We start from the raw sequence: 57,671 nt of genomic DNA on the forward strand, positions 1-57,671 counted from the left end.
TTATCCCCAGAGGGGGCCCCACCATCCCCAGTCCCTAGTCCCTACGATTAATTCAGAAATCAAATCAGATTGCTATAGAACAGTAATATTTGAGTAAATGATGCTCAAGCGACTAGAAGTCGCAGCTATACAAAAAAGTAATATTAAGAGTTATCACTTAGTTTGCAAAAGCAAAGTTAAATAGTTAACAGCCTAGCAGTAAGAAGATATTATGACCACTGAGAATTTCGTCGTCCGCCCAATGAAAAGGTCGGAAATGGATTTGGCGATTACTTGGGCAGCAACCGAAGGTTGGAATCCAGGAAAGTATGATGCTCAATCTTTTTATCAAACTGACGAGAGCGGTTTTTTCTTGGGTGAGTTGAATGGTGAACCGGTGGGGTGCATTTCTGCTGTTGCTTACGATCCACACTTTGCCGTTATAGGTTTTTACGTTGTGAAACCCCAGTTTCGTGGGCAGGGGTTGGGTATAAAAATTTGGAAGACAGCAATGGACTATCTGGGTGCCGATCGTAACATCGGCTTGGATGGTGCAGTAGCTCAACAAGATAACTACAAAAAGTCTGGTTTCAAAATCGCTTATAACCATATTCGTTATGAAGGGGTAGGTGGCGGTGTTGTGCCTGCTGGAATCGTGAATCTGAAAACAGTGCCTTTTGAAGATTTGGTGGCTTACGATCGCCAATTTTTTCCTTCTAAGCGATCGCTGTTTCTGCAACATTGGATTGAACAGCCAAAAAGTATTGCTTTCGGGTTTCTCAAAAATGGATCTGTTGCTGGTTACGGAGTTATCCGACCTGCCCATACAGGTTTTAGGGTTGGGCCACTATTTGCTAATGACGAACAGATTGCTGAAGCATTGTTTCAAGCCTTGCTTGCACAAAATCCTCATGCTCCAGTGTTTTTTGATGTGCCGGATGCAAATGTACAAGCGATTGACCTAGTTCAACGTTACCAATTGCAGCCAGTCTCTCAAACTGCTCGGATGTACACTAAAGAAATTCCTAGTTTACCTATTAATCGCATCTTTGCTGTGACAAGTGTAGAACTAGGTTAGAGATGGACAAACAACGTGTTTACATCCTTACTATATAATCCCACTGTAAGCGCGTAAGTTTTTCTCTTAAGTAGGATGGCATAAATAATTAAAGGTTTGTAGTAAGGGCTGGAGCCGCTCACTAGAAACTAATTTCAATATTTTTTACATTAGTTAATATAGTTTGAATTATTCTCACCAATTTACTTAGTCTGCGTGCTTCAAACTTGATGACTTTTAAAAGTTCAATTCTTCACAAGAGATGCGATCGCAGCTACCAATCTGGCAGGATCGGCTGGTTTAGCGATATGGAGTTGAAATCCGGCTGTAAAAACCTGTTTTTGTGTGGTTTCTGCGGCGTAAGCACTAAGAGCGATCGCAGGAATTTGCCCACCTAAATGGCGGGCTATAAGGTACTTTACTTAAGTGGATCGTGTCCCCAATTTTTCAAAGAATAGCACCAGCGTGTGTGTTCCAAATCACCCGATGGCTGCTGTGCAGTATGACGATGGACGTAACTAATAACTTTCTTCATGTGCGAAAGATCGTCGTTGGTGTAATCATCCTTTTTCTGCAATAGCTGGATGATACGCCGTCCAGATTTATGACCGATTGACTCATCGTCGCCATCCTTTTGCCCGACAGTTTGTGACTCATCCGTATCTAGCCAAGACTCTAGTTCTTTAGGTGTCATATTGACAGCTTGATGAAACTCGTCAATCACCGCTTTAACATCTTTACTCATAACTAAGCATTACTCCTCTACTTTCTTCAGAGCATCAGGCTTGTGAGCAGCTTGTTTTCCTGTCTTATCGCTTTCAACTAAATATTCGGGGTTATCTTCACTTGCAGCAATATGGTGTTCTTTAATATCTGTAGGTGAAGTGAGTTTCTTTACAACTTTGCCAGTTGTCTTACCTTGTGAAGTGTTCCATTCAACCCGATCGCCTTTTTTAAATTCTTCAGCCACATTCATCTCCTATCCTATTTGATGTTTTATACCTACTAAGGTCACATTATGTCTGCGACTGGAAAAGTAGCCATCATTCTAGTGATAGAGAAAAAAACAGCAAACAAGATTAGTCGGCGTTGCATATTTGCGGGATGGGCATCTTGCCCGTCCCTTGTATTTCGGGACGGGCGAGACGCCCACCCTACAAGAATCATCCCTTGATTCAGCAACGCCGGTTAGTCTTCAGCAATCAAAATTAGATTCATGGGAACAACCTGAAGTATCGGAGATTTAATCGTCATGAATTTGAATAGTTTCACCGTTGGCACGAGTAATACTAAGGGCATTGAACTCATTGTTATCATAGTTGCCAACTACGGTGACTTGTTCTCCTACAGAGAGGTTAATGGGTTGCCCCAACTGAGGTTCTGCCTCAACAATGATTTGTCCCTTACCATCGTTGAGAATGAACTCGTCATCTAAAAGCTTAGTAACTTGACCGGAGATAGTAGTAACACGAGCATTTGGCAAATTCTCAATTTGGTTTGGTGCTTTCTGCGCTTCCACCTCAAAAGAAATTAGCAAGGCAAACAAGCTAGTTAAAACGATGCTGGGTATAGGATTGAAATTCATTTGTTAATACCTCCAATCTGATGTGTAACTCACGCTTATTTTCAGATTGCCGGATAAAAGTAACAAGAAAGTAACAGCACGGTCTTAAGCCAAGAAATTCCTTCACTAACAATTAAAATCTTTGCTTGCCCAGTATGAATTGCTCGTTATGGTAAAGGTTTAGGCGTGAAGGGTAGCTTGATTTGAAATGTAGAGCCTTCATCCAAACGGCTGATTGCGATAATTTGTCCTTCATGTACCTGGACAATTTGTTGGGCGATCGCTAATCCTAACCCGAAGCCTCCTGTATGGCGCGATCGCACACTATCTACTCGATAAAACCGCTCAAAGATATGCGGTAAATCTGCCTCTGGAATCCCAATACCGCTATCGTGTACTTCAATTACTACCCAACGAGACTCAAAGAAGACTCGTAAGCAAACTCTACCTCCAGACGGCGTGTAGCGGCAGGCATTACTAAGAAGATTTGTTACTGCTTGCCGCATTAAATCTGGATTTATTCTCAACATTACCAATTGTTCAGGAAATTCGCTGGTGAATTCTAAGTTTTTTACTTTTGCTGAGTGAGTGTATTCCTCTACTAATGCTCCCAGCCAGCTAACCAAATTGACGAGGTGAAGTGCCTCTGGCTTTAACTGTCCTTCATTTCGAGCTAAAAATAATAAATCACTAATCAACATGCCCATTGATTCAGCAATCTGGTCAATATTTTCCAGGGAACTTTGCTGTTGATTGGGATCGATTGGTTCGAGCAAACTAAACTGAGCATGATTCCGAATTGCCTGAAGGGGTGTCCGTAGCTCGTGGGAAGCATCGGCTGTAAAACGCTGTAATTGCTCGTAGGCTTGGCGAATTGGCTGCATGGCCATTCCACCAAGAAACCACCCCGTCAAACCAATTACGCTTAAAGCAATGGGTACACCTACTATTAAAAACAGTCTCAACGACCATAAAGTTTCTTCAACAGGCGCTAAAGAAGCGGCTATCTCTAGATAGCCAATTAATTGTTTATCCTGAAAAACAGGAACTGTTAATTGACGCAGCTGTTTATTTTGGCGAACACTGGTAAAAACGCGATCGCTTAACTCAATTGTTTGAAATCCTAATCGATTATTTAACTGCTCTGATGGAATGACACCAAAAAACTCTAGTAATTGCTTTTTGGGAGTGTACCAACGGGCATAAATAATTTTATTGTCAAAGGGCAAAGCTTCACCACCCAAGATGGGGACATCTTCGAGACTAATGCGTTGCTGTTCTTGGTAAAGTCCATCTTCAACGCCAGCCGCCATCAACTGAGTTGTGTTGTAAAGTTCTTGGTCAAATGCCCGCAATTGCTCTTTTACTTCTAAAAAGTAAAGTATTGTTGCAAAGATCGCCAAAATACTTCCCATAGAGAGCGTAAACCAGCGAGCTAGGTTACGCCGACTGCGGTTGAACATATTAGGGATTAGCGATCGCATGATTCAGGAGCAAGCAATCTATATCCCATACCGTAAACGGTTTGCAGCCAATCTTCTGCTTTCACCATCTGTAAGCGCTGCCGCAGTCGATGCACTGACATGGCGATCGCTTTACTGTCTGGTTGTATATTCCACTCCCAAAGTGCTTGTTCGATTTGGTCATGAGTAAGTACCTGCCTGGGATGTCGAAAGAAATATTCTAGCAATTGAAACTCTCGACCCGACAACTGGACTGTAACTTCCTGGCGTTGTAACGTTAGAGTGTTGAGATGAAGTTGTAGGTCGGCTAACTCTAGCGTGTCGCCTTGCCAGAGTGGCGCTCTGCGTCCCAGTGCTCGTACTCTTGCCAACAGTTCCAGCAAACTAAAGGGTTTAACTAGATAGTCATCTGCACCAACATCTAAAGCAGATACTTTATCCAAAATTGCATCTTTAGCTGTGAGAATCAGCACTGGAGCCGTTTTTCCTGCTTGACGATACTGTTGACACAGACTAACACCACTCACTTTGGGCAACATCCAATCTAAAATTAACAGATCGTATTCTCTCTGTTGCATTAACCATTGGGCTGTTTCACCATCTTCAGCACCATCTACAATATGTCCGACTTTCGATAGCGCACCCTGTAGTGGTTGTAACTGAGTAACATCATCCTCTACAAGTAAAATTCTCATTCATTATGTCGCTGTACTTTTTTTCTTTTTCCTATGATGAATTAATCATCAAACTTTTTCTGTATTATGGCTCGACCTCGCTGGTTGCAATTTCTGATTAACTTAGGACTAGAGTTTTGGCTACCAATACCCTTAATCGGATTGTTTTTTTGGTTGAGTACGGGTTTGCTAACGCATCAAGTATTGAGCTATACCTACGATCCAACCGCCCAAATTCACGCCGACTCAAAACATCAAATTCAGTTTTCTGTTTCACTAGCTGTCATGTCTATTGAAGCTGTAATTCAACGCAAACAAAAGTTGACTGAAGTTAAAGTTTACACTGCTGATTCGGTTTTAAAGGAGATGGAATTTGAGTTTCCTGTGACTGAATTCGCTCAAGTCGATGCTGCGATCGCTCAAGCTTTAGGATTACCAATAACAGCAATAAAGCAGTTGATACGTTATCGCATTGAGAACTAAGGGACTTCCAAAGAAGAAATTAATCAACCAAAATCACAAATCCACACCTAAACAATTAAATATACATTAATTCCTACATAATAAAGAAATATTAAGTTGCATTCAGAAAACTCTCAATGAGCCAAACTAGCCTAAATTTAGTTGCAATATCTATCTTTCTCATGACCCTATCGGTATTGGTGGGGCCATTCTTCAACTTATCTCCGGCAGTACCAGCACTTGCTACCTTCACCATCTTAGGCATCGCGACATTAGATAGTTTCAGCTTGCAAGGCAAGGGTGGTACTATCTTTGTAGATTGGATTGCTGGTTTTTCAAAAGAACACCGCGATCGCATCGTCCACCACGAAGCAGGACATTTCTTAGTTGCTTACCTGTTGGGTATTCCCGTTACTGGCTACACACTCAGCGCTTGGGAAGCATGGAAACAGGGACAACCTGGCCAAGGCGGCGTTAGCTTTGACGATGGCGAATTAGCATCTCAACTAGAAGTGGGTAAAATCAGCGCCCAAATGCTAGACCGCTACTGCACTGTTTGGATGGCGGGTATTGCTGCTGAAACCCTGGTTTTTAATAATGCTGAGGGTGGAACTGATGATAAAAGCAAGTTGATCGGAGTCTTGACAATGTTAGGCTTTTCTGAATCAGTTTATCAGCAGAAAATGCGGTTTCATGCTCTCCAGGCAAAAACTCTACTGCAAGAAAATTGGTCTAGCTACGAGACTTTAGTTAGTGCTATGCGACAACGTACTTCGGTAGAAGATTGTCATGTTGAGTTAGGAGTAGGGAGTGGGAAGCAAGAAGTTATATCAAGCTAGTAATGAAAAGTTTGTAGTAAGCACTTTAGTACTTAGAAAATAAGGATTAAAGTCCTTACTACGAACTCATTAACATTATCTTAAACAGAAAAGTTATTCAGCTCTGGCGCGGAGTGCAGGAGATGGAAAAAAATTTTTAAATCCAGCTTGTCGCTCAGTTAAAGATTCTAGATCGTCGTTCCAAAGACTTTCATAATAAAAGAAGGTTACGCCTAGACCCCGTTCTTGGGCAGCCCGCACCTGAGACTTAATTTGCTGCATAGGAACTGGGTTATTTCGTAACCCGGTCATAATCCCAACTCCAGTTGGAATTCTTTGTTGCGCTTCTTGAATTTCTGCGCGGGAAATATTTGCCACAAAACTTTTTAGATCCGGACGATAAATTTGCACAATTAACTCGTCCACAATATTTTGTCGCATCCAACCTAGCCAATCTTGCAAGTGAAACTTGTAAGCAAAATCATAGTAATTAGGAGAAACAGAGAAAATCGCCTGGGGTTTTCTCTGCTTCACAGCTTGGTTAAGTTTTCCCATGAATGCCGTAATCTTATCTGCCCGCCACTTTACCCATGCCGCATCTTGGGAATTTTTTGGGGGAGGATTCTTCGTTTCTTTGGTGTACAAAGCAACTGTATATTGGTCGTAGCCAAACTCGTGAGGCAAACTCATGTGATCGTCAAACTGAATGCCATCGGCATCATATTGAGTAACAGTTTCTAGCACAAGATTAGTGATAAACTGTTGCACTTTTGGATGGAACGGATTGAGCCACATCACTTCACCAGCCGCACTGTTTGAAGTTTGACTACCATCTTGCTTTTGTGTGAACCAATCCGGGTAATTCATTGCTAGTTCTGAGGTTGGGGGAGCCATGAAACCAAACTCAAACCAGGGAATCACTAGCAATCCTTGGCGATGGGCTTGAGTAATCAGGTCTGCCAGAATATCATGTCCATCTGAACCTTTGTAGACAAAAGGTTGAATACCTGCACGTTGTGCTAAGGCACTAGGATACATCACATAGCCAGAATTCCACACCACAGGATAAATTGTGTTGAAGTTCATCCGCCGCAGTTGACTCACTGCATCTTGCACCTTGTCTCGATTTTTGAGGGTGTCAAAATCATTAGTGGTCATCCAAACCCCGCGAATTTCCTGACGAGGTATCTGTGCGATCGCAGGGGTGAAACTGTCCACCAGCAATACAGTAACAAAGGATATTAAAATGAGAATGGGAAAAAGAGACTTGAGTAGTCGTCGCCAACTTTGGACAATAAAAGATGATTTCATAAATTTGAATGATGCATTAGCTACCCACACACGCCATTGCTCGTTTTTACGATTGAATCTACTAACCATATAGTTTACAAGTATTTATGCTTAGTACAGAATTGATGAGTTGGTAGTTGTTCGTTCCTTGCTTATGGAACTTTTGCACCAAAAAACTAAAACAGACAAATTAAGGTAGTTGACGCAGTTAATAAGCATTTGTGCCCAATAGATATTGGTATTGGGAATAGGGCATTGGGCATTAGGAGTGCTGAGTGCTGAGTAATGAGTAATGAGTAATGAGTTAGGAGTTAGGAGTTAGGAGTTTTGTTTATCCCCTTGTCCCCTCATCTCCCTCATCTCCCCTGCTCCCCTGCCCTCTGCCCCCTGCCCCCTGCCCCCTGCCCCCTGCTCCCGATCTTCACATTCCCCCATGCCCTACCTGTGTCACAATAAAGAACTGTAATAAGAAAAATATTGTTAAGGTAATTTAGTGAGTCCAACTGCTCAATCCACGGCAAGTGCGCGTCGCGTAGTATTTCCTTTTACGGCAATTGTGGGCCAGGAAGAAATGAAACTGGCGCTGCTATTGAACGTGATTGACCCCAAAATTGGGGGTGTAATGATTATGGGCGATCGCGGCACCGGGAAATCCACAACTATCCGGGCGCTGGCGGATCTGCTACCAGAAATTTCTGTGGTTGCTAATGACCCCTTCAGTAGCGATCCTAGCGACCCTGACTTGATGAGCGATGAAGTCCGCCAACTGTTAGAACAAGGGGCGGAAATTCCCGTAGCTCACAAAAAAGTCCAAATGGTAGACCTGCCGCTAGGAGCTACAGAAGACCGAGTTTGTGGCACAATCGACATCGAGAAAGCTTTATCTGAAGGTGTCAAAGCTTTTGAACCGGGACTTCTGGCAAAGGCAAACCGGGGCATTCTTTATGTGGATGAAGTCAACTTACTAGATGACCACCTTGTAGACGTGTTACTCGATTCCGCTGCCAGTGGATGGAACACTGTAGAACGAGAAGGTATTTCTATTCGTCATCCAGCGCGTTTCGTGCTTGTGGGTTCTGGAAACCCAGAAGAAGGCGAACTACGCCCCCAACTGCTCGATCGCTTTGGGATGCACGCAGAAATTCACACAGTCAAAGAACCAGCTTTGCGGGTGCAAATCGTAGAACAACGGGCGGATTTTGACCAAAACCCGCCAGTATTTCTCGAAAATTATAAACCCCAGCAAGAAGCATTACAACAGCAAATTGTCAATGCTCAACAGCTTTTGCCAGAAGTGAAAATTGACTACGATCTGCGGGTGAAAATTTCTGAAGTCTGTTCAGAACTGGATGTAGATGGTTTGCGGGGTGACATTGTTAGTAACCGTGCTGCCAAAGCCTTAACAGCTTATGAAGGACGCACTGAAGTTACAGTTGATGATATCCATCGTGTAATTACGCTATGTTTGCGTCACAGACTGCGGAAAGACCCTTTAGAATCGATTGATTCTGGCTACAAAGTCGCCAAAGTTTTTAGCCGCGTCTTTGGTGTCGAACTACCAGAAAGTGATACTGCACAAAAGAACGGCACAGGTCAAAAATTAGGAGCTAGGGGTTAAAAGTTAGGAGCGGAGCCGGAAACGCTCCGCCTCCGATGAAGAATTAATAGTTAAGAGTTTTGAATGGAAAGCTGCTTCATATCTCACAACTTTAATTCCTCAATCAGCACTGACTAGATATAACTCTTAACTCTTAACTCTTAACTCCTAACTCTTAACTTAGTACTGAAATATGAGATTTTGGTCTTTTTGGTTCAACAGCTTTGTTTTATCTAGTCAATACAACCCGCCCAGGTTTGTAGAATTATTGATGCTCTTATTAGCGATCGCAATGCTGGCAATAGCCAGTGTTTTACCTGACATACCCTATTTAATCTTAGGCTTGAGCTTAGTAGTTGGGGCATCTATTTCTATCTTAGTGCGGGAAGCGATCGCCCCCTCACCCCAAACACGAATTACCCAACTAACAGCATCCCTATTACTCATCATCAGCCTCTATGGCTTTGCTGATTTAATGTACACTCTTTAAAATTTAGTTAGGAGTTAGGAGTTATGAGTTATGAGTGAGAAATTAATTAGAAACTCCTAACTCCTAACTTTTAACTCCTAACTTTTTAAATCACCAATTCTGCATTTCCACCAATTCCATACACAACTCATTAATTTGCTCCAAATCAGGTTTATGAGGTAGGGCAGATTGTTCGCAAACAACTTCCATTTCGGCGACCAAATCTTCTGCTATTTTCATCACCTGCTCATAAGAATACTCACCTTTTAAAATAGCTTTTAAATCCTCAAAATCACCAGCTGTTCTCCTATCTACAATTACTTCACCTCGCCGCAATATTTCTACTCCACTGCGTAACAATCTAATGCAGTGCATTCCATGTTTGAGGTCAAAACCCGACTTTCTTTCCATTTCTGCTCTAGCCGGATTTCTATTCTCCTGCCAAGATAAGTAAGCCTTCCATTCTCTTAAAGCTATTTGATAGCTTTGGCTTTTCTGAAGCAGACGGATAAAATCTTTACGGCTATTGGTTAACTTTTGGGTATATTCCAAAGTTTCATCAGGTAAAGTATATTGTTTTAATACTCCTTTAAAATCAATATCTGCTGTCAGCAATTGATATAATTGTTCCGCTTCTTCTAAAAACTCAATCCGTCCTCTGATTAAGTTATAAAGATACTCCAAAAAAGCATTTAGCTCATCTTTGCTCAGAGGTGCTTCGTCTTCTATAGCGAAATCAGATGGTATCGGTTTTTTTTGCGGTGGCTTTAACAACCACTTCCGATGAGTTTCCATCTTTTTGATTTGGGCAAAGGCATAACCAGTGTAAGTATGTTTTACCTTCTTGCTCAAAAATAATTGTTTACGATCTATTAAATGCTGCCCGACTGCGCTTAAAAAAGGATAGTTATTTAACCAGAGCAATTCTAAAACATTGGGGTTCGCGCCTGCTAATAACTGGAGGATTTTTCTTAATTCATATATAACCGTGTCTTTATTACCATCAATGAATGGAAATATTCCTGGTTCATCCCAACCAGTATCTTTTTGTTCTATCCGATCAAATCCTAAATAGTACCTTTTGGGCGCAATAAATACTCCCCGATAATCAAAGTCGGAATCAGGACGATTTAAACCATAGCCGTGGCTACCAGCCAAACCAATTAAAATAGTTCTTTGCTCAACTTCTATTCTTTTCATATCATCTGATTAAAATATAGTCATCCTAACTCATGAATTAAGCAGGTGGCGAGATGGAGAGTAGAGAAAGGATTTTTAACTCTCTTCAGATATTACATAGATACTGTCACAGCATAAATAAAGCTGACGATTGGTACATAACAGCTCTACTTAATCATTTACAAACAATAAAATCCCCGACTTCTCTAGGAAATCAGGGATTTGAGCCTTGTGTTTAACAAGAATACCCCTAAAGGAGATGATGCAACAGTATCCCCTGGAGGAGCAAAACTTGTCAATTCAGTTGTTTCTATACCTTCGGTTTCCTAGAACAGAAATTATCTAGGATTAATGTGGCGTCTATTCCCCCATCCTGGGTTGACAATGGCAGCTAAATCTTCTTCAGATAATTTGCTGATTTCACTATCCAGTTCTTTGGCGTCGAAATCATAGCCACGCTCTTGAGCAATTTTGATGAAGGCTTCTGGATCGGCTGTTGCTTTGAGTCTTTGCTGTAACGCTTGATCTTGTTTTACAGCTTCAAAAAGTCGGGCAGCATTTTGCTGTGTCATGACAATCAATCTCCTGTTTGAAATATCACCTTTTAATGTGATAGTTTAACTCTTGAGGATTCACTAACTTTTGTAAAGAATTTCTAGATGAGACACTGTATATTTCATCTTAAAACAAAGAAGAGAAATGTGTTGATTTTGATAACAAAATATAACTTTTAAGCTAATACTAACTAATGTTAATTTTTGATGTATTCAGTCCTAAGATAGTAGCAATTTTTTCTAAAACGTATTTGTTCTGACTTCTTGTAAATACAATTGATATTTGTGCGAGTGGGTGATGTCTACGATGGGCTACACCTACACCCATGACGGAATGGCACGAATACTCATGTGAAATATCGTCAGGGCAGGGTGTTGGGGGTAGGGTGTTGGGTGTAGTGTTAATAAAAATTGAATTTTAGTGCGACAGACAAAACCAAGTTGTTCGTAATTCCCTATACCCCACACCCCACACCCTACACCCCAAAACCAGTAATACCAAGGGTTAACGCTTATCTTAGTGACATTCGCCCATGACGACTGTTGACTAATTCCTCCTCACTTTTAGAAAATGAGCGATCGCACAAAGTAATTAACTGATTTCTCATCTTCAGGCTGACCAGACAGCAATACCAAACGTAAAAAATCCTATTAGAGCTTGACTTGACGCCTATTAATAAAATAGTATGTTAGATTGTCTGTCTAATTCCTGCTCGGATCAGGTAGACATATTACAAAGGCTGGCAAAAGCATCTCTACAGGAGATAAAAACCAGCTACCTGTACGGCAACCTCAAGGACAATTCCATGACCTACGCGATTATTGAAACTGGCGGCAAACAAATACGAGTAGAGCCAGGGCGGTTTTACGACATTGAACTGCTGGCGATCGAACCAGATGAAAAAGTTACAATAGATTCCGTATTACTCGTGCAGCACGATGGCGAAGTCACCATTGGACAGCCATTAGTAACAGGTGCGACTGTAGAAGGGACTGTAATGCGACATTACAGAGGTCGTAAAGTCCTGGTATACAAAATGAAGCCGAAAAAGAAAACCCGCAAAAAACGGGGGCATCGTCAGGAAATTACCAGACTTATGATTGATTCCATCACCCTCAACGGTGCAGTGTTTGCTGCCCAAGGAGAACCGGAGAAGGAAACCCCCGTTCTAGATAACACTGCTGCTGAAGAAGTTGAAACCGCTGCTGAATAATAAAAGAAGTAGATACACAAGAGGAAATCATGGCTCATAAGAAAGGAACAGGTAGTACACGCAACGGTCGTGATTCTAATGCCCAACGTCTGGGTGTCAAACGTTATGGCGGTCAAGTTGTACGTGCAGGAAACATTTTGGTGCGTCAACGCGGCACTAAATTCCACCCTGGTAACAACGTCGGTATTGGTAGCGATGACACTTTGTTTGCCTTAATCGACGGTGTTGTAATGTTTGAGAGAAAGGGCAAAACTCGTAAAAAAGTTAGTGTTTATTTACCTATAACTGCTGCTGAGGCAGCTCCTGCTGAAGCGGTAGCAAGTTAGAGTATTAGGGTGGGCATTCTGCTGTTGATGCCAAGTTAAGAGACTTCTTGCAAAAATATATTTTTGCATTCTTAGGGAAAAGGTTAAAGGTTAAAGGGAAAGCGAAAATTCTATTTCTTTCCCCTTTACCTCTGCCCCTTAACCTTTACCCCGCTTGCGTCACGAAAGCGAACTACTAGAAAGCAAAAGTAGTGCGAAGTGCGCCTACAATTGCTGTGTCATTAGCACTAAAGCCTTCCGGGCTAAAGATGAAATATACACCAGGGGTAATGGAGATATTGTCATTAACCCGATAGTTATAAAATGTTTCTAAATGATAGGGAGTCGCGTCTTCTGGACGAGAAGCAACTCCCGCGACAGATTCTCGGTAAAGCGGCTGTCCAAAAATGACGGCGGCGGTGTTCCCTTCATGGAATATATCTCTAAAATGCAACCCAGCCGACCAGCTACTAAAGGTTGTAGAGGCATCTACATTCAAGAGATTAGCAAAAAGCAATGCACCTGATAGTGACAGGGATGTTTTCGGCGCAAACCGCCACGTTACTGTTGCACCTACAGAATTTACAGTGATTGGCTCATCAAGAGTTGCTAGTGTAGCGTCACCACCAAACCTCGCCAGTTGTGCTGCATTGGGAGTAAATCGAATAGAAGCAATATCAGCGCTGCCCAAGCCTGTACCTAAAATGTTAATTGTGTGGTAGCTGTGTGCATAGTTGATGCCGATATCAATAGTTGAGATTGGTTTGAGAGTCAGTTGTGCTGCGATCGCTTGTGTACCGTTAAAGACACCTGCTCCCAAAGGTGTGTTCAAAAGACCGCGATCTTCTGATATCGGAGCCGAACCACTACCATAGATCACTCCAAGTCCGACTTGTTTTGAAGGATTCCACAAGAAACCAGCACCCGCTAATAAACCCGTACCAGAAGTTCCTCCTGTAATTCTGACTGCGGCGTTATAACCTGCAAATCGAGAGATTGCACCTTGACTATCGCTAGCGTAAGGAGTGATTGCAGGAAAAACATCTGTAATCTCTGCATTGGTTCCAGCAAAGACAACGAATTTCTGAGACAACGGTAAGACATAAGCTAGCTTGTAAAGACTAACTGAATTTGCTCCGCCATCAGGTTGTAATGTCTGGGGGTTAAAGCCAGGAAATTGAGGTTCAAAGCTTAACTTGGTTGAACCTGCACCAAGAAAACTTGAATTTGGCAGTAATTGGCCTTGAATGGTTCCTCTTTCATAAAATGAACCGCTCGATCTGAAGTTGTAAGCTTGAAGTCCAACAATCAACAAATCACTGCCGTTAAAGCTGCTGGTAAGATTGAGCCGGACGCGATTATTGAAGGCTAATTTAGCATCTTGGCTGCCTGGTTCTCCACCTGTGGCTGTGGATAAAGAAAAAATCGCTTCGCCATTAAGTTTAGTTGTGGTAGAAAACTGTTGTTTCTCTAAGGTAGCTGTGCGAGGTTCTAAGGCATTTACTCGACCACGCAATGTTGCAAGTTCAGATGTAAATTGTTCTTGAAGTTTTTGGAGAGTAGTTAAATCTTCTTTCTTAACTAAATCACCAGTACTAGTAGCAATCAGTTCGTTGATTCTATCTAAGCAAGCATTCAATCCCGCAGCAAATTCATAACGGCTTAAGGCGCGATTTCCTTTATAAGTGCTGTCAGGATATCCTACAATGCAACCGTAACGTTCCACTACCGATTGCAGTGCAAGAAAAGCCCAATCTGTTGTTTTGACATCAGATAATTGAGATACTGAGTTTACTTGAGCGATCGCATTCGATTCTAAAGGATTAAAATTAGTTGAAACTCCGCTACTGTTGTCTTTGTCTGCGCTCTCAAAATTGTTTACATAATTTTCAGCAATTGATTGAGCAGTTGCAGGAGATGCACCCAGCGAAATTAAAGCAGTAAGTAAGCACAGCCAACTGACTTTTTTGGTACACATTAACTTGTAGTAATTCACACCCGTTTCTCACACACAAAAGAAAACACCACTGTTTGTTGCGAATACTGTATTATTCACAAGCTAAAGCTAACTTGCTAAAGCAAGCTATCAAGAATTAAATACTCTGTTTGCTGAAAGTTTCCCGATTAAATACGCGAATTGCTGCCGTACAAAATTTCTTTGTACAGAATTCATATAATATCTAAGCCAATGTATGGACTTAGAGTAGTTGCAGCTTTTATCAAGTTCAAAATTGCAATTTTAACAATTACTTAGTCGTTAGGAAAGACTTCATTGCTTGAAAAACTACTTTTTGAAATTTCTAAACTACTTAAACTTTATAGATACACTATAGTTTTGATAAGTGGTACTTTACCATATATTTTTTACAAAAATAAACACTTTTAAAATTTTTACTTTTGAGGTATATAAAAATAACATTAAAGTATTATCTAAGATTATAAGAAATAAATTTTTGATAATATTAAAATATATAACGCGGTCGTTCCTGACTTTTCACGGTAAGTCTTCAAACACCGAAAAAGCGTGGGTTTTTCCACAAGATAATTATCAATAGCTCTGAGCTAATGATAATGGTTAACAGAAAAATCAGGGCTTGGAAACCCTCGAAATGACCTTTTCCACATACCGTGAAAAGTCAGGGTCGTTCGTGCAATCAATAATGAGTTGATAGCGATTCCCAGTTAAGTGATGTACAGATAATATTTTGAAACGCAGAGGGACGCAAAGTAAAGCCAGTGCGTTGCGCGGGTTCCCCGCGTTGTAGCAACTGGCGTAGCGCAGAGGTATGCAGAGATTTGTACCTCAGCAGACTAGGAAATGCTATATCCCTCTTCTGTCACTCTCCGGAATAAGCAAGTAGTAAAGAAGTTAAATCATTCAGAAGCATAACAGGGTTTAAATTGATTCATTGCGGCAATTAAATGATTGAATCCCAGTAACAAATCTGAATTTGGGAAAATACTTAACCAGGGATAAATTAACCAAAATAGTAAAAGTGGTTGGATAATGAGACGCAGATTATTTAAAGTATTCTTCCATCCAGATTCATGGTTCCATTGCGGATGATTAGAAAAATCAACATCACTATTTTCTTGTACCTCAGTCCCAAATTTACGAGGTTGATTTAAGCTTAAGAAGACTGGCGAATTTAAACTAATCATCGTGTAAACACAAAAAATAATCTCCCACCACCTCTCAATATGTTGGAAATTAGTAAAACGGTAATCTGTCCAGCCTAGTTCCTGTTTACACTGTCGAAACCCATATTCTACCCAGGTTCTTAATCCATATAAGTCACCTAAGATTTTCTTGAGATTACCTTGCAAATTCGTCATCACGAAGGAGGTAGAATTTTCCGGCATGGTTTCTGGATCAGTAGTTATTTCCCAGTAAGTTATGGCTCTTTTTTTACCATAAACTATTTCCCTAATGTATCTAATTTCTGATTTCTGATTGCTAAATGTTCTCTCAAATTTACACCACTTATTCGCCCTAACGCTCTGTCCTGCTGGCAACCAGACTCCATGATTATTTCTTATCGCTACGACATAATCTAATTTGTATTCAGCTAGTTTTCTAATAAATTGGCTGCTTTCACCATATAAACTATCCGCTAGTACTAATTCAATAGTAAAGCCTGATTCAATTAGCTCTGTAATAATTTCTGATGCTAACTCTATTTTAGTTTTGTATTTATCTGATTCTTTTAGCGTCCCTTTTGGTTTGAATATTTTTACACTTCAAGGAAAAGTTATATTAGAGTAAAGTCCATAAGCATTGACTGAAACTATTCCATTATCGACTTTTCCGACACTCCCTAAATATTGCCTGGCTACATAATCAGTCTTTTTACCTTTTTTCCTATCTCCTGTTTCATCTATTACTACTGTAATTGCATTGCCATCCAATGCTTTTTTTAGTTTATTTAATCTTCGTTGTTTTAATTCCTCTACTGACCAACCTGAATTAGCTAAAAAATGATCTAATGACTGTGCAGAGTTTATACTTACGGCTTTCGCTATCTCTGGTAACGATTTTCTTTTGATTGGTGACATTATCCCCAGATGTAAATATTTGAAGCACTCATAATTTCTTACTTCTTTAAACAGGTCTTTATACTCTGCACAATATTCATCTACGATCGCAACTGTTGGGTGAGCGTCTCTCGCCAAATGCTTGAGGATTTGTAATTCTACATCCATTGCCCTACTTATCTTTCAGGGTTTTCTTTTTTTATTCTTTTATTCAGAATACCCGGAAAGTGACACAAGAGGGATATTGTCAGGCGAAACAATCTAGGACTTACGCACTATACAAATCAACCAAAACGTGTATTACGGTATTTAGTCTTTTCAGAGGCTTCAGATAACCCTGATTTATTCCGACATTTGCGATCGCTGGATGCAAAACATGGCTAAAATACCCAAATTGTGTTTAGTACTTATGTACGATGCGTAAGTCCTACAATCGTATTGTCAGCCAAAACAATGCCATTGCAACTCTAAAAGACTTGTGTGTATAGCGTAGCTTTACAAAGAAAGAGGTATTGTTAGACAAGAGTGAACAGTCAGATTAATAATAGCTGCCAGATTTCCGATGTTCTAAAGCCGTGACACCATCATTTGCCAACACTTCACCGCGATCGATGACGGCATAAATTAACCATCGATCGCCACATTCCATTTGCACTTTGTTGACCATTGTTACAAATGTGCTGACTTAGTTTAGTGGTTGCAGCAATAGGCAATTTAATAAAGTATTGAAGGTAGAAATGTGCCTACTGGCTCGTTGTACAGTCCCATACTCATCAATGTCATTGGTCGAACTATGTGCAATCCTTTCTCTAAGCACCAGCGCAGTAACTCAGTATTGCGCGTTGGCAAGAGAAATCCTGATTCGGAAATTGCTGTTGCAGCGCTCAGTAGTGCTTTGAGGTCTTGATTACTGTGTGCAACTGCGTGTCCATCCAAGCCAAGTACAGTTATGTATCCTGTAATGCAACCGTTATGTTCAACTACTGTAAGCGTTTGCTGCTCAATTGCATCAAGTAATTCGATCTGGCGAACATGACCATGAACTTGAAAACAGAGTTGGTTGCAGATATCGATATCTGCTGCGGTTGCTTTACGAACCACATAGCCTAAAACTTCAAGTTGAAGCGCCGTACCTTTTAGGACTGCAAGCGGTTCTCGCACACGAAATCCGAGTTTAGTATATAAGGATAATGAACTACTATTATAAGCAGCTTGCACTAATCTGACACCTGCAAACTCTTGCTGCCGTGCGTAATCTAAGACGTATTGCATGAGATGCCTACCAATTGAACGTCCTTGCGTTATGGGGTTAACAGATAGCGGCCCAATTCCAGCAATTGCCCCATTATTCCAGAGGAAATTACTGCCCACAATATGTCCATCTAGCTCTGCTACAACCGAGTAAACATTTTGACGTTTAAGTAGAGACGAAAACGATTTAATTGTAGCTTCAGGAGAAGCCCAGTCTATGGTAAGATTATATCGTTCATCGAGGATCTTAAACGCTTGGTAAGAGATTGAACCGCACTCATGAGCATCTTCAATCCTTCCCTCTCGCAAAATGAAGTTTGTGCTTTTCATAATAGGTATACTAGCCGTTTCAAGATAGTAAACTACTAAAGGGAGATGCATGAAAAAAATCAGAGGCGGAATAGAAACGTAGTGCGAGATTTATTAATAAAGATATGGCTGCGGCAAGACTTGTGTGTATACCGTAGTCTTAAGAGGAGAGAGGAATGAAAGTGAGGTTTTCCAGATCCCGTGAAACAATGGCATTGTCAGTCGAAACAATGCCATTGCAACTTTAAAAGACTTGTGTGTACTTGACTTTTCACGTTATTTAGGAAAGCCCACGAAAAACCTAACCCCCTAACCCCCAACTCGTTGCGGGAAGGGGGAAAATTCAAAGTCTCTCTCCTAAAAGGAGAGAGATTTAGAGAGAGGTTTTCTACATACTATAAAAAGTCAGATTAATAATAGCTGCCAGATTTCCGATGTTCCAAAGCCGTGACACCATCATTTTCTAACACTTCACCGCGATCGATGACGGCATAAATTAACCATCGATCGCCACATTCAAGCTGATTTTGCACTGTACATTCTAAATAGGCTAATGCCTCATTCAAAATTAAACAACCATTATCAGCAGTTTTTGTGGCAAGATTTGCAAAGGGATTATCGCCCAAAGTGCTATGACGAGAAAAATAACGTCGGACATTTCTTCCTTCTTTAAGGATATTCAGCACAAATTTATCGCCGGGATGATGCATTAACTCTGCATTTTGCTCGTTAGCGATCGCAATCATAATTCCTGGTGGGTTAAAAGTTGCCTGCGATACCCAAGAAGTTAAAACCCCTTTGTGAGTTTCTTCATCACGAGTTGTCACAACACAAAGAGAACCAACAATCCGCCCCACCGCTTGTTCAGTACGATCTACATGGGTTTCTGTCACGATGTGGCGAGAAGAACGCAGTTTTTTAGTTTTCTTCAAGTTTTGGGCAAACAAAGCACCAGCTTCTTGACACTGCTGAAGAATCTCAGGAGTCGGACTGAAACGCACCCGAATTGTTTCAAATCCTAATTGATAATTAGCATCTTTGAGCTTGCTTTCTATTGAATCTATCGCCTCGCCACTCCAACCGTAAGAACCAAACACCCCTGCTAACTTAGTTTTAGCTGCTACCGAGAGAACTATTCCTAAAGCTGTTTGAATTTGAGTTGGTGCATGTCCGCCTAAAGTGGGTGAGCCAATAATCAAGCCATCGCAGCTTTCTACAATGCGGTTGATCTCCGCAGAATCGGCTAGTTCGCAGTTGATTGATTCTACATTAACTCCATTTTGGATCAAACCTTGAGCGATCGCATTCGCCAGAATTGCTGTATTTCCATAAGCAGAAGCATAGAGCAAAGCGACACTCAATTCTTGAGATTTTTGTCCTTGACACCATTGACGGTAATCATAAGTAAAACGGCTGAGGCTGTAACGGACAACTGGCCCGTGTGCTGGGGCATAACATCTGGCTCCCAAAACCGATATTTTATCTAAGGCTACTTCGACTTGTTTGGCTTGGGGCGCATGGAGACATTCAAAATAGTAACGACGTTCCGCATCTAATCCCTTCCAATCTTCATCAAACAAAGTATCTTCGCAAATATGAGCGCCAAAAAGTTTGTCTGTGTAGAGAATTTTTGTAGCGGCATCGTAGGTACAAAGTCCATCTGCCCACCGGGGAGTCGGTACGGAGATAAATGATAGAAGATGTCCTTGTCCTAAATTTAGAGTATCTTGCGATCGCATCGCTTGAATAGGTGATTCAAATTCGGGAAAGGCAGTTTTGAGAGCATTGGCGGCGGGACGAGAACAAATGAGAGTGGCTTGAGGAACCAGAGAGAGTAATACTTGCAAAGTTGCTCTGCGGTTCGGATTGACATGACTAAGAACAATGTAATCGAGGGAGATGAAATCTAGATGTTGTGCTAGTTGCTCAAGGTAAATTTCGGTAAAAGATTCGCCGGGAGGGTCAATTAAAGCCTTTTTATCAGCTTGAATTAGATAAGAATTCGCTGTAGTTCCCCGTTGGCGGGAATATTCCACCTCAAATTTTAATCTGTCCCAAGTCCGCGATCGCAAAATCAGAGTATTTTTACCAATTTCAGCAACTTGTACATCTCTGCTATGGTTGGGCATTAATGTGGCAGCAGACATAATAACCTCTCTTAATAATGGGGAATTGGGAATTGGGCATTGGGCATTGGGGAGGCAGTGCGGTCTTCTCCCAAGGGGAGACGCCAAGGGCGATGGGGTCTCCCCCAACGGGAGAGCGAGTTCCTCTTTGTTGAAACAACAAGACCGGACTCGCTCACCAAGTGGAGCAACTGCCGTCATTGGGCATAACAGAAGATTCAGACGCGATTAATCGCGTCTCTACCCACTTCCGTTCGACTACGCTCACGGCAAGCCTACTTCCTATTTTTAATGACCATTGGTTTGTGTTAGTTCAGACTTTGCTCGGCTTCTATAGCGTTTAGATACTTCTTGTTCCGGGTCGATACCTTCAAAAGTTGGGGGTAGCCAAACTCGCAGGAATAGTAGAACTCCTAACACTAATAAAAAGGCACAAGTTGCTAAAACTTGACTCCAACTTGTTTCTAAAACACCTTTAACAATGACTTCTCGCAATGCGGAAACGATAGAAACTTCAACAGCTACTCCAATAGATACTCGATGTTCTTGTAGGTAAATAATCAGCAGTCGGAATAGCTCAACTAAGATAAGTAAAAAGAGAATATCGGCAGTAACAGCATGAAAATCTAGAGGTGGAAGTAAGGAGAGAAACATATCTCTCACCTGAAGCACCATGAAGCTAAATAAACCGATACACAAAGAAATTACAATTACATCTTGGATAAATTCCAAGCTTCGGACAACGCGCCCACGATTAATTTCGTACATCGTAATCGGGGTATTTTCAACAGATTTATACATAGTTTTTAGGAGACGCGATGAATCGCGCCTGTACTAGAGTGGGTAGAAACGCGATGAATCACGTCTGTAGGGAGCAGAGGAGCCTAATGACAAATGACCAATGACCAATGACAAATGACAAATGACCAATGACAAATGACAATTTAGTAATGATTGCCAATTTTCCGGTGATGGGCGGCTGTAAGTGCATGTAAGTTGGCAACTCTTCCAGTTTGGACTGTGCTATAAATTACCCAATGATCTCCACAATCCATACGGCTAGTAATTTCACATTCCATGTAAGCTAAAGCTTCAGCTAAAACGGGCGATTCATTTTTACCTGGATATGTTTTCACTCCAGCAAATCTATCTGCGCCAGGAGCAAAACGCTTGAGGAAATGTTTCATTAATCCTTGATATTTGCCTTCTTCTAAAACATTTAAAACAAAGCGATCGCCAACGTGCATCAAGGATTCAATTGCCCGATCTTTGGAGACTGCGATCGCTACTCCTAAAGGCTCAAGACTGGCTTGTGTCACCCACGAAGCCAACATCGCACTCTGAATTTCTCCTTTTTTGGCAGTGATAATGTATAATCCTGTGGTAATACGCCCTAAAGCTTTTTCTAGCTCGGTATTGATAGATTTGATTTGTTTTATGGTGCGATCGCGGGTTAACCATTGACCCATATCTGTCCCCGCTTCATCACAAAGTTGTTCCGTTGCTTGGGTAGGAATTTCCTTAACTAAAATAGGCGGAAAAGCTTCGGTTAATCCCAGTTCTTGAAACTTATTGCGTAACGGGTAAATGGGTTCATCTTCTCCCCCTCCCGACTCTAATAAACCAATTGCTTGTTTCTTATGAACAGCAGCCAAAATTGTACTTAAAGCAGCTTGAATCATTACCGAAGATTGGGGTGGCATTGCAATTACTAAACCAGAAGCTTGTGCAACTAATTCTCGAACTTCTTGAGGTTCTGCACTATTGAGGTCTACTAATTCTATTGCTACACCTGTTTTTGCGCATCCATGTGCAATGTTACGGACTAAATGTTCGCTATGCCCGTAATCTTCAACATAAAATAGAGTTACTAAAGTCTCTGTTTTTGCTTGTTCTAAACTCCAGTTTTGATATCGTCCCAGCCATTCGGAGATATAGTTTTGTAATAAAGGGCCATGTCCTGTAGCAACAGTTGCTATTTCTAACTTTTCAATCCGCTTTAAAGCTGCCAAGACAGACCGGGCATTCGGCCCCATGAGACAATCATAGTAATATTTAAAATCTTCCTCAAGTAAGGTGATATTTTCATCATAAGTGTGGTCATCACAGTAGTGCATCCCAAACACATCGCAAGTGTAGAGTGTGGAAGTTTTATGGTTATAGGTCAAGATTGTGTCAGGCCAGTGTAAGTTAGGTGCAGAGATAAATTCTAATTCGTGTCCGTTGCCTAAATCTAAGCGTTCTCCACTTTTCACCTGCATTGATTTAAAAGGCTGGTGAACCATATTTTCTAAAAATTGAATAGCTACCTTTGCACCAACAACAGTAATGGAGGGAGCTAATTCCAAAATATCTTTCACTAAGCCACTGTGGTCTGGTTCTGTATGGCTAATAATCAAGTAATCTATCTTAGTCGGATCGATTAATCCCGTCACTACCTCAAGATATAATTGCTCAAACTTTCGGTGAGATGTGTCAACTAAGGCAATTTTTTCTCCTTGAATTAAGAAAGAATTATAGGTTGTACCATTCCGTAAACCGAACTCGATATCAAAACGTTCTCTATCCCAATCGAGACAACGTATAGCAGTCGTTTGAGGAGCGATTTCAACAGTTTCAATCGTCAAACGTCCAGGATTGGAAATAACTTGAGTAAGCTGTGTGAGTGCAACCATTTCTTTTCTCCAAAAGAATATTATCTGGAGCGAGCGTTATGTTTCCTATATTTACCTGAAACACTCAATTAGTAAAATGCCAATTTCTAAAGCTAATCATTAGAAAGATTTATTCATCATTTAGCTTGACTTACCATTGAATTACTCAATGTTTATCATTATTTTTATATTCGATAATGAACGTGAGAAAATGCAAATTCTAAGTTAGAATCTTGACAGATGTCGTTAACCTTAATTACTCCTCCTCTACAGCAAATCAACAGCGAAATCGCCCGTCACGCTGGTGTTGAACTGTATGTGCTACGCCTGGATCTCATGCACCCGTGGGTTAACGGCAATAAATGGTTTAAGCTGAAATACAATCTTTTAGAGGCCAAAAAGAAAAATTTCACAACACTGCTAACCTTTGGCGGCGCTTATTCCAATCACATCTATGCAACTGCGGCGGCTGGTAATCTTTTCGGTTTTCGCACCATCGGCGTAATTCGTGGAGAGGAGAGGCTACCATTAAACGCAACGCTGGGTTTTGCTGTAAAACAGGGTATGCAGCTTGTGTATCTGAACCGCGAAATGTACCGACAGCGCAACACACCAGCGTTAGAAGAATATCTACGACAAAGTTTCGGTGAGGTGTTTATCATTCCCGAAGGTGGGAGTAATTTAAATGGTGTACGCGGCTGTACAGAGATAATCGATCGTGCCGCATTTAATCATATATGCGTAGCCTGCGGTACTGCCACCACACTAGCAGGTATTGCGCTTTCGTTGCATGAAGGACAAAAAGCGATCGCTTTTCCCGTATTGAAAAATGGGACATTTCTTGCGCAAGAAATCGAAAGTTTATTGACAAATTACCTCGCCTCTGATTTACCTACACCATATAATTCTCCCGCTTCCTGGGAATTGGTATGTGATTATCATTTCGGCGGCTATGCAAAAGTGAACGACGAGTTACTACTATTTAGCCAACAGTTCACACAGGAACATGGTGTACCCCTCGATTACGTATATACCGCCAAAATGTTTTACGGAGTGATGGATTTACTACAGCAGGGATTTTTTTGTAGAGGCGATCGCTTGTTGCTAGTACACACAGGCGGCTTACAGGGCAACATCGGTATGGAAGAAAAGTTGCAGAGATTTTCTAAAATCTGAGTTGCCACTTAATTAAATATCAGTTACCTTTGTATGGAATTTTACTTGACTAAGTGAAATTTACATATCAATCTTGATATTTACTCAACGTTAGGTAAGGTAAAGTTAATGTTTACATACGCCGATCGCATTAAGCCAGATGGTCACAGTATTACTACCTATTTAGAAAATCTCCTAGCTAAAAGGTATCAAATTCCCACTTTTCAACGAGATGTTGTTTGGGAGAAAGAGAATGTAAAAAAACTCTGGGATAGTATTTATAAGTTTTACCCTTTAGGAAGTATTTTAATTTGGAAAACCAGTACTAAGCTAGAAAGTCATAGGCAAATAGGAGGTATCAAATTTGCTGATGATTTTCACTCTAATGAATATCAGTATATTTTAGATGGTCAACAAAGAACGACTACTCTTTTAACATCAATTTATGGAGGAAAAATTGAGAAAAAGGAGAACTTTGATCCAACGCTATACATAGATTTTACAGTTGAATTCACTGAGATCACAGATGATACAAGTTACACAAAGCGATTTTTATTTTGGGATGAAATTGATGATAATAATGGTCAAATAAAAGCAAATAGTGGCAAGAAAAAACGTCATGAAGAAAAACTCATTGTTAGTTTAAGAGATATCATTAAAAATCCTGTGGAAATAGAAAGAAATCTTCACAAAAATGGATATGGTGACTTTGAAAATCCCTATATGCAACAATTCAGAAGGATTAGGGAAGCCTTATATAGTTATCAAATTTCCTTCATTGAGTTAAGAGGTATTGAAGTTGCAGAAGTGTGTCAAATATTTGAGCGGATTAATCAAGCTGGTAAACCCTTGGATATCTTTGATATTGTGGTTGCTAAGACCTTTCGTTCTGAAAATAAGACAAATAATATCTCTGGATTTTATCTTCGTGAATTATTTGATAAATTTAAACAAACTATTTCTAGCAGTCAATATGCCAATATTGATAATTGGACATTGCTACAGATGCTAGCTGTAGTAGTAAAACTTGAATTTCCCGAAGCTGGGATACAAAATATTACTGACATGTATCTTAATAAGCTAAAAACAGAACATATTGAAGCTGTATGGTCTAATTTTAAAATAGCCGTTGCAAAAACTTTTGATTTCTTTGATAATATTTTGCATATTAAAGGTGGAAGATTAATCCCTTACCGATATTTTTACCTGACTATTACAGCATATTTTTATCGGAATGATAAACCAGATTATAGTTTTTTAAATAAATATTTTTGGTATTATAGTTTTCATAATGCAGATTTACTAACAAACACTACACACCTCTGGGAACATATATACTTTGTTAATCAACAAAAGGTTAATAGTACTTACTCATTCAATAAGTTTGATATTGATAAAAATTCGCTCAGGAAATCTTTCTACAGTTATAGAGGTCGCTTATCCAGAGCAATCCTATCACTTTATGCAAACCACAAGCCGCAAGATTGGGCAAAACCTCATAGAGATGTTTTGTCTAATGTTTATTATTTGTTAACAGATAAGCCTAACTTACACCATATATTTCCAGTTAACTTTATTAAACAGAGTGGTATTGCTAGTCAAATAGAATGTGACAGCTTGATGAATATTGCCTATTTGTCTCAAATAACTAATTTGAAAATTAGCGATAAAAATCCATTAGATTATCTCAAAGAATATGACGATCCTGATTTAGAAACAGTGCTACGTTCTCATCTTATACCTACGCTCATTCTTGAATGGTCAAGAGCCGATGCACTTCCAGAAAACGCCCTAACTATTTTTATTGAAGAAAGAATAAACCTCTTATTAGAGGCTTTGAGGCTAAAGTTAGAAGGAATTGAATTTAATGTTTTTGATATGGGCGATCGCACAGATAATATTTAGTTTTAGAAAAGCGATTGTCTAAAGAAGAGATATTGCTGGCTTTTATGCTTACCGTTTATTTTGTAAACTTTGAATGGTAGCGATCGCATGTTTTGCCACAATATCAATTTCCTCTTCTGTATTAAACCTGCCAATGCCAAACCGCACGGAGGCATAAGCTAGCTGTTGAGGGTGTCCCAAGGCTGTGAGAACATGGGAAGGAGCAGTATTTGCCGACGAGCAAGCTGAACCAGAAGAAACTGCCATTACTGGCTGCAATCCTAGCAAAAGCGCGGCTCCATCCACTCCCTCAACACTGATACTCAAGTTTCCCGCCAATCGCTGTTGAAGATGTCCGTTGAGATGAATTCCTTCAACTTGCGATAGCTGTTCCCATAATTTTTGTCTTAACTGGGTGAGACGTTGGGTTTCTGTCGGTTGTTCAGCCAAAGCGATTTCTACAGCTTTGCCAAAGCCGACAATTTGCGGTGTATACAATGTACCAGAACGCATTCCCCGCTCATGTCCGCCGCCGTGCTGCTGGGGAGCCAGTTGCACTCTGGGGTTGCGTCTGCGAACGTATAGCGCTCCAATGCCTTTGGGGCCATATACTTTATGTGCTGTTAGCGACATTAAGTCAATTTTCATCGCTTGCACATCTAAGGGAATTTTACCAATAGCTTGGGCGGCATCGGTGTGGAAAATGATTTGGTGTTCATGGCACATTTCCCCAATTTCTGCCAAAGGCTGTAACACGCCAATTTCATTATTTGCAGCCATCACCGAGACTAAAATCGTTTCAGGACGGAAAGCTTTTTTTAACTCAATTAAATCAATCAATCCATCTTTTTGGACAGGGAGAATAGTAATTTCAAAACCAAGACTTTTTAAATAATTACAAGGATCGATTACTGCACTATGTTCAGTGGCAACAGTAATAATATGCTGACCTTTTTTAAAATAAGCTTCAGCAACACCTTGAATCGCTAAATTATTTGCTTCTGTTGCACCACTTGTAAACACAATTTCTTCTGGTGTGGCGTTGATTGCTGCTGCTAAAATTTCTCGCGTTTGCTTCACAGCAGCTTCTGCTTCCCAACCATAAACATGACTAATACTTGCTGGGTTGCCAAATTTTTCTGTGAAGTAGGGAATCATTGCTGCTAATACTCGTTCATCTACGGGTGTAGTAGCGTGGGAATCAATGTATATAGAACGAATCGACATAATTATTAACTCAAACTTTGACTCAAATTTTTTAATACGCTTAGAACTTGATACAGTTCATTTTTTCTCCTCAACAGCGTAAACTCATCAGACAATGCATACTTTGGTATATTTTGTTTAGTCAGTTTTATAAAAATGAAATGACTACCATTTGTTACTAATCCAAAAGCAGGTTTGTCTTGATTAGGATTAGCCAACATATAAACAAGTGCTTGAGGTACGGCTTCTAAAAGAGAAAAGCTAGACCTTTTAGATTCAATGACTAACAACCACAACTTTTCTTGAATAACTAGAACATCAATACGTCCTCTAATAATTTCTTATTCATCTTCCAAGGCAATTTCAATAGATTCTTCAGTAGCGATAAAAAATGGCTCTTGATAGAATCCTGCCAAGTCTAATAAAGGAGATAGCACTATCATCTTAACTGCACTTTCTAAAAGCGGTGGGTGTTTTACCAATCTCATAAAATTAGTTTTCACCCTGTCTAGATATTGCTTTTCTATATCTGTGATTTCTGGGAGAGTGTCAAACCACTCTGTAAAACAATCTTCATTTTCAGCTTGTTGCAGACCAAACTTTGCTTCTAAATCAGCAAGGCTGACATTATGCGCTGGAATGGCTTTAACCATAATATTATTCAACTGAATATACTACTATCTAACAGTTTGAGTTGTTACTTTGATGATAACGTTACTGGTTTCCACATTGATTTGACCAATTTGACTCACTTGGAATTTTACGTGGCTGCTAATTCTCGCAATTTAGTTAAAACTGCTTGAGCATGACCTTTGGTTTTTACGTTGGGCCAAGTATAGACAATAATTTTATCCGGTGAAATTAGAAAAGTTGACCGAGCAACACCCATATATTCTTTACCCATAAATTTTTTCAATCGCCAAGCGCCGTAGGCTTCGATTAAAAGATGTTCTGGGTCACTTAAAAGGGCGATCGCCAAGTTATGTTTGCTGATAAATTTACAATGGGATTTACCCAAATCTGGACTTACACCTAAAATTTTCGCTCCCAGTGCGCTGAAATCTTGATACAACTCGCTGAAATCTTTCGCTTCGGTGGTACAGCCCGGTGTATCATCTTTGGGGTAGAAGTAGAGGACAACCCACTGACTGCTGAGGTCGTCGAGAGTGACTAAATTGCCATTTTGGTCAGGAGTGGAGAAATCTGGCGCTGGTTGTCCAACTTGGGGAATGTTGCTCATGATGGGATGTGAGAGATTGCGTAAGCGTAACTCGTCGTGGATATCGCTTTAGAATTGTACATATATTGAGCGATCGCCTACGCACGTAACCATTCATAATTTGCTGATAATGCCTAAAGATATGCAACGCGAATTTACCAACCGCGATGAATTGGTAGCCTACCTGCGCGAACAATTCCCAGGTGCAGCAGAACGCGATAACCACATCAGCGAAACTGTGGGGGGACGCCAAGCGGCAGAAACAGCGCTGCAAAAAATCGACCCCCTTCGCTACGCCCAAACACGTAATTTTTTCGCAGGTGCTATCACACGTCTTTCGCCTTACATCCGCTATGGCGTTTTGAGTTTGCGAGAAATTCGAGATTATGTCCTCAATCACGTACAGCACCAAGAGGATGCTACGAAACTAATTAACGAATTAGGTTGGCGCGACTACTGGCAACGGTTGTATATGAAGTTGGGGGATGAAATCTGGAAAGACCAGGAAGAGTACAAAACTGGTTATACTGTGGGCGAATATGCGCCCGAATTGCCGCAAGATATCAGAGAAGGAATTACAGGCAGAGTTTGCATTGACAGTTTCAGTCATGATTTGAGAGAAATTGGTTATCTACATAACCACGCCCGAATGTGGCTAGCTGCTTATATTGTTCATTGGCGGCGTATTCGTTGGCAAGCTGGAGCCAAATGGTTTCTTGAGCATCTTTTAGATGGAGATCCTGCTAGTAATAATATGTCATGGCAGTGGGTTGCTAGCACCTTTAGTCAGAAACCGTATTTTTTCAACCGTGAAAACTTAGAACGCTACACCAAAGGCATTTATTGCGAGAAATGTCCCCTTTACGGTCATTGTGATTTTGAAGGCAGTTATGAAGAATTAGAACAGCGACTTTTTCCCAAAGGCGAATTTAGCAAACAACCTAATAGCCAAAGTTGGCAGCGTGATAAAAAAGGGAAGAGGAGCAGGAGAGCAGGGGAGCAGGGGAGATGAGGGAGATGAGGGGACAAAGGGATAAACAAAACTCCTAACTCTTAACTCTTAACTCTTAACTCAGCACTCCTAACGCCCAATGCCCAATCCCCAATGCCCAATGCCCAATGCCCCATAACAAATGACAAATGACAAATGACTAAACCAATTGTTTGGGTACATGGAGATTGCCTCAGTCCAAATAATCCCGCATTACACAAATACCCGGATGTTCCAGCTATCTGGGTTTGGGACGAGGCTTTGATAGAAGAATGGCAATTGAGTCTTAAACGTCTGACTTTTATCTACGAATGTTTGCTACAGTTACCTGTTGTTATTCGCCGTGGCAATGTAGCACAAGAAATTTTAGCTTTTGCTCAAGAACATGATGCTAATTTAGTTGTCACAGCCAATAGTCCCAGTCCCCGATTTGATGATATCTGTAATCAAATGGAGCGTTCTATAGCAGTGGAAGTGTTAGAGGTAGAACCGTTTTTTGGCTATGACGGCTATATTGACTTGAAACGGTTCTCGCGCTATTGGAAAGTGGCTCAAAATTATGTTTATCAAAAGCCTTCGCCCTAAATGTCTCTTATAAATTGGGCTACGGTGTACACATATCTTGGTAATGAAGCATAAACCCTGGATTTACCCCCCTTAATCCCCCCGATGTATTGGCTACGGTGTACACATATCTTGGTAATGAAGCCTAAACCCTGGATTTACCCCCCTTAATCCCCCCTTGTAAAGGGGGGAAACAAGAAAATCTAGTTCCCTCCCCTTTACAAGGGGAGGGTTAGGGTGGGGTAATTCAAGGACTGGTAGTGATTCCATAACTTGTGCGTACACCGTAGCCCAATTTGGGAGAGGGACTTTGAAATTCGCTCCCCTTCTCCCAATTTGGGAGAAGGGGTTGGGGGATGAGGGCGGTTAATTTTACTTAAAAGATTTTGATTGATTTTTTAAGTAAAATTAACTTATAAGTTAATTACAACAATTGCTGCAATCATTTAAACCTTTCTTATATATGGAGGAATAATTGTTGCAAAGTATTAAACCTTTCCAGAAATTGCTTATATATTTCTTGGAAATACTTAAACCTTTCTTATATATGAAGGAACGATTGTTGCAAAGTATTAAACCTTTCCAGCAATTGCTTATATATTTCTTAGAAAGACTTAAACCTTTCTTATACATGAAAGAGCAATTGTTGCAAATGCTTCAATTTTGGCAACTAGGGTTGCAGGTTAATCGAGTTACGAGTGCTGAGTTGCAAGTTAGATTTTTCACTCAGCAGTTTTTATTCTATTGAGGTTTGTAAATAATTTGTATATCTGCAAGGAATATTCCTTTAGACTGAGTTTCAATTGAAAAAATGTAGGAATAAACACAAATGCATTCGTTAAATATATTTTGTCACGAATCTGTAGTTGCTGTTTCCTTTGTCGCTTGCATTATTGGACTGTTGTTACTGTGGGATGGTAAGCAGCAAACAAATGAGATGGAAGAAACAGAGCGAATTCTGTTTAGAATGAGCTTTAGTTACTGGCTAGTTTACTGTGTAGCTTTTGGCATCGAAAAAATAGTTTTACCTGGCTGGGAATCTGTAGTCATGACTTTGAAAATAACTACGGCTCTGTCATATTTCTTAACTTTTTCTTGTATTGTTAGTCTACCACTACACAAATTTGCAGTACATCGAGTTGAGGAATAGTTATTGGGTATGGGGCATGGGGCATGGGGCATTGGGTATGATTAACATCTCATAGCGATCGCTAATGCAGCTTCTAGTTGATCTTGGGACAAAGTTGTTAAAATAAAGACCTCTTGTACCGTTTTCCCCTGCCGCGCAATGACTTTATAGCCGCCGCGAATAGGTACTGAGACGCGTAATTGCATTTTTGGACAGTGACCTTTTGACCGCCCAATCACTCCCGGCGTCACAGTTTGGATACCATCCTGCTGACAAAGACGTTCTAAAATGGGGATAAGACCAGAAAGGTGTGTTGAGTGATTCCATACCAGTCTGGCAGCTTTTTGTGAAGCTGTGCGCAGGGGATCTACGGAGGGTTTGCCCATAATAATTAAGCTGCTTCTAGAGGTGCCATTGTCAAACCTGCTCGGCGCAGTTGCTGGTGATAGAGTTCCGCAGGTTCTTGGGGCCCGACCCAGACGATCGCTTGACCTTCATAGTGTACCTGATTAGTCAGATCCCACGCGCGATCGCCAGTCATTCCCGGAATATATTTCATCAAACATTCAGACACATGTTGGAATGTATTAAAATCATCGTTTAATACAATCACTTTGTAATTTGGATAAGTCTTACGGATAACTTGATTAGACCGTTCAGGAGCTATAGTTGGTGCTGTGGACATCCCGTAAACATCTGCTGAAAGTGTCATAACCATAAAACAATTGGTCAAGATAATTTTACAAAACTACACTACAAGTAATTAGTTTAGTTTATTGTTTAGTAGTCTGTTGTCATTTGTCCGTTGTCATTTGTCATTTGTCATTTGTCCTTTGTCTTTAATCAATGACCAATGATATCGTGTCCGGCTAAGGACTTATCATTTATACCGCAGTTCTTGCTGGGGGAAGAGGCTTTTGTTTTGCACAGATTCGGTAATAAGTAATTAACCGGACTTGATATGACCAATGACCAATGACAAATGACCAATGACCAATGCCCAATGCCCAATGCCCAATGCCCAATGCCCAATGACCAATGACCAATGACAAATGACAATCTATTTCCAATTATCCCAGTTTTCGTTAAAAATAGATGTATCTGGGAAGGCTGTAGGATTGCCATTTTGTTGCAAAAGCCGTTTGAGTGCTTCTAGTTGTGGCTCTTGTTTAGGTAAATCATCAACTAGTTGGTAAGGTGCGATCGCATTTTTGAGTGCAAAACTAGCTACAGTTCCCGCAGCTGCGCCGGCCGACCATTCAAATGAGTGTACTCGATAGGCAGCAGCAGCAATATGACTAGTTGCAATACTTTTGCCACCTACGAGCAAATTATCAATTTTCTGGGGAATCATTGCCCTCAAAGCAATTTGGAAGGGGTAAGCTTGACCTGCGCCACGTCTTTCGCCGGGACGTTCTGTGTTTCCAGGGGCTTCTGCGGGACTATTCACCATGCAAGGATGGAAATCTATGGCGTAGTGACCAATACCCACAGCATCGGGGAAAATGGTAGAACGAGTCCGTCGCATTGCTTTGTCTGGTGGAATTTTACCGTCAATTACTGATATTGCTTCTAAACCTGCAACTGCTGCTCGTAGCCGACGATACATATCTGCTGGCAGAGTCTTGGAGTAATACTCATCGTTATAATCTCGGCGGGAAATATCAATTTCCCCAATCCCAAAGCCTTCGGCTTGTCCCCAACTGGGGCGGCCAATGATGCGCCGTCCTTCTCGCATATAGGGATATTTTGATAAACCATGCGCTGTCCCCATTGGGGAATTTAAACCAGAAACAAAGCGGTTATTAGTTTGCGGCTTCTTGACACCATCTCCTAATTGAGAATCTGTAGTCCCAGCTACCAGCCAGTAATAAAAAGATAAAGCATTTTCCTCAGCCTTGCGGAGAGTTTCTGTCCGCAGTCCTCCCATCCAACCCCCTGGTTCTAACTGTCCGGTACTTTGTAATTGTTGGCGGGTATAAATTAGGTTATCCTGGGCTGTTCCGGGGCGGTAGTCGTTACCCCAAGTCCAGTTTTGCATGGAGATATCCCCTGGTGTAGGAGCATCAAAACTGACACCGCCGAATTTTGCTGGTTTCCCTTTGTTTGGACTCCAAATGCGACGATAGGTAAAAACTAAATCAAAGCTAGCCAGTCGCGTTAATTCATAGCTGAAATATGGCGCATATTGGGGATAAAATGCAGGCATTGTCTGCGGTTGCGGTTCTTTGGTGGACTCCATTGCAAAGGTGTAGGTAAAACCTTGAGGGCAATAGGGATCATTATTAGCGCTGGAAGCAGAAGGTTCTAGGTAAGAACGAGCATCAATACCTAATCGGTAGGGAACATCAGCAAGGGCGATAATTTCTCCGGTTTCGCTAGCGTCTACGACATACCATTTAGGAGCATCCTCTTTCACTACTTTGGGGATGAAACGGACAATCGTTTTGGTAAACCGAGACGAGTTTTCGTAGCTATAAGAATCTTCAATACTTTGAGATAACGTAAAAGTATTGAGAGGTGGTGCGCCTTTTGGTGGTTGATGTTGAATTGCGATCGCACTATTAATTATTTTGCCATCAGCAGCGATTTCCAAATCCTTAATTACTGTGTTGGGAAACCATTGCAATTTTCCTTTGCCCTGCTTTTCGGCATCTTTAAGCATCTGGGTCAAAATGGCGTGAGCATCATGCGGAAGAAAACACGATTCACTTACCCAGCAGTCACCTGGGTTAAGCTTACCGTATTTACGTCCAATCCGATTTCGTAATTCCAGATAGCCGCGAGAATAGAATTTTAAAGCTCGTTGAGTTGGGCGTTCGTCTAACGCAGATGTTCCTTGAGCAGAAATTTGTCCTCCCAGCCAGTCAGTAATTTCCGTCAGACAAACTGTTCGCCCTGCTAGCAAACCCTCGTAAGCTGTGGCTACACCAGAAAGTCCACCACCCACAACTAAAATCTCACAATTTACACTTTTGTCTGGGGTTCTTGGTGGTGCAGCGATCGCCTCATCAAATACAACTAAACTAGAGATTAAATTAAGACCAATCAGCGATGTTAAGCTAAAAGCTACTTTATGTCTATGTTTCATAGTTAAAAAAACGCTCCAAATCCTGTGTCACCTGTAGACGTTAGCATTTAGGAAATGTCTAGCTCAAGAAATTTTTCTAGAGCAAAAGACGCGATGAATCGCCGTTTTGACATACAGACGCGATGAATCGCCGTTTTGATATACAGACGCGATGAATCGCCGTCTCTACAATACGCGATGAATCGTGTCTTTGTGATGATTTATCACATTTTTGCGATCTATAATTTTCATCAAAAAACCTTAATCGAATCGTATTATAATCATTTCCCCTAACAGGGATGAAAACGAAAGTTGGCATAATAAAATCCCCCCTTCCTACACCCCTGAAAAGGGAGAATTGGTTTAGAGGAGAATGGCACTAATAAATATACAGCCCTTGCTCTAACTGGTTAAGAGCCTCTAGGCTCTTAACCCATTCTGTGAGACTCCGCCTCTAGTAGCTTGACAAGAGGCAGAAAGCCCACTTTAGATACATTCCCAGCCTAGAGGCTGGGAACAAGACGACATAAGCTTTTGGGCTTTTGTTAGTGCCATTCGGGTTAGAGGAGATAACTCAAGGTAATAAACTGTTCCACATTTAACTTGCATATATTGGGCGGGCGAGACGCCCACCCCACAATAAATGTACAATTTCAGATTATGCAAACTAGATGTGGTTTAGCTTATTAGCTTTCGGAAGTTTCCTGAGAGAACTTCTTATGAATAGTTCTTGTGGATTCCCCATCAGCAGCTACCGTTATGAGATAGTCCATTAAACCATCTGAAAAGGGAAGACGTAGGTGGAAAGTACCATCAGGTTTGATTTTGATGGCATGACCGCCAATGTTTACGTTGGTATTTGGTTGAGTTGCTCCGTGAATAATTAACTCAGCATCAGCCACGAACCAAAAATCTCCGTGGGGACGACTGAAAACCCGGACGTTAGCGGAACGGGCGATGAGTAACCAGCGTTCGCCATCAGCAATATAGCCAATTTCAACCATGTAATCGCGATCGCTGACCGGAATCGCCACAAAGCGATCGCGTGCTACTTCTTCAGATTCATACTGCTGGACAAGTTGAGGACTTTGATAACTCAAGTCAATGCCAGTCACATCATAGAGCCGCACTGCTAATTGAGAACCGCCCTGTTGTTGTAGTGCTTCAGACTGAGCTTTGGAAATGTGCCAAGAGACATAAGCCCACTTGGGAGTGCGGGGTGTGAGGACAATACTACTTTCTTCTGGGGTAGTTTCTGCTTCTACATTTGCCGAGCCAATAGCGGTTTCGCTGACTAATGGTACAACATTTTCAACAGTGGAATCTGTTGTCGGCTCTGTGGGCACTGGACTAAAGACACGAACGATCGCAGAACGGGCAATGAATAACCAGCGACCGCCATCAGCGACATAGCCAATTTCAGCTATGTAATCGCGATCGCTGATGGGAATTTCTACAAAGCGATCGTGTGCTGTCTCTTCACATTCATACTGCTGTAACAGGTGCGGAGTTTGATAACTCAAATCAATGCCAGTCACATCATACAGTCGCACTACCAATTGAGAGCCGCCCTGTTGTCTCAGTGCTGCTTTTTTAGCTTCGGAAATCTCCCAAGAGACTTCAGCCCATTGGAAAGTGCGGGGTGTGAGGACAATACTGCTTTCTTCTTCGACATCTACCAAATCAACATCTGTTTTATCAGCGATTGCGACATCATCAACTACGGGATCTGGATTCACAGGGCCGAAGACATGAAGGATCGCAGAACGGGCGATGAATAACCAACGATCGCCATCAGCAAGATAGCCAATTTCAGCTATGTAGTCGCGATCGCTCTGGGGAATGTCCACCAATCCGTCGTTTTCTGTTTCTTCAGATTCATACAGCTTTACCAGCTGCGGAGTTTGATAACTCAAGTCAATGCCAGTTACATCATACAGTCGCACGATTAATTGAGAGCCGCCTTGTTGCCGCAGGGCTGCTTTCTTGGCTTCGGGAATCTTCCAAGCGACATGAGCCGATCCATCAGTATCTGGTGTGAGGACAATACTGCTTTCTTCTTGAGTATCTACCAAACCAATAGCTGTTTCGCCTGCCATTGCCAGATCATCAACTATGGGTTCTGGATTTACAGGACTGAAGACACGAACAATTGCAGAACGGGCGATGAGTAACCAGTGTTCGCCATAAGCGAGATAGCCAATTTCAGCTATGTAGTCGCGATCGCTCTGGGGAATTTCGACAACGCGATCGTGTGCTGTCTCTGCACATTCATACTGCTTCACCAGCTGCGGAGTTTGATAACTCAAATCAATGCCAGTCACATCATACAGCCGCACTGCCAATTGAGTACCGCCTTGTTGCCACAGTTCTGCTTTCTTGGCTGGGGAAATCTCCCAAGAGACATGAGCCGATGTATAAGTATGCGGTGTGAGCACAATACTACTTTCTTCATCAGCATCAACCAAACCACTAGCTGTTTCGGCTGCGATCGTCTCATTTGGAGCATCCGCTCCGAAAGTGCTAGCCCAAGCGCCAACTCCCGCGCCTGCTGCTAAAGCTGCGGCTGCGCCCAAATCTGTGGAGTTAGCTTCTTCAACAGTCGGCTCGGCAGGAAGTTCTGACTCTGGCCAACTTAAAGTGGGTTCGGCTGCGTCCGCTACCACATTCAATGCATCTTTACTCAATACATCTTCTGGAAATTCCGGTAAATCGAGCAGTGAAGATGTATCTGTCTCTGATGCTTCCACATCGGCTGTCGTTTCGTCAGATTCCACTAAAGGCAATTCATCAACTGAGGCTGTATCCTCAGTTGAGGTGATACTCTCTAGCCAGTTCAATTCTGCCTGAAGTTCCTCGTCTGCCCGATCTTCACTAATTGCTGTGTCCCAGTATCCAAAATCAGATGATGCTTGTGGCACATCTGGTAATTCCGGGAGTGGGGCTGTCACCTCAGATGAAGGCAGTTCCACATCAGACAACTCTTCTGGAATATTACCTGGGTAAGGATATGAAGTATTTACTACAGCCGCCGGAGCTTCTATATCCCATGCAATTTCATCAGACTCAGGAGTGTATGTCTCCGTATAATTATTTAGTTCGGATGTCTCATCAGTTGCATTTGGTTCTCTTTCTTTGTTGTTAAAGGTAGACCAGGTAGCCGCCCCGATACCTGTTGCTATAGCCGCACCACCTAAAGCTGCGGCTCCCAAATTGTTATTTTCTGAGCCATTCGCTACGCTCGATGTCGCACCTTCATAGAGGTTAGAAGTACCATTACTTGTCTCTTGGACTAAATTTGCTGTCTGCTGAGTAGCATTTTGATCCAGATCGGATTGTGTTTGAGCGTAGATGTTGAAAGGAGTGCGATCGGGGTTTTCTTGCTCTTGAAAGTCCGGTACTGCTTGTTCCTCCAGCGTCGTTCCATTCAGGGAGGAAACTGTGCCAGCATCGAGCGCCGCCGTTTCTCCATTGGGTGGATGAGGATTTGATTCTGGTAAATTGTCTGTTTCCTCAGGGGGCAATGGGGGTTTTTTGAGAATCCACCATAGTACAGAGCCACCTACAGTTATAAAAAAGACAGGTAGCAGCAACCACAATGGTGTTTCTTTATTTACAATTGGAGCGCTTTGTGTAGGTGCAGCTACAAAGGGCTGTTCGCCAAATGCAGAACTAGTGGCACTAGGGGAAGGCGTAGGTGCTGGTGTCGTTTGGACACCTGGAGCAGCTGCAACAGGTTGTAAGACGCTGGCTGCGATCGCCTCGGCTTCGGCAGTTCTACCTTTTTCTATAGCCTGCTGTCCTGCGGGTGCTAGGGTAAAGCCAAGAAAATCTACTGTGGTTAAACTCTGATCTTTTTTGTAAACGTAAACTAAAGGTTGCGAGAAGGGATATCTCGCATCAGCTGGCAAGGCTTGATGTAATTGCAGAACTCGCACATCTTTCAACTTCGATACCTGATTAGCTAACACATAGCTGATACCGTCTTTGCCCAGTTGTTTGATGATTTCTGCGGTATTATCGTCACTTACTTGGGTAGCATTAGCACCTGTAGCAAATTCAGCAGTTTTGAAGGCTGGATAAGTACGAAAAGTATTGCGAGTTTCACTCGTGTTCGGGCGATCGATGAACCGAATCTTGGCTGAAGGCCCTCCCAGTTGTGACCAATTTGTAATTTGTCCCCGAAAAATCCGGGCGAATTGCCTACTAGTCAAGCTTCCTTTGAAAGGATTCTCTGCACCAACCACGATCGCAATCTTCTCACGCTGCAAACGAACTTGCTCTAGTCCTTGAGCTTTTTCTGCTGGCGTTAACCCGCGCCCCATTGCGACTATATCGATTTTGCCATCTAGCAAGTCTTTCAGCGCTTTCTCAGTGCCGTTAGCAGCAACTTCAACCTTTTTACCGACAAACTGTTTTTCAAAACTTTCTTTCAGGCTTTGGTTGATTGCACTCAAGCTACTGGAACCGTCAATCCGCACTATCGGTTCATTCTGCACTGTTTGTGGCAGTGGCGAAGAGGTAGCTTCAGGTGTAGATTGTGCCAGCATCGGAGCTGATACCACCAGAGATGCTGCCATCGGGGTTGTAGCTAAGGCAACCCATAATAACAGTCTGACTATCAAAGTATCTTTTTTTTCTTGTTGCCACATAAGCCCCTTAATTAAAGTAAAAAATAGAAAGCCTGCCAGTCCTAAATCGCGATCTTTATAAAGATTATGGAGGAGACGGGCTAATTATACATCTGAGTTATCTTTAGTTCTAATTACTTCAAAGCACTTATGCTGATTTATACTTCGCTCTAGCTTGGATAGCATGATAATTTATACTCTAATTGCCAAAGTCTGTTTACTATAAATTCTTCTAAGTTATATTGCAACTTAGAGGTTGTTTGAAAAGTGGTTGGCTGTGATTAAAATTACCCCCCTTAATCCCCCGATACATTGGGGGTAAACCAAAAATCCAGTTCCCTCCCCTTTACAAGGGGAGGGTTAGGGTGGGGTAAAAAATATTTAATACATCAATCATGACTTTTCAAACATCCTCTCATACACAAGTTGGTAGTTTATGACCGCGATTATGAATTATTGAATTACTAAAACTGGTAAAGTGTAGCAAATTCAATATTATTTAACAATATTATTTTCAGTAGTGCTGAGTCTGAGTTATGAGTTATGAGTTATGAGTGCTGAGTTATGAGTTCTATGTGCTAAGTGTTGAGTGCTTTTTCATGCAAGGCTTTTGAAACTCGTTTCACTGAGACTGTCTTAAATGAATACTTATTGTTCAGCACTTATTTGAGATAACAATGACAATCTGGCTTATCTATTAGTGACTCCACCAAAGCATTTAGGGCAGTTGCAGCTAAAGCACCACCTCCCAAAGTCCCTTCAACTGTAATAAAAGGTATCCCTTGTTGCATCAGTTGTCGCTTGGCTGCGGGAGCATGACTAAAGCCAATGGGCATTCCAATTACTAATGCAGGCTGAATTTTTTGGTTAGCTATCGCTTCACAAGCTTCCAGAAGTACTGAGGGAGCATAACCAACTATCAACACACAACCATTACTTACTTGCAGCAATTTTGTTCGCCATTCTCGATGCTGCCAAAAGGCGAGTTCTGCTTCAGTGGCGGTGGTAATATGGGGGTTATCAATCAAGGTTTCGGTGCGGCATCCCAAGTGAAGTAATCGGGTTTGATCTAAAGCAGCAGCAACCGTTTGGGTATCGACAACAATTTGACAACTTGCAGATAAAGCTTCTCGACTAGCGGCGATCGCCTCTCGACTCAATTTCACAAACGATACTAAACTGACATCGCCACAAGCCAAAACCAACTGAGAAATTAAATGCTGTTCAATTTCCGAACGGTGAGACAAATCAGGTAGTAAGCGTTGTAGCGATTCAGTAAAAGCTTCCGAGTGGCTATGAATTTCGGCATCCAAACCACTCCAGAGATTTTCCAATCCCCCCAATCCAGCTTGGGTTTCAACATCAAGTAACTTCAGTTGCGCCAAAACTTCCGCCTGGATAATTTGACAATGGCGATCGCGCCCCAATAATCCTTCTAATGCTGATGCAGTTTGTCGCAGTTGAGAAATTTGTTGCATCACCGCGCGATATTGCTGCTGAAGTTGTCCCATGAGGTTAACCGTTGTGTCGGCTTCTGGTTCCACTTCCAAAATATTGCGAATATGGTTTAGCTGAAACCCCTGCTGTTTGAGTGCGACAATCCGTTGCAACCGGAGAACATCTTTTTTGGTATAGAGACGGTAATTGCTTGGCGATCGCACTGGTTGCGGCAGCAGTCCCAACTGATGGTAATGGCGCACCATCCGCGGAGTTAAACCTCCACCAACCGCATCAGTAAGTTCTTTAATAGTTAAGCAACCAGGGTTCATGATTTACTCCAACAACGGCAAAATTCTTTGTAACTCTTCACAAGCCGCCTGGAGAGATGGCGGTGCATTTTCATCCAAACCTTGATAATACTGATTTACCAAGTTTTCCACGTAGGGTTTACAAGCTGACTCCTTGTTTAATTTTGAATATTCTATTTCTTCATCAACAGTTTCACCTTGTAAATAATGTATCCAAGTTTCAATATTTCTTTTGGGGATAAATATTGCAATCGCTTCTTTAGACTGGCGAATCTGCTGTAAATCTTCTATCAGTGCATCATCTAATTGCTTCAGCCTTTCCTCTACCGTTTTTTTATCCGCATCAATCAAAACCACAAGCATTCCTACGCGATAATTTTTGCTACGGTATGCTTTCACTTCTGGGGTATAATGCGCTCTTACAAACTGTTCTCCTGCCCCTTTTGGACAGATTTTAATTCTGACGTTTCTATCTAAAATAAACCCTAGCTTTTTCAAAAAATGACGAGCAAAAACTTCTTGTTGTCTATCCTCACAGAGAATCACAATCTGTACTCTACGTTGGCTCATAAAGCCATCCCCGTGCAATTAGTTCTGAAATGGTTAATCCAGTATTTTCCGCTACTTCATTACTAATTTTTTTCACCCGTACAGAAGCATTACTTTGACGTTCAAACCAATAACCTATAGATGATGCTAAAAGATAATCAATTAGTTCAGGATGATGAGAAATTAGCAAAGCTTGTAATTTTCCTTCACTGCAAAAATCATATAGTTCAATTAGCCAAGGCTGAATTGCTGATAAGAATAAAAAATTTTCTGGTTCATCTATACATAATGTATAGTCTTCAGATTCAGTATAATACAGCAAAGTATAAAGAGCAAAAAGCGCTTTTTGTCCATTAGATAATTCACTTAAAGGATAATCAATAATTTGTGTTTTATTTTCATAATCTAAAAATTGTAATTTTAAAATTACGCAATCATCATTTATCTGTTCAAACTTAAACCCTATAAATCCATTAAACAACATTTTTAAGACCTTAGTAATTTCGACTAATTTATCTTTTTGATTACTAATATAACGATACCAAGAAACAAAATTATCCATTTTCCAATTTAATTTTACTTCTTCTTGTAGACTAGTATTTTGTATAAAGTTAGGAATAATTTGTACAATAATTAAACGTTCTATTCTATTTTTGAACCACTTCAGTTTTGTATTGGAACTTTCTATAAAAAATAATATTGCAGAATGAGAGGTAGAAAATGGAAAATCAGATAGATATGAATGATCGTCTTTAGCCAGGTTCCCCTTACCGTTTTCAATATTTAATAAAGTCTTATTATTGAAATAGAGACGCTCATATTTTACATGACAATTATGTTGAATATGATGTTCAATAGCAAGTTCATATTTATAATCGCCACCATTTCCAGAAATCTCTAACTCAAAACGTTGAATTCGTGAAGACTGCCAGCGTGTACAGTCAGAAGAATGAAAAACCTTTCCTACATCACAATAAATAGTTAAAAAGTCTTGAATTTTTCTCAAAAACTCAAAAACAGTTGATTTACCTGAACCATTTTCACCGATAAACAAATTAATTGAGTCAAAATTAAGTTCAAAATTTCCTAAGCCACGAAAGTTATCAATATAGATTCGCTTTAGCATCAAGTTTTATCCTTACAATGTATTGCCATAGATTACAAAAATTACAATTTACTAACAGTATGTAAGTTTTCATTCCTAACTCCTACACTATTGACATTAACATCAATGTCAAGGTTTAGCGTGAGAGAGTCCCTGTTAATTCACTTCTCATGCTCTACTCCCAACGTTTGAACCAATTCACCAGAGAACACGCAGATACCGTAGCCGCCCTTTTGTGTGGATTCCTATTATTTCTCGGATGGTTCGCCTTGCATCTCGGTTGGTTGGGATTGGCGTTCCTGCTACTACCCGCCGCTTATATAATTGGTGGTTACGAAAGTGCGCGGGAAGGATTGACTACCCTCTTCAAAGAAAAAGAACTCGATGTAGATTTGCTGATGATTGTCGCCGCCATTGGTGCTGCTAGTCTTGGCTTATGGCGAAGAGAATATCATCTAATTATTGATGGGGCAATTTTGATTCTGATCTTTGCTATCAGTGGCGCATTAGAAGGCTATACAATGCAGCGAACTGAGCGGAGTATCCGCAGTTTGATGAGTTTAACACCAGATACAGCAAGGGTTTTACTTCAGGGAAGAGAAGAAGAAATTCCGATCGGTCAGTTAAAGGTGGGTGATGAGATTGTTGTCAAACCTGGAGAGCTAATTCCTACTGATGGGATAATTTTATCTGGTTACAGTACCCTCAATCAAGCTGCAATTACAGGCGAGTCTTTACCTGTAGAGAAAACAGTGGGCGCAGAAGTATTTGCCGGCACGCTCAACGGCTATGGTGCATTGCAGATTAAGGTACACAAACCAGCCCAAAGCAGTTTAATCCAGCGTGTAATTCGTTTAGTAGAACAAGCAAAGACAGAAGCACCTCCTTCGCAAGAGTTTATCGATCGCTTTGAGAAAGGATATGCCAAAGTCATTGTAGTAGCCGGAATATTACTGGCAACTTTACCGCCATTTCTTTGGGGATGGGATTGGGAAACAACAATTTATCGCGCTCTTACTTTCCTTGTGGTAGCTTCTCCTTGCGCGCTGATGGCTGCAATTATGCCTACCCTGCTTTCAGGAATCGCCAACGGTGCAAGACAGGGAATTTTGTTTAAAAATGGGGCGCAGTTAGAGAAGATTGGCCAAGTCCGAGCGATCGCATTTGATAAAACTGGTACTCTGACAACAGGACAGTTGCAGGTATTCCAGGTATTTTCAATTAGTGAATACACGCAACAAGATGTGTTAAAAGCTGCCGCTAGTGTGGAATCCTATTCAGAACATTCCATCGGTAAGGCAATTGTACAAGCGGCTGGTGAAACAGTTCGAGTCTTCTCTGCGAGACGCTCCGCGAACGCGGAGCGTTCCGTTGGCGCAGCCTCTCGAAGAGAAGGAAAGGCGGTTCCCGTCGAGTCGAAACTGTTGAACCCGAAGGGCGATTTAAATTTGGTTGATGCAATCCAAGTGCAAGCCATACCGGGACAAGGAATTGTGGGAATTGCTCAAGAACAACAAATAATTGTGGGTAATGCTGTTTTTGTACAGCAGTATGTCACAAATTTACCTGAAGAACTGCGAAAAATGGCTCAATCTTGGGAGCAAGAAGGTAAAACTGTGGTTTGGGTAGCGAAGAACCCCACCCCCAACCCCTCCCCGCAAGCGAGGAGGGGAGCAGAGGTGATGGGTGTAATTGCTCTTGCAGATGAAGTAAGAGCGGAAGCCGCCGCAACCATTACCCGCTTGAAGAAATTGGGAGTTGAACAAATTGTCATGTTAACCGGCGATAATCAGGAAACTGCTCACAGTGTCGCCAAAGCAGTAGGAATCGATCGGGTATATGCCCAACTTCTACCAGAAGATAAGCTGAATATTATCCGCCGTTTACAGCAACAATATCAAACTGTGGCAATGGTAGGCGATGGCATTAATGATGCGCCAGCTTTAGCACAAGCATCTGTGGGTATAGCAATGGGAGTATCTGGTAGCGATGTGGCATTAGAAACCGCAGATATCGTACTGATGGCAGATAGGTTAGAAAAAATTGCTGTAGCGATAGATTTAGGGAGGCGATCGCAAGCCATAGTAAAACAAAATATAGTTGTAGCGTTGAGTTTCATTATGTTGCTTTTAGTCGGCAACTTTCTCGGAAATATTAACCTACCCATCGGCGTCATTGGCCATGAAGGTTCCACAGTATTAGTTACCCTCAGTGGACTAAGATTATTGAAATAAGATAGGACGCAATATAAGCCCAAAAGCCAGTTGTAGAGACGCGATTTATCGCGTCTTCAAAGACCAGAAATACCCAAAATCACTGAAATTGATGAATTATATCATGTCCGCTTGATTGCTTATTAAACCCGAAGAACCCCACCCCGCCAAAGCTGTGCTTTGTCTCCCCTCCCCGCAGGCGGGGAGGGGTTGGGGGTGGGGTTCTTTTATTATGGGTAATTTGGCGGACATGATATTAGAAACTCTCGTCGGTTTAAAAAAAACAAAATTAGAGTATGGAGTGTTACCAATACTCAATTCGTATTAGACGTAAATTATTATTTTGACTTCTTAACTCTTAACTCCTAACCCCTAACTCTTAACCCCTAACTCTTGCTCATGCAAACCGATCCAAAACCAGGAACACTTTACGTTGTCGGTACACCAATTGGCAACCTGGAAGATATTACCTTTCGGGCGGTACGAATTTTGCAAACTGTGGATATCATTGCTGCGGAAGACACGCGTCATACGGGGAAACTGCTACAGCATTTTCAAGTTAAAACACCCCAGGTGAGTTACCACGAACACAATCGTACCAGCCGTATTCCAGAATTATTAGAGCATTTAGTTAATAACAAAGCGATCGCTCTGGTGAGTGATGCGGGGATGCCAGGTATTTCCGATCCTGGATATGAACTGGTGAAAGCTTGTATTGAAGCGGGAATTCCTGTAGTTCCCATTCCTGGCGCTAGTGCAGCAATTACCGCTTTGAGTGCAGCTGGATTACCAACAGATCGGTTTGTCTTTGAAGGCTTTCTCCCAGCGAAAACCCAACAGAGACAAGAACATTTAGAATCTCTGCAAACAGAATCTCGCACTTTGATTTTCTACGAATCGCCGCACCGTTTGCGAGATACTTTGCAAGACTTAGCTCTTGTTTGGGGAAGCGATCGCCAAATTGTGCTAGGACGGGAGTTAACTAAATTGTATGAGGAATTTTGGCGGGGGACAATTGCCGAAGCGATCGCTTACTACACTCAACGAGAACCCCAAGGTGAATATACATTAGTTGTAGCCGGAATTCCAGCCAGTCAGCCCCAACTGACAGAAGCAGAATTGAAAGCCGAATTGAAACAGTTAATTAGTCAAGGAATATCGCGATCGCAAGCTAGCCGTCAGTTAGCAAAATTTACTTCCCTTCCCCGTCGCCAACTATATCAACTAGCTCTTTCTATAGTCTCCAGTTCTGAACCTTGAACGGCTGATATCGCTTTTTTAAAAATTAAAAATCTAGATGTTAAATGTCTATATTTATTTATTTTTTCTTCCTTTTCTGTCCTTCTCTACGAAATACTACAGATTCTTGAAAAGTAACTTTTGCTTTCCGGTTGGGGTGCATGTTAAAGGGAAAGTAAAATTCCATACCGTTACCCTTTAACCCACTTCTGTAAGAAGTCCTATGCTTACCCATACAGGGAAGCAAGCTACACTAGTGTCTCATATAGAATGCGGTTAGCTTCCTTATCTACATCTTGTATGATGTCAAATAGGATTACTATATAAATAGTTGAATGTACAGAATGTGACTAATTTGTATATTCATCCTCAAAGATGACTTGGCGAATATTCAAATGATATCTAAAGATTTATGATATTAGTTCTTTAGATAGATCGGAAATTTTAGAAGCAAACTTTAATATGAAATAGTCAAATGCAAATAAAGCAGATTTTTAGTGAAGGAGAAATTCGATGACTAACATTATTGCTTGGTTGGTTTTGGGTTTAATCGCAGGTGCGTTAGCTAAGTTATTTTATCCTGGAACCCAAGGTGGCGGTATTATCTCTACAATTATATTAGGAATCCTTGGAGCCGTATTCGGTGGTTATTTGGGTCAAGTATTACTAGGAAGTGGTTCGGCAGCAGCTGCATCTGCCGGAGCTTTATCTCTAGGAAGTATTTTATTTGCTGTTATTGGTGCAATGATACTAATTTTCCTTTGGGGTTTACTGACTCGTCGCGCTGTGTAATTACCTCAAATTGAGGTAACAATCTTGGGAATCACTTCTAACTGCAATAAACCGATAAAATGACATTAGAGAAAGAGCGAAGAACTATAGGAGTTTTCGCTGGGTATTCCGATGCACAATTGGTACTTCAGGAACTAAAAGCTTCTAATTTTCCAATGGACAAAGTTTCTGTTATTGCACGGAATACAGAAGAAAGTGATATTGCTGGTGTTAGAATCATCGAAAACACTGGCAATACATCCTTAAAAGATGCTGCTGGAGCTGTTGCTAGTGATTATTTAGGAAATATTGCTGATTTATCAGTCGATCTAGTCCTCTTGGTAATTCCTGGTATAGGCCCAGTCATCTTAGCCGGAGCGGAAGTAACAGCGATCGCTACCACTTTAACAGGTGGTTTATCCAGTTTGTTTCTAAGTTTAGGAATTACTGAAAAACAAGCACAGGGTTATAGCGATCTTGTTTGTAAAGGTTACTATTTGGTGATAGTAACCGGTATAGACATAGAACTTCGTCTTGCCAAGAGGATTTTTAATCGCCGCGATATTCAACAATGGGGAGTCTTTGAGCCATACTCGACCCCAAATAATCGCTACAAATATGCACTCGGTATTTTTTATCGATATCAAGATGCACAAGCAGCGGTTACTGAATTGAAAACCGCTGAATTCCCCATGAGTCAAATATCAATAGTTGTTAAAAATACAAGCAATCTGGGTGATATTTCTGGGGTGAATATCAGCAGTTCCCAAGATAAATATACTACTTTAGGAATTTCTGATGAACTAACTAAATATTATGAGCATCATCTGACTCTCGGTCATTACTTATTAGTACTAAAAGGCACTGATATCTATGTAGCAGGTGCAAGAGCTATTTTAGAGAGTAATAAGGTTCAACATTTTAGTATTTATAGTCAATCCGAGCTTGATGCAGCTAGAAGCGATCGCCAGGTGATTAATAACTTCTAGTTAAATATTAAGTTGATATCAACAGATTTTTCGACACGCCATGATTGTGCGTGCATGTTCCTAAAAATGCTTTTGTACTATAAATTATATACTTCTATTGAAACCTTGACTTTGTTGTGGAATGGATGCTGCTGGCGATCGCTAAGGTTACGGTTTGCGTAGATTGATGTATAATGGCATAGATGTCATATCCAATTGCGAAATACACTATATCTAGTGTCTAGATAAATTACGTTTTAATTAATTGAATTTTACCGATTAGGCTGTTTAATTTTACTATCCAGTCTTTTGATTAATTTCAAAGTTATTGAACCATTACAATATAAATTTAAAGATATCATTTTTTAGCTAATGTTAAATTTAGAATCTAAGCAAAAATTTTTATCTATACCCGGCAATATTAAATTCAAAATATAATCAAGTAATTGCTTCTTTTGAAAGAAGTTATACTATTGAATGGCTTATTGTCAAAATCTTAGATAAAAATATTAGTATTTAGTTATATACTTATTTAAGTGCCTTACATTTGTAAAAAGTTAGGATACAAATGATAATAGTTGGGGTGCAAAAAATTAGGTATATCCTAGATAAACTAAATATCCCCCATTGATTTTGCACAGCCAAAACATAATCAAAATAGTCTCAAAAACAGAAATAATTTGAATACGTGCCTGGAGTAATGTTAAACCGTTTGAAGATTGGACCCAAGATTGGAGTGAGTTTTGCCTTGAGTTTGGCAACTCTGACCACCATTGGTTTCATCTCCTACCAAAGCACCAATGAGCTTATTCAAACTTCGCGCAAAGAAAGCCATACTTACCAGGTGTTAAGTCAGCTAGAAGACCTCAACTTGCAACTGACAAATGCTGAGACAGGCCAACGCGGTTACATTATTACTGGAGAACAGCGGTATTTAGAACCTTATAACGCTGCTATTCAAGTACTGAATCAAAAAGTTAAAGAACTTCAAAGGTTAACGGCAGATAACCCCAACCAACAAAATCGGCTTGATATTTTACAGCCACTACTAACCGAGAGAATGGCTGTAATGAAAGATGTCATAGAGCTACGGCAAAGCCAGGGCTTAGAAGCTTCTCAAAAAGCTGTTCTGACAGACCAGGGTAAACAACTGATGGATAATATCCAGAAAGTTATCCAGGCGATGAAAAATGAAGAGAATACACTGCTAAAACAGCGCTCTGAGAAGGCACAAGCAGCTGGTCAGCAAACGCTCGCCAGCATTTTCTATAGTATTCCCTTATTTTCTTTGCTCTTAGCTTTGATTGGATTCGCCTTGACCAGACATATCTCAGTACCGCTGAAGCGAGTTTCTGATTTGGCAGAAAAAATGGCGGATGGGGATTTATCGGTAAGTTTACCAGATAGCGATCGCCAAGATGAAATTGGTGTGTTGACGCGCACCTTTAACGAGATGATCGTTAATCTGCGAAATACAACTCAAAAAAATGAGGAGCAAAACTGGCTCAAATCTAACTTAGCTGAATTTACTCAGATGCTCCAAGGGCAGCGAAATCTGGAAAGCGTGTCTAGTATGATATTGTCGAATTTAGCACCACTAGTTGGGGCATCACAGGGCGTTTTTTATGTGATGGACTCCATCAACGACCAGCCTGTGCTGAAGTTGCTGAGTGGTTATGCTTATAAAGAGCGAAAAAACCTAGCAAATCAGTTTCGTTTGGGTGAGGGATTGGTGGGACAATGCGCCCTAGAAAAACAAAGAATCCTCCTCACAGAAGTACCCAGTGACTATATCCGGATCAGTTCCGGCTTGGGAGAAGCACCACCGCTAAATATTATTGTCTTGCCCATACTATTTGAAGGGCAGGTAAATGCTGTAATTGAACTTGCCTCTTTTGGGCCTTTTAACCAGTTGCACCTAACATTTTTAGAACAATTGAGTGAAAATCTGGGTGTATTTTTAAATAACATCGCCTCACAATTGCAAACACAGCAACTACTTGAAGAGTCTGTTGCTTTAACAGAAGAACTGCAAACCCAGCAAGAAGAACTACAACAAAGCAATCAACGCTTGGAAGAACAGGCGCACGAGTTAGAAGAATCACAATTCCTTGTCAAGCAATCTAACGAAGAATTGCAACAACTAAATGAGGAGCTAGAAGAAAAAGCAGAATTGTTAGAAGTTCAAAATCGGGAAGTGGGCCGCAAGAACCAGGAAGTCGAGCGAGCGAGGAAGTCTTTGGAAGAAAAAGCTGCACAACTGGCTCTGTCTTCCAAATATAAGTCAGAATTTCTGGCGAATATGTCCCACGAACTGCGGACACCGTTAAATAGCCTATTAATTTTAGCAAGGCTACTGGCAGATAACTCTCTTAACAACTTGACCGACAAACAGGTAGAGTACAGCCGGACTATTTACTCGGCTGGAACTGACTTGCTGGAATTGATCAATGACATTTTAGATTTGGCAAAAATTGAGTCCGGTACTATGTCGCTCGATATTGAGCAAATTGCTCTTGCAGATTTGGAAACATCTCTAGAGCAGACTTTCCGGCAAGTTGCCCATAATAAAGAAATCAGTTTTACTATTGAACGGGATGAGAAGTTACCCCCAACAATTTATAACGACTCCAAACGTCTGCAACAAGTCCTGAAAAATCTCCTCGCTAACGCCTTTAAATTTACAGAACAGGGAGGTGTGAAGTTACAAATATTTCAAGTTGATAATTCCACGATCGCTTTTGCCGTCAGCGACACGGGCATAGGCATTCCAGCCGAAAAGCAGAAGATTATTTTCGAGGCATTTCAGCAAGCAGATGGCACAACTAGCCGCAAGTACGGCGGAACTGGCTTGGGCTTATCCATTAGCCGTGAATTAGCTCAACTGTTGGGAGGGAGAATTGAACTACTCAGCCAACCAGGACAGGGAAGCACCTTCACCCTTTACTTGCCCAAACAACAGGAAAAGCACGGTCAAAATATCACCACACCAATCCTTGAGCCAACCACCCCAAGCCGCACAGCATCGACCATAAAAGAACTGCCAATGGTGGAAAACAGACCCACAACTGTGGACATCTCTCCATCAGTGAAAGTACTTCCCAGCTTACCCCACGATATTCCAGATGACCGAGAAATAATTCAACCAGGCGATCGCATTTTGCTAATTATCGAAGATGACGATAAGTTCGCCCGCATCTTACTAGATATGGCACGTCAGCAGGGTTTTAAAACTATTGTTGCTTTACAAAGCAAACAAGGTCTAGCACTGGCAGAACAGTTTAAACCTAATGCGATTATGCTAGATATCCACATGCCAGAGATGGATGGTTGGACGGTGCTGGATCGTCTCAAACATAAACCAGATACCAGACATATACCAGTACACATACTTTCTGTTGATGAAAGACAACAACGGGGATTACAGCTAGGAGCAATTACCTATCTCCAAAAACCCGTGTCTCCAGAAGCGCTAACTCAGGTATTGACTGAGATTAAAGGCTTTATTGAGCGTCAGGTAAGAAATCTCCTAATTGTAGAAGATGACCCCGTACAAGCCCAAAGTATTATCGAACTAATTGGTAACGGCGATGTCCAGAGTACAGCAGTAGGTACAGGGGCAGAAGCTCTCTCGATTTTGCGATCGCATCACTTTGATTGTATGGTACTCGATCTCGGTCTGCCCGATATGAGCGGGTTTGCCTTAATTGAGCAGATAAAACTTGAACCCAAGCTTTTGAAACTGCCGATAATTGTTTACACCGGCAAAGAACTCAGCCGACAAGAAGAAACCCAGCTGCGGGGGCTAGCAGAAACAATTATTATTAAAAATGTGCGATCGCCAGAGCGGTTGTTAGACGAAACTGCCCTATTTTTGCATCGGGTGCAAGCAAATTTGCCCACACCAAAGCGGCAAATGTTAGAGCAACTACATCAAACTGACCCGGTGCTGGCTAATCGGAAAATTTTGATTGTAGATGATGACCTGAGAAATATTTTTGCCCTAACCAGCTTTTTAGAAAGCTATCAAATGCAAGTGCTATTTGCCGAAAATGGCAGAGATGGCATAGAAAGACTGCAAGCTAATCCTGAGATTAATATAGTTTTGATGGATATCATGATGCCAGAAATGGATGGTTACGAAACCACCCGCGCCATCCGCCAACAACAACAGTTTCGCTCACTACCAATCATTGCTTTAACTGCCAAAGCCATGCCAGGTGACAAAGAAAAGTGCATTGAAGCTGGAGCCTCTGACTACATCACCAAACCTGTAGATACCGAGCAGTTGCTTTCACTACTCCGGGTTTGGCTGTATCGGTAAGGAGTTATGTTTTTTATTAGCTTTTTCTAAGAGGGCTTTTCCATACTCATCACATTCTAAAGAATCCTCAAAAATAGGAACTCCCATCTATTCCCTATTTCCCATATTCTCATTTAACTTTTGCATAAATTCTTGATGTTCAATGCCAGCTAAACCTGCTTGCAGGACAGATAACACCGTTGCCATTTCTCCTGAGAGCAAGGCAGATACGGCCAACCACAACCCCGGAAACACCTGAGAGCGAATAATTCCCTGCTCATCGGTTGGTAGCGAAACATACTCGTCCGCTTGCAGCCTAAACCAATCCAACTGATTATCTAATGTTCGCCAGACAATATACTCCTGTACTCCATTCCGCCGATAGGTGCGTTTTTTATCATGTAAATCGATGGCTGCACTGCTTGCTGCCACTTCTATTACCAGTTCGGGTGCGCCTTGGATATAATCATCCTCACTAATCAATGCCTGTCTGCCCGGAATAAATAGTACCGCGTCAGGCTGTGGTTCATTATCCGCATCTAAACGCACTGTGGGTTCAATTCCCAAAACAACGCCAGGGGTTGCAGTTTTATAGTTCCATAACCACCCGATCAAGTCTCCATGTGGTTCGCCATGACTTTTAATTCTCAGTGGCGATGCCATGATATACACAACTCCCTCAACCAGTTCAGCTTTTCTTAAATGTGGCATTGCCTGATAGCGCCGCTCAAATTCGTAGCGAGATAAGCGATCGCCATTTTCCAAAGGTAAAACTGAAATGACTTTTTTAGGAGTTGTAACCATTCCTTTGTCCTCTTTACCCAAATTGTTCAAACTGAATTAAAGTATTCTAATTTGACACTGCTGCATTTATTTTACTCCACACATGAAAAAGCTCCTTTGGAGTGAAACAGGAGCGTAATAACTAAAAGCCCACACTGACCCCCCAAACGGGTACAGTGTGGGTAATTTATGCCTATAACACTAATGGCAATCTTAGCGAAACATACTACTAACTGAAGTATCTTCATGAATTCGCCAGATAGTTTCTCCCAACAGATTAGCTACTGACAACACCACAAGTTGTGGAAAACGATTGTTTTCTGGTATGGGAATAGTATTGGTGACAATGACTTCCTCAAACAAGCCACTAGACAACCGCTCCATCGCTGGTGGAGAGAATACCGCATGAGTTGCACAGGCGTATACCTGACGCGCTCCTTCTTCACGCAGTAATCGCGCTCCTTCTGCGATCGTTCCCCCAGTGTCGATCATGTCATCTACTAACACTGCCGTTTTGCCTTTAACATCGCCAATGATATTTAATACTTCAGCAACATTATGTGCCTGACGACGTTTGTCAATAATTGCCAGTGGCGCATCATCCAGTTTTTTGGCAAATGCCCTAGCTCGTGCTACACCGCCAACATCGGGGGAAACAACCACAAGATCGGGCAGTTCTTTGCTTGCTAGATAATCCAGCAATACTGGCGAACCGTAAACATGGTCAAAGGGGATATCGAAATAGCCTTGAATTTGAGCCGAGTGTAAATCCATTGCTAGAACGCGGTTGGCACCTGCTTCCACGATCAAGTTAGCAACCAGTTTAGCGGTTATTGACTCTCGTCCTGCCGTTTTGCGATCGGCACGAGCATAACCATAGTAGGGAATTACTGCCGTTACCTGTCGCGCAGAAGCTCGACGACAGGCGTCAACCATAATCAATAATTCCATCAAATGATCGTTGACGGGTTGACAACATGGCTGGATTAAATAAACATCACAACCTCGAATCGATTCTTGGATTTGAACGTAAAGTTCTCCATCCGCAAATCTTTTGCGAATCATTGGCCCCAAGTCCATGCCCAGATAACGAGCGACTTCTTGAGACAGTTGTAAATTGGCAGAGCCAGAAAACAGCCGCAGGCGATGATTATCGTTCAGTCCTGTTGCAGATGGTTGCACTTTGAAAGTTGCAGAACTGAGCACAGCAGATCCTCTATGTGCATTCATAGTAATATTATCATTAGAGATTTAATAGATTTAACCAAGAAATAGCCTAAAAAAACATCTGTAAGTTTTATTGAAGCTTCCATACAAAATTTAAACATTTTTCCATGAAATTATTATTCGCTACTTATCTAGTCTTCTTGGCAAACAAGCTATTCATAGCTTAACTGACATCAAGTCGATGCACTAGGTCTATAGTTCAATTTTTTGGTTGAGGTAAATAAGCCTAATTGCTTAAACATTATTGGTGTGCTAAGTTCTTCTAATTACCTCATTGATAGCTGACAGTAAAGCATTGACAACTTTAGTTGATATTAAAAAGTTTGTTCTCACACAGTATAGCACTTGTAACTAAGTAGTCAAAGAGTAGCTTATTACTCTATAACCTACGCATTGACAAAAGTGACAATTATTATAGAGCCTAGAAAAAGCTGGCAGTGGACAAAATTTATCCACGCCCTAGCAAGTTTTTAGATAAAGATTAAATAAAGATGTTTTTTTGATACTTAATCTTACTTAACACAAGTAATTTCATTTAAGTAACTTATTGTAAATATTTTTACTTAAAAGATTTTAGTTGAATATAAAAAAATTGTTGAATATCATTGATATTGAATTTGTCTGCGAACATCCTGTCAAATAGAAGCTACGAATCACATCTGAACTAGTTAGTGACCGTATTATTGCTGAGATAAAATTAGTACTTCTGGGTATGCTTGATTTTTGAGTAGTTGCGATCGCTCTACTTGGGTGCAGCGAGAACTGCCTCTGCCCTGTGATTCAAACGAATCGTGATTTTGGATGTTGGGGCGATCGCAGAGCGAATAAATTCGGTAAATAGCCCAATGGCAGAATTTTGAGAACTTTGCAGATGAAAAATTTTAAAATTTTTTGATGCAGTAGCCCAAATCTGGGATCGAAGAGAAACGCCATCTAGCTTAAATAAGAATTGACAAAATCAAGATTTGTAGTGCTAAATAAATCATTATTGAGTGAGATATAGCGATTACCAGTTACGTGAGGTATAGATAATATTTTGAAACGCAAAGGGACGCAAAGTAAAGCGCAGAGGTACTCAGAGATTTGTACCTCAGCAGACTAGGAAACGCCATAACACTATTCTTTATAAAGACGATCGCTAGCTATTTTATTGTGCAGAAGCTTGGCTTACACAAGCACAGTTAGCCGATTGCAATTTTTTATTTTTCCACAGGATTGATTGAACAAGAGATGAATGATTTGTATAACTTCGATTCTCAAGTTAATTTTGAATATTTCAAAATTTATCGTTTTCTCAGGCAGAGAAATTGAATTGAGGAGTTATGCAGTAGGAAACAACCTTGCTCTGGTAGAGTCTACTTGTTGAGTATAGTAGAATATTGCCGCAGGTAACTGTCCGTCGCCTCTTGGACTTAATCTTTGTGGGCGATCTCCTCAGTTGCTACTACACTCAATCAACCGATCATGCAACCACCGATTACAGTTGGCACTGTCTTGCAAAACCGTTACCGCATAATTCAAATTCTCGGACAAGGAGGATTTGGTAGAACCTATCTGGCAGAAGACCAGAGGCGCTTTAACGAACTTTGCGCGATCAAAGAATTGAATTCAACAGCAAGGTCGGCTTTGGATTGGGAAAGGGCACAAGAGCTTTTTCACCGAGAAGCTGCCATTTTATATCAAATCGAACACCCACAAGTGCCGAAATTTCGGGAAAGATTTGAGCAAGACCAACGCTTATTTTTGGTGGAGGACTACGTTGCAGGTCAGACGTACCGCACTCTGCTGGCTGAACGTCAAGCTGTGGGTAAAACTTTCACAGAGGCTGAAGTATTGCAGCTGATAGAGTTGTTGTTGCCTGTTTTAGAGCATATTCACAGTCGAGGAATTATTCACCGGGATATCTCGCCAGAAAACATTATTTTGCGAGATAGTGATGCGAAACCTGTGTTAATTGACTTTGGGGTAGTGAAAGAACTGGCAACGCGTTTACAATCGCCAAATAATCCCCTGCCAGAAACCACCGTGGGAAAATTAGGCTACTCTCCCAGCGAACAAATGCAAACAGGGGGAGCTTATCCTAGTAGTGATTTGTATGCATTAGCGGTAAGCGCGATTGTTTTGCTGACTGGTAAAGAACCAAAGGATCTATTCGATCAAAACCAACTAACTTGGAATTGGCAGCGGTGGGTAAAAGTGAACCCGCGATTTGCTATAGTGTTGAATCGAATGTTGAATCATATACCGAGCGATCGCTATCAAAGTGCTACTAGTGTATCTCAAGCACTACAACCTTTACACGAAGTCAGTCCTCCGAATGTGAATGTGTCTAACTTGCAGACAATGGCAGTTAGTCGCCGTCCTGACTTAGTAGCACCAGCAGCTTCGCCCAAGAAAACCGATCCTGTGATTCCACCAAGTCCCACTAACTCAATTTTGGATAATCCGTTAGCGATCGTCGCAATTGCCATTGGTGTCGTGATCGTAGCAGGATTTGGTTCTTGGGCACTAGTCAGTTCCATCCGCAGTCAGTCAAAAACATCAGACGAGACGCTTCCACAAAATTTCCCTTCACCAGTAATTTCTGGTGGTACTACATTCACACCAACACCGACACTAACACCGACACCAACACCCACATCCACACTCACACCTACTAACGAGCCACCTGTTATATCTACTAAACGCCTCAACCTTACAACATCTAACCCGATCGCGGTTGAAGGTACTCTCAAAGCAAATCAAATTATCCAATACAGCTTTTTTGGACGAGAAGGTACTAAATTAAATACGTCTATTGACCCAGGAAGCAGCATTTTGCTAACAGTCTTAAGTCCCAATGGACAACCAATTGAGAATACTGCCCAACAAGTCACATTTTATCAAGGCACATTGTTGGTTACTGGTAGATATACTATTGAGTTAACTCTGCTTTCAGGTGTTGCCGAAAGCAATTACAATCTCAATGTTGCATTAGAAAAATCAGTCAAACCAATTCCCACAGAGACACCTTTGCCACTTCCTACAGAAACACCCTTGCCACTTCCTACAGAAACACCTTTGCCAATTCCCACAGAAACACCTTTGCCAATTCCCACAGAAACACCCTTGCCAATTCCGACCATTACTGAAGCGCCGACTTTGCCGCCGACTGATGGAACACAACCATTTTCTGGCCAAAGAAATTAATGTTAAACACACTACTGATTACTGGAACTGATACGGAAGCTGGTAAAACTGTTTTAACAACAGCGTTAGCAGCTTATTGGCAAAAATATTACCCGCAGCGTCACTGGGGAATTATGAAACCGATTCAATCGGGGATTGGCGATCGCGAGTGGTATCAAAAGCTATTCGTGCTAGAACAATCTGCTGAAGAAATTACACCTTTATATTTTCAAGCACCTCTGGCTCCTCCCATAGCAGCAGCAAAGGAAAATCGCCAAGTAGATTTAGCACTTGTGTGGCAAGCTTTGTCTAAGTTGCGATCGCAGCGTGATTTTGTACTTGTAGAAGCCTTGGGAGGGTTAGGTTCGCCAATAACTGAAGAATTAACGGTAGCTGATTTAGCGGGGGAATGGCGTTTACCAACAGTATTGGTAGTACCAGTGAGATTGGGTGCGATCGCTCAAGCAGTGGCGAATGTAGCATTAGCTAGACAATCGCGCGTCAATCTCAAAGGCATTGTTTTGAACTGCGTACAAAGACGAACGGATGCAGAAATAGCCGACTGGACACCATCTCAATTGATTCAATCACTCACTAACACGCCAGTTTTAGGCTGCTTACCCTATCTAGATAACCTGACTGATTTAGATAAACTTGCTCAAATAGCATCAGATTTAGATTGGGAAACACTAACACTTGAGAATGATTTAAATTGACATTACCGAAGGAAGGCAGGGGAGAAATCAAT

At 41.3% G+C, this 57,671-nt stretch carries 45 protein-coding genes and 3 pseudogenes; 19 read left to right on the top strand and 29 right to left on the bottom strand.

All coding sequences use genetic code 11. The annotated features are described in order from the left end of the window. Positions 1-211: 211 nt before the first annotated feature. Positions 212-1,057 (top strand): GNAT family N-acetyltransferase, encoded by an 846-nt coding sequence (locus tag RMZ95_RS23905; RefSeq protein WP_322683308.1) that lies wholly within the window; start codon positions 212-214, stop codon positions 1,055-1,057. 224 nt (positions 1,058-1,281) lie between these two features. Here the strand turns inward: RMZ95_RS23905 and RMZ95_RS23910 are convergent. The 6 genes and pseudogenes from RMZ95_RS23910 to RMZ95_RS23935 form a co-directional block, all read right to left on the bottom strand. After that, positions 1,282-1,431: pseudogene (locus RMZ95_RS23910) on the bottom strand (response regulator); the annotation flags it as partial. A 23-nt stretch (positions 1,432-1,454) separates the two neighbouring features. Continuing rightward, positions 1,455-1,781 (bottom strand): DUF3140 domain-containing protein, encoded by a 327-nt coding sequence (locus RMZ95_RS23915; RefSeq protein ID WP_322683309.1) that lies wholly within the window; start codon positions 1,779-1,781, stop codon positions 1,455-1,457. 9 nt (positions 1,782-1,790) lie between these two features. Then, positions 1,791-2,006, bottom strand: a complete 216-nt coding sequence (locus tag RMZ95_RS23920) for a DUF2945 domain-containing protein (protein ID WP_322674149.1) — start codon at positions 2,004-2,006, stop codon at positions 1,791-1,793. A 273-nt stretch (positions 2,007-2,279) separates the two neighbouring features. After that, positions 2,280-2,621, bottom strand: a complete 342-nt coding sequence (locus RMZ95_RS23925) for a DNA-binding protein (protein ID WP_322683310.1) — start codon at positions 2,619-2,621, stop codon at positions 2,280-2,282. A 146-nt stretch (positions 2,622-2,767) separates the two neighbouring features. After that, positions 2,768-4,084: a HAMP domain-containing sensor histidine kinase gene (locus tag RMZ95_RS23930; protein ID WP_322683311.1), complete on the bottom strand. Its 1,317-nt coding sequence runs from the start codon at positions 4,082-4,084 to the stop codon at positions 2,768-2,770. Beyond that, positions 4,072-4,758: a response regulator transcription factor gene (locus RMZ95_RS23935; RefSeq protein ID WP_322683312.1), complete on the bottom strand. Its 687-nt coding sequence runs from the start codon at positions 4,756-4,758 to the stop codon at positions 4,072-4,074. The genes RMZ95_RS23930 and RMZ95_RS23935 overlap by 13 nt, the downstream gene beginning before the upstream one ends. A gap of 66 nt (positions 4,759-4,824) precedes the next feature. Between RMZ95_RS23935 and RMZ95_RS23940 the strand changes: the two genes are divergently transcribed. Beyond that, complete coding sequence (locus RMZ95_RS23940) at positions 4,825-5,220, top strand: hypothetical protein (RefSeq protein WP_322674106.1); 396 nt, start codon at positions 4,825-4,827, stop codon at positions 5,218-5,220. 116 nt (positions 5,221-5,336) lie between these two features. Further along, the gene (locus RMZ95_RS23945) at positions 5,337-6,038 is read left to right on the top strand and encodes an ATP-dependent Zn protease (protein ID WP_322683313.1); all 702 of its coding nucleotides are present in this window, start codon (positions 5,337-5,339) and stop codon (positions 6,036-6,038) included. A 93-nt stretch (positions 6,039-6,131) separates the two neighbouring features. On the opposite strand, the gene RMZ95_RS23950 is transcribed toward RMZ95_RS23945, so the two are convergent. After that, on the bottom strand, positions 6,132-7,397 hold the full coding sequence (locus RMZ95_RS23950) for a glycoside hydrolase family 10 protein (protein ID WP_322683314.1): 1,266 nt from the start codon (positions 7,395-7,397) through the stop codon (positions 6,132-6,134). A gap of 403 nt (positions 7,398-7,800) precedes the next feature. On the opposite strand from RMZ95_RS23950, the gene bchI reads away from it, so the two are divergent. Together bchI and RMZ95_RS23960 are read left to right on the top strand one after the other, a co-directional pair. After that, a complete protein-coding gene (bchI, locus tag RMZ95_RS23955; protein ID WP_289798563.1) occupies positions 7,801-8,925 on the top strand; it encodes a magnesium chelatase ATPase subunit I in 1,125 nt (374 codons plus the stop codon). Between the two features lie 172 nt (positions 8,926-9,097). Further along, positions 9,098-9,394 (top strand): hypothetical protein, encoded by a 297-nt coding sequence (locus RMZ95_RS23960; protein ID WP_322674102.1) that lies wholly within the window; start codon positions 9,098-9,100, stop codon positions 9,392-9,394. A gap of 90 nt (positions 9,395-9,484) precedes the next feature. Here RMZ95_RS23960 and RMZ95_RS23965 read toward each other — a convergent pair whose 3' ends face one another. Together RMZ95_RS23965 and RMZ95_RS23970 are read right to left on the bottom strand one after the other, a co-directional pair. Next, a complete protein-coding gene (locus RMZ95_RS23965; RefSeq protein WP_322683315.1) occupies positions 9,485-10,573 on the bottom strand; it encodes a DNA polymerase beta superfamily protein in 1,089 nt (362 codons plus the stop codon). 317 nt (positions 10,574-10,890) lie between these two features. Continuing rightward, the gene (locus RMZ95_RS23970) at positions 10,891-11,124 is read right to left on the bottom strand and encodes a Nif11-like leader peptide family natural product precursor (RefSeq protein ID WP_322674100.1); all 234 of its coding nucleotides are present in this window, start codon (positions 11,122-11,124) and stop codon (positions 10,891-10,893) included. A 788-nt stretch (positions 11,125-11,912) separates the two neighbouring features. Here RMZ95_RS23970 and rplU point away from each other — a divergent pair. Both rplU and rpmA read left to right on the top strand, forming a co-directional pair. Further along, on the top strand, positions 11,913-12,320 hold the full coding sequence (gene rplU / locus RMZ95_RS23975) for a 50S ribosomal protein L21 (RefSeq protein WP_289800080.1): 408 nt from the start codon (positions 11,913-11,915) through the stop codon (positions 12,318-12,320). Positions 12,321-12,349: 29 nt separating this feature from the next. Continuing rightward, entirely contained in the window at positions 12,350-12,646 is a 297-nt protein-coding gene (gene rpmA, locus RMZ95_RS23980) for a 50S ribosomal protein L27 (protein ID WP_099099325.1), read from the top strand. A 175-nt stretch (positions 12,647-12,821) separates the two neighbouring features. Here the strand turns inward: rpmA and RMZ95_RS23985 are convergent, their stop codons facing one another. The 7 genes and pseudogenes from RMZ95_RS23985 to RMZ95_RS24015 all read right to left on the bottom strand — a co-directional run bounded on the left by RMZ95_RS23985 (position 12,822) and on the right by RMZ95_RS24015 (position 23,021). After that, the gene (locus tag RMZ95_RS23985; RefSeq protein ID WP_322683316.1) at positions 12,822-14,621 is read right to left on the bottom strand and encodes an iron uptake porin; all 1,800 of its coding nucleotides are present in this window, start codon (positions 14,619-14,621) and stop codon (positions 12,822-12,824) included. Positions 14,622-15,499: 878 nt separating this feature from the next. Further along, positions 15,500-16,828, bottom strand: a pseudogene (locus tag RMZ95_RS23990) (IS701 family transposase). A gap of 370 nt (positions 16,829-17,198) precedes the next feature. After that, positions 17,199-17,327 carry a hypothetical protein gene (locus tag RMZ95_RS23995; protein ID WP_322674098.1) on the bottom strand — a complete coding sequence of 43 codons (129 nt, stop codon included), beginning with the start codon at positions 17,325-17,327 and terminating at the stop codon, positions 17,199-17,201. Between the two features lie 47 nt (positions 17,328-17,374). After that, a complete protein-coding gene (locus RMZ95_RS24000; protein ID WP_322683317.1) occupies positions 17,375-18,241 on the bottom strand; it encodes a GNAT family N-acetyltransferase in 867 nt (288 codons plus the stop codon). Between the two features lie 389 nt (positions 18,242-18,630). Beyond that, a complete protein-coding gene (locus RMZ95_RS24005; protein ID WP_322683318.1) occupies positions 18,631-20,367 on the bottom strand; it encodes a diflavin flavoprotein in 1,737 nt (578 codons plus the stop codon). Positions 20,368-20,634: 267 nt separating this feature from the next. Beyond that, positions 20,635-21,147: a phosphate-starvation-inducible PsiE family protein gene (locus RMZ95_RS24010; RefSeq protein ID WP_322674095.1), complete on the bottom strand. Its 513-nt coding sequence runs from the start codon at positions 21,145-21,147 to the stop codon at positions 20,635-20,637. Between the two features lie 143 nt (positions 21,148-21,290). Then, positions 21,291-23,021, bottom strand: a complete 1,731-nt coding sequence (locus RMZ95_RS24015; protein WP_322683319.1) for a diflavin flavoprotein — start codon at positions 23,019-23,021, stop codon at positions 21,291-21,293. A gap of 219 nt (positions 23,022-23,240) precedes the next feature. Here RMZ95_RS24015 and RMZ95_RS24020 point away from each other — a divergent pair, with 219 nt between their 5' ends. Both RMZ95_RS24020 and RMZ95_RS24025 read left to right on the top strand, forming a co-directional pair. Further along, positions 23,241-24,176: a 1-aminocyclopropane-1-carboxylate deaminase/D-cysteine desulfhydrase gene (locus RMZ95_RS24020; RefSeq protein ID WP_322683320.1), complete on the top strand. Its 936-nt coding sequence runs from the start codon at positions 23,241-23,243 to the stop codon at positions 24,174-24,176. Positions 24,177-24,284: 108 nt separating this feature from the next. Next, positions 24,285-26,060 (top strand): DUF262 domain-containing protein, encoded by a 1,776-nt coding sequence (locus tag RMZ95_RS24025; protein WP_322683321.1) that lies wholly within the window; start codon positions 24,285-24,287, stop codon positions 26,058-26,060. Between the two features lie 48 nt (positions 26,061-26,108). Here RMZ95_RS24025 and RMZ95_RS24030 read toward each other — a convergent pair whose 3' ends face one another. From RMZ95_RS24030 to bcp, 3 genes and pseudogenes are all read right to left on the bottom strand, one after another. Next, positions 26,109-27,266: an IscS subfamily cysteine desulfurase gene (locus RMZ95_RS24030; protein WP_322683322.1), complete on the bottom strand. Its 1,158-nt coding sequence runs from the start codon at positions 27,264-27,266 to the stop codon at positions 26,109-26,111. 5 nt (positions 27,267-27,271) lie between these two features. Beyond that, positions 27,272-27,898 (bottom strand): annotated as a pseudogene (locus tag RMZ95_RS24035) (type I restriction endonuclease). Between the two features lie 107 nt (positions 27,899-28,005). After that, entirely contained in the window at positions 28,006-28,485 is a 480-nt protein-coding gene (gene bcp, locus RMZ95_RS24040; RefSeq protein ID WP_322683323.1) for a thioredoxin-dependent thiol peroxidase, read from the bottom strand. Positions 28,486-28,594: 109 nt separating this feature from the next. Between bcp and RMZ95_RS24045 the strand changes: the two genes are divergently transcribed. The 3 genes from RMZ95_RS24045 to RMZ95_RS24055 all read left to right on the top strand — a co-directional run bounded on the left by RMZ95_RS24045 (position 28,595) and on the right by RMZ95_RS24055 (position 31,169). Next, on the top strand, positions 28,595-29,476 hold the full coding sequence (locus RMZ95_RS24045) for an FAD-binding domain-containing protein (RefSeq protein WP_322683324.1): 882 nt from the start codon (positions 28,595-28,597) through the stop codon (positions 29,474-29,476). Positions 29,477-29,611: 135 nt separating this feature from the next. Beyond that, on the top strand, positions 29,612-30,040 hold the full coding sequence (locus tag RMZ95_RS24050) for a hypothetical protein (RefSeq protein WP_322683325.1): 429 nt from the start codon (positions 29,612-29,614) through the stop codon (positions 30,038-30,040). A gap of 808 nt (positions 30,041-30,848) precedes the next feature. Beyond that, complete coding sequence (locus tag RMZ95_RS24055) at positions 30,849-31,169, top strand: hypothetical protein (RefSeq protein ID WP_322673634.1); 321 nt, start codon at positions 30,849-30,851, stop codon at positions 31,167-31,169. Between the two features lie 41 nt (positions 31,170-31,210). Here RMZ95_RS24055 and RMZ95_RS24060 read toward each other — a convergent pair whose 3' ends face one another. The 8 genes from RMZ95_RS24060 to RMZ95_RS24095 all read right to left on the bottom strand — a co-directional run bounded on the left by RMZ95_RS24060 (position 31,211) and on the right by RMZ95_RS24095 (position 42,272). Then, positions 31,211-31,534, bottom strand: a complete 324-nt coding sequence (locus tag RMZ95_RS24060) for a DUF2103 domain-containing protein (RefSeq protein WP_322683326.1) — start codon at positions 31,532-31,534, stop codon at positions 31,211-31,213. 5 nt (positions 31,535-31,539) lie between these two features. Next, positions 31,540-31,866, bottom strand: a complete 327-nt coding sequence (gene clpS, locus RMZ95_RS24065) for an ATP-dependent Clp protease adapter ClpS (protein WP_322673636.1) — start codon at positions 31,864-31,866, stop codon at positions 31,540-31,542. 166 nt (positions 31,867-32,032) lie between these two features. Then, a complete protein-coding gene (locus tag RMZ95_RS24070; protein ID WP_322683327.1) occupies positions 32,033-32,218 on the bottom strand; it encodes a hypothetical protein in 186 nt (61 codons plus the stop codon). Beyond that, positions 32,209-34,239: an FAD-dependent oxidoreductase gene (locus RMZ95_RS24075; protein WP_322683328.1), complete on the bottom strand. Its 2,031-nt coding sequence runs from the start codon at positions 34,237-34,239 to the stop codon at positions 32,209-32,211. The genes RMZ95_RS24070 and RMZ95_RS24075 overlap by 10 nt, the downstream gene beginning before the upstream one ends. A gap of 665 nt (positions 34,240-34,904) precedes the next feature. Then, positions 34,905-38,870 (bottom strand): DUF4912 domain-containing protein, encoded by a 3,966-nt coding sequence (locus RMZ95_RS24080; RefSeq protein WP_322683329.1) that lies wholly within the window; start codon positions 38,868-38,870, stop codon positions 34,905-34,907. A gap of 641 nt (positions 38,871-39,511) precedes the next feature. Continuing rightward, on the bottom strand, positions 39,512-40,618 hold the full coding sequence (locus tag RMZ95_RS24085; protein ID WP_322683330.1) for a precorrin-8X methylmutase: 1,107 nt from the start codon (positions 40,616-40,618) through the stop codon (positions 39,512-39,514). A 3-nt stretch (positions 40,619-40,621) separates the two neighbouring features. Continuing rightward, positions 40,622-41,167, bottom strand: coding sequence for a hypothetical protein (locus RMZ95_RS24090; RefSeq protein WP_322683331.1), 546 nt, complete (start codon positions 41,165-41,167; stop codon positions 40,622-40,624). Beyond that, on the bottom strand, positions 41,154-42,272 hold the full coding sequence (locus RMZ95_RS24095) for an AAA family ATPase (protein ID WP_322683332.1): 1,119 nt from the start codon (positions 42,270-42,272) through the stop codon (positions 41,154-41,156). Before RMZ95_RS24095 ends, RMZ95_RS24090 begins: the two co-directional genes overlap by 14 nt. Before the next feature lie 149 nt (positions 42,273-42,421). Between RMZ95_RS24095 and RMZ95_RS24100 the strand changes: the two genes are divergently transcribed. The 5 genes from RMZ95_RS24100 (at position 42,422) to RMZ95_RS24120 (ending at position 51,766) form a co-directional block, all read left to right on the top strand. Continuing rightward, a complete protein-coding gene (locus RMZ95_RS24100) occupies positions 42,422-44,485 on the top strand; it encodes a heavy metal translocating P-type ATPase (protein WP_322683333.1) in 2,064 nt (687 codons plus the stop codon). Between the two features lie 378 nt (positions 44,486-44,863). Beyond that, on the top strand, positions 44,864-45,724 hold the full coding sequence (rsmI, locus tag RMZ95_RS24105; protein WP_322683334.1) for a 16S rRNA (cytidine(1402)-2'-O)-methyltransferase: 861 nt from the start codon (positions 44,864-44,866) through the stop codon (positions 45,722-45,724). A 492-nt stretch (positions 45,725-46,216) separates the two neighbouring features. Beyond that, complete coding sequence (locus RMZ95_RS24110) at positions 46,217-46,495, top strand: GlsB/YeaQ/YmgE family stress response membrane protein (RefSeq protein WP_322673642.1); 279 nt, start codon at positions 46,217-46,219, stop codon at positions 46,493-46,495. A 59-nt stretch (positions 46,496-46,554) separates the two neighbouring features. Continuing rightward, the gene (locus RMZ95_RS24115; protein ID WP_322683335.1) at positions 46,555-47,463 is read left to right on the top strand and encodes a hypothetical protein; all 909 of its coding nucleotides are present in this window, start codon (positions 46,555-46,557) and stop codon (positions 47,461-47,463) included. Between the two features lie 679 nt (positions 47,464-48,142). Then, positions 48,143-51,766: a response regulator gene (locus RMZ95_RS24120; protein WP_322683336.1), complete on the top strand. Its 3,624-nt coding sequence runs from the start codon at positions 48,143-48,145 to the stop codon at positions 51,764-51,766. Between the two features lie 87 nt (positions 51,767-51,853). Here RMZ95_RS24120 and RMZ95_RS24125 read toward each other — a convergent pair whose 3' ends face one another. Together RMZ95_RS24125 and RMZ95_RS24130 are read right to left on the bottom strand one after the other, a co-directional pair. Next, positions 51,854-52,549, bottom strand: coding sequence for a Uma2 family endonuclease (locus RMZ95_RS24125; RefSeq protein ID WP_322683337.1), 696 nt, complete (start codon positions 52,547-52,549; stop codon positions 51,854-51,856). A gap of 192 nt (positions 52,550-52,741) precedes the next feature. Beyond that, positions 52,742-53,758 carry a ribose-phosphate pyrophosphokinase gene (locus RMZ95_RS24130; RefSeq protein ID WP_322673646.1) on the bottom strand — a complete coding sequence of 339 codons (1,017 nt, stop codon included), beginning with the start codon at positions 53,756-53,758 and terminating at the stop codon, positions 52,742-52,744. Between the two features lie 1,461 nt (positions 53,759-55,219). On the opposite strand from RMZ95_RS24130, the gene RMZ95_RS24135 reads away from it, so the two are divergent. Next, positions 55,220-56,944: a protein kinase domain-containing protein gene (locus tag RMZ95_RS24135; protein WP_322683354.1), complete on the top strand. Its 1,725-nt coding sequence runs from the start codon at positions 55,220-55,222 to the stop codon at positions 56,942-56,944. Then, positions 56,944-57,639 (top strand): dethiobiotin synthase, encoded by a 696-nt coding sequence (gene bioD, locus RMZ95_RS24140; RefSeq protein WP_322683338.1) that lies wholly within the window; start codon positions 56,944-56,946, stop codon positions 57,637-57,639. The genes RMZ95_RS24135 and bioD overlap by 1 nt, the downstream gene beginning before the upstream one ends. Positions 57,640-57,671 lie beyond the last annotated feature (32 nt).

Origin of the sequence: Nostoc sp. DedQUE07 (assembly GCF_034530975.2) — a bacterium.
GTDB lineage: Bacteria > Cyanobacteriota > Cyanobacteriia > Cyanobacteriales > Nostocaceae > Nostoc.

Bases quoted from the DNA above. Each gene is read 5' to 3' on its own strand.
- RMZ95_RS23905 (WP_322683308.1), top strand. From the start codon at position 212: ATGACCACTGAGAATTTCGTCGTCCGCCCAATGAAAAGGTCGGAAATG.
- RMZ95_RS23915 (WP_322683309.1), bottom strand. From the start codon at position 1,781: ATGAGTAAAGATGTTAAAGCGGTGATTGACGAGTTTCATCAAGCTGTC.
- RMZ95_RS23925 (WP_322683310.1), bottom strand. From the start codon at position 2,621: ATGAATTTCAATCCTATACCCAGCATCGTTTTAACTAGCTTGTTTGCC.
- RMZ95_RS23930 (WP_322683311.1), bottom strand. From the start codon at position 4,084: ATGCGATCGCTAATCCCTAATATGTTCAACCGCAGTCGGCGTAACCTA.
- RMZ95_RS23935 (WP_322683312.1), bottom strand. From the start codon at position 4,758: ATGAGAATTTTACTTGTAGAGGATGATGTTACTCAGTTACAACCACTA.
- RMZ95_RS23940 (WP_322674106.1), top strand. From the start codon at position 4,825: ATGGCTCGACCTCGCTGGTTGCAATTTCTGATTAACTTAGGACTAGAG.
- RMZ95_RS23945 (WP_322683313.1), top strand. From the start codon at position 5,337: ATGAGCCAAACTAGCCTAAATTTAGTTGCAATATCTATCTTTCTCATG.
- RMZ95_RS23950 (WP_322683314.1), bottom strand. From the start codon at position 7,397: ATGGTTAGTAGATTCAATCGTAAAAACGAGCAATGGCGTGTGTGGGTA.
- RMZ95_RS23960 (WP_322674102.1), top strand. From the start codon at position 9,098: ATGAGATTTTGGTCTTTTTGGTTCAACAGCTTTGTTTTATCTAGTCAA.
- RMZ95_RS23965 (WP_322683315.1), bottom strand. From the start codon at position 10,573: ATGAAAAGAATAGAAGTTGAGCAAAGAACTATTTTAATTGGTTTGGCT.
- RMZ95_RS23970 (WP_322674100.1), bottom strand. From the start codon at position 11,124: ATGACACAGCAAAATGCTGCCCGACTTTTTGAAGCTGTAAAACAAGAT.
- rplU (WP_289800080.1), top strand. From the start codon at position 11,913: ATGACCTACGCGATTATTGAAACTGGCGGCAAACAAATACGAGTAGAG.
- rpmA (WP_099099325.1), top strand. From the start codon at position 12,350: ATGGCTCATAAGAAAGGAACAGGTAGTACACGCAACGGTCGTGATTCT.
- RMZ95_RS23995 (WP_322674098.1), bottom strand. From the start codon at position 17,327: ATGGTCAACAAAGTGCAAATGGAATGTGGCGATCGATGGTTAATTTAT.
- RMZ95_RS24000 (WP_322683317.1), bottom strand. From the start codon at position 18,241: ATGAAAAGCACAAACTTCATTTTGCGAGAGGGAAGGATTGAAGATGCT.
- RMZ95_RS24005 (WP_322683318.1), bottom strand. From the start codon at position 20,367: ATGTCTGCTGCCACATTAATGCCCAACCATAGCAGAGATGTACAAGTT.
- RMZ95_RS24010 (WP_322674095.1), bottom strand. From the start codon at position 21,147: ATGTATAAATCTGTTGAAAATACCCCGATTACGATGTACGAAATTAAT.
- RMZ95_RS24015 (WP_322683319.1), bottom strand. From the start codon at position 23,021: ATGGTTGCACTCACACAGCTTACTCAAGTTATTTCCAATCCTGGACGT.
- RMZ95_RS24020 (WP_322683320.1), top strand. From the start codon at position 23,241: ATGTCGTTAACCTTAATTACTCCTCCTCTACAGCAAATCAACAGCGAA.
- RMZ95_RS24025 (WP_322683321.1), top strand. From the start codon at position 24,285: ATGTTTACATACGCCGATCGCATTAAGCCAGATGGTCACAGTATTACT.
- RMZ95_RS24030 (WP_322683322.1), bottom strand. From the start codon at position 27,266: ATGTCGATTCGTTCTATATACATTGATTCCCACGCTACTACACCCGTA.
- bcp (WP_322683323.1), bottom strand. From the start codon at position 28,485: ATGAGCAACATTCCCCAAGTTGGACAACCAGCGCCAGATTTCTCCACT.
- RMZ95_RS24045 (WP_322683324.1), top strand. From the start codon at position 28,595: ATGCCTAAAGATATGCAACGCGAATTTACCAACCGCGATGAATTGGTA.
- RMZ95_RS24050 (WP_322683325.1), top strand. From the start codon at position 29,612: ATGACTAAACCAATTGTTTGGGTACATGGAGATTGCCTCAGTCCAAAT.
- RMZ95_RS24055 (WP_322673634.1), top strand. From the start codon at position 30,849: ATGCATTCGTTAAATATATTTTGTCACGAATCTGTAGTTGCTGTTTCC.
- RMZ95_RS24060 (WP_322683326.1), bottom strand. From the start codon at position 31,534: ATGGGCAAACCCTCCGTAGATCCCCTGCGCACAGCTTCACAAAAAGCT.
- clpS (WP_322673636.1), bottom strand. From the start codon at position 31,866: ATGGTTATGACACTTTCAGCAGATGTTTACGGGATGTCCACAGCACCA.
- RMZ95_RS24075 (WP_322683328.1), bottom strand. From the start codon at position 34,239: ATGAAACATAGACATAAAGTAGCTTTTAGCTTAACATCGCTGATTGGT.
- RMZ95_RS24080 (WP_322683329.1), bottom strand. From the start codon at position 38,870: ATGTGGCAACAAGAAAAAAAAGATACTTTGATAGTCAGACTGTTATTA.
- RMZ95_RS24085 (WP_322683330.1), bottom strand. From the start codon at position 40,618: ATGAACCCTGGTTGCTTAACTATTAAAGAACTTACTGATGCGGTTGGT.
- RMZ95_RS24090 (WP_322683331.1), bottom strand. From the start codon at position 41,167: ATGAGCCAACGTAGAGTACAGATTGTGATTCTCTGTGAGGATAGACAA.
- RMZ95_RS24095 (WP_322683332.1), bottom strand. From the start codon at position 42,272: ATGCTAAAGCGAATCTATATTGATAACTTTCGTGGCTTAGGAAATTTT.
- RMZ95_RS24100 (WP_322683333.1), top strand. From the start codon at position 42,422: ATGCTCTACTCCCAACGTTTGAACCAATTCACCAGAGAACACGCAGAT.
- rsmI (WP_322683334.1), top strand. From the start codon at position 44,864: ATGCAAACCGATCCAAAACCAGGAACACTTTACGTTGTCGGTACACCA.
- RMZ95_RS24110 (WP_322673642.1), top strand. From the start codon at position 46,217: ATGACTAACATTATTGCTTGGTTGGTTTTGGGTTTAATCGCAGGTGCG.
- RMZ95_RS24115 (WP_322683335.1), top strand. From the start codon at position 46,555: ATGACATTAGAGAAAGAGCGAAGAACTATAGGAGTTTTCGCTGGGTAT.
- RMZ95_RS24120 (WP_322683336.1), top strand. From the start codon at position 48,143: ATGTTAAACCGTTTGAAGATTGGACCCAAGATTGGAGTGAGTTTTGCC.
- RMZ95_RS24125 (WP_322683337.1), bottom strand. From the start codon at position 52,549: ATGGTTACAACTCCTAAAAAAGTCATTTCAGTTTTACCTTTGGAAAAT.
- RMZ95_RS24130 (WP_322673646.1), bottom strand. From the start codon at position 53,758: ATGAATGCACATAGAGGATCTGCTGTGCTCAGTTCTGCAACTTTCAAA.
- RMZ95_RS24135 (WP_322683354.1), top strand. From the start codon at position 55,220: ATGCAACCACCGATTACAGTTGGCACTGTCTTGCAAAACCGTTACCGC.
- bioD (WP_322683338.1), top strand. From the start codon at position 56,944: ATGTTAAACACACTACTGATTACTGGAACTGATACGGAAGCTGGTAAA.